50 protein-coding genes and 2 tRNA genes are annotated in these 51,602 nt (G+C 58.9%); 29 read left to right on the top strand and 23 right to left on the bottom strand.

The features are described from left to right. Window positions 1-153 (bottom strand): hypothetical protein (locus JNM85_09415; protein MBL8088269.1); only part of this gene is annotated, 153 nt, incomplete at its 3' end. An 865-nt stretch (window positions 154-1,018) separates the two neighbouring features. Here JNM85_09415 and JNM85_09410 point away from each other — a divergent pair. Further along, window positions 1,019-1,333: a helix-turn-helix domain-containing protein gene (locus tag JNM85_09410; protein ID MBL8088268.1), complete on the top strand. Its 315-nt coding sequence runs from the start codon at window positions 1,019-1,021 to the stop codon at window positions 1,331-1,333. 122 nt (window positions 1,334-1,455) lie between these two features. Here the strand turns inward: JNM85_09410 and JNM85_09405 are convergent, their stop codons facing one another. Then, on the bottom strand, window positions 1,456-1,797 hold the full coding sequence (locus JNM85_09405; GenBank protein ID MBL8088267.1) for a helix-turn-helix transcriptional regulator: 342 nt from the start codon (window positions 1,795-1,797) through the stop codon (window positions 1,456-1,458). Between the two features lie 283 nt (window positions 1,798-2,080). On the opposite strand from JNM85_09405, the gene JNM85_09400 reads away from it, so the two are divergent. Then, window positions 2,081-2,404 carry a hypothetical protein gene (locus tag JNM85_09400; GenBank protein ID MBL8088266.1) on the top strand — a complete coding sequence of 108 codons (324 nt, stop codon included), beginning with the start codon at window positions 2,081-2,083 and terminating at the stop codon, window positions 2,402-2,404. 157 nt (window positions 2,405-2,561) lie between these two features. Next, window positions 2,562-6,989, top strand: coding sequence for a fibronectin type III domain-containing protein (locus tag JNM85_09395; GenBank protein ID MBL8088265.1), 4,428 nt, complete (start codon window positions 2,562-2,564; stop codon window positions 6,987-6,989). A 993-nt stretch (window positions 6,990-7,982) separates the two neighbouring features. Here JNM85_09395 and JNM85_09390 read toward each other — a convergent pair. Both JNM85_09390 and JNM85_09385 read right to left on the bottom strand, forming a co-directional pair. Next, window positions 7,983-8,897: a hypothetical protein gene (locus tag JNM85_09390; GenBank protein ID MBL8088264.1), complete on the bottom strand. Its 915-nt coding sequence runs from the start codon at window positions 8,895-8,897 to the stop codon at window positions 7,983-7,985. Between the two features lie 202 nt (window positions 8,898-9,099). Then, window positions 9,100-9,510: a recombinase family protein gene (locus tag JNM85_09385; GenBank protein ID MBL8088263.1), complete on the bottom strand. Its 411-nt coding sequence runs from the start codon at window positions 9,508-9,510 to the stop codon at window positions 9,100-9,102. Window positions 9,511-9,845: 335 nt separating this feature from the next. On the opposite strand from JNM85_09385, the gene JNM85_09380 reads away from it, so the two are divergent. Further along, window positions 9,846-10,268: a hypothetical protein gene (locus tag JNM85_09380; GenBank protein ID MBL8088262.1), complete on the top strand. Its 423-nt coding sequence runs from the start codon at window positions 9,846-9,848 to the stop codon at window positions 10,266-10,268. Between the two features lie 322 nt (window positions 10,269-10,590). Here the strand turns inward: JNM85_09380 and JNM85_09375 are convergent, their stop codons facing one another. Continuing rightward, a complete protein-coding gene (locus JNM85_09375; protein MBL8088261.1) occupies window positions 10,591-11,055 on the bottom strand; it encodes a hypothetical protein in 465 nt (154 codons plus the stop codon). 98 nt (window positions 11,056-11,153) lie between these two features. On the opposite strand from JNM85_09375, the gene JNM85_09370 reads away from it, so the two are divergent. From JNM85_09370 to JNM85_09355, 4 genes are all read left to right on the top strand, one after another. Beyond that, window positions 11,154-11,618, top strand: a complete 465-nt coding sequence (locus JNM85_09370; protein MBL8088260.1) for a DUF664 domain-containing protein — start codon at window positions 11,154-11,156, stop codon at window positions 11,616-11,618. Window positions 11,619-11,965: 347 nt separating this feature from the next. Next, entirely contained in the window at window positions 11,966-12,571 is a 606-nt protein-coding gene (locus tag JNM85_09365) for a 4Fe-4S binding protein (protein ID MBL8088259.1), read from the top strand. 5 nt (window positions 12,572-12,576) lie between these two features. Further along, a complete protein-coding gene (locus tag JNM85_09360; protein ID MBL8088258.1) occupies window positions 12,577-13,077 on the top strand; it encodes a Rieske (2Fe-2S) protein in 501 nt (166 codons plus the stop codon). Beyond that, window positions 13,074-13,307 carry a hypothetical protein gene (locus tag JNM85_09355; GenBank protein MBL8088257.1) on the top strand — a complete coding sequence of 78 codons (234 nt, stop codon included), beginning with the start codon at window positions 13,074-13,076 and terminating at the stop codon, window positions 13,305-13,307. The genes JNM85_09360 and JNM85_09355 overlap by 4 nt, the downstream gene beginning before the upstream one ends. Here the strand turns inward: JNM85_09355 and JNM85_09350 are convergent. Then, window positions 13,291-13,635 (bottom strand): cupin domain-containing protein, encoded by a 345-nt coding sequence (locus JNM85_09350; GenBank protein ID MBL8088256.1) that lies wholly within the window; start codon window positions 13,633-13,635, stop codon window positions 13,291-13,293. The genes JNM85_09355 and JNM85_09350 overlap by 17 nt on opposite strands. On the opposite strand from JNM85_09350, the gene JNM85_09345 reads away from it, so the two are divergent. Continuing rightward, window positions 13,619-14,014: a hypothetical protein gene (locus JNM85_09345; GenBank protein ID MBL8088255.1), complete on the top strand. Its 396-nt coding sequence runs from the start codon at window positions 13,619-13,621 to the stop codon at window positions 14,012-14,014. The two genes, JNM85_09350 and JNM85_09345, sit on opposite strands and share 17 nt — an antisense overlap. A gap of 116 nt (window positions 14,015-14,130) precedes the next feature. Here the strand turns inward: JNM85_09345 and JNM85_09340 are convergent, their stop codons facing one another. The 7 genes from JNM85_09340 to moaA are packed head-to-tail and all read right to left on the bottom strand — an operon-like array spanning window position 14,131 to window position 21,788. Further along, entirely contained in the window at window positions 14,131-16,314 is a 2,184-nt protein-coding gene (locus tag JNM85_09340; protein MBL8088254.1) for a molybdopterin oxidoreductase family protein, read from the bottom strand. A 44-nt stretch (window positions 16,315-16,358) separates the two neighbouring features. After that, complete coding sequence (locus JNM85_09335; protein ID MBL8088253.1) at window positions 16,359-17,105, bottom strand: sulfite exporter TauE/SafE family protein; 747 nt, start codon at window positions 17,103-17,105, stop codon at window positions 16,359-16,361. Further along, window positions 17,098-18,504: a ThiF family adenylyltransferase gene (locus tag JNM85_09330; protein MBL8088252.1), complete on the bottom strand. Its 1,407-nt coding sequence runs from the start codon at window positions 18,502-18,504 to the stop codon at window positions 17,098-17,100. The genes JNM85_09335 and JNM85_09330 overlap by 8 nt, the downstream gene beginning before the upstream one ends. Beyond that, window positions 18,501-18,743: a MoaD/ThiS family protein gene (locus JNM85_09325; GenBank protein MBL8088251.1), complete on the bottom strand. Its 243-nt coding sequence runs from the start codon at window positions 18,741-18,743 to the stop codon at window positions 18,501-18,503. Before JNM85_09325 ends, JNM85_09330 begins: the two co-directional genes overlap by 4 nt. After that, complete coding sequence (locus JNM85_09320; GenBank protein ID MBL8088250.1) at window positions 18,740-19,900, bottom strand: molybdopterin molybdotransferase MoeA; 1,161 nt, start codon at window positions 19,898-19,900, stop codon at window positions 18,740-18,742. Before JNM85_09320 ends, JNM85_09325 begins: the two co-directional genes overlap by 4 nt. Then, window positions 19,897-20,799, bottom strand: coding sequence for a bifunctional molybdenum cofactor biosynthesis protein MoaC/MoaB (locus tag JNM85_09315; GenBank protein ID MBL8088249.1), 903 nt, complete (start codon window positions 20,797-20,799; stop codon window positions 19,897-19,899). Before JNM85_09315 ends, JNM85_09320 begins: the two co-directional genes overlap by 4 nt. After that, window positions 20,796-21,788, bottom strand: coding sequence for a GTP 3',8-cyclase MoaA (gene moaA / locus JNM85_09310; GenBank protein MBL8088248.1), 993 nt, complete (start codon window positions 21,786-21,788; stop codon window positions 20,796-20,798). The genes JNM85_09315 and moaA overlap by 4 nt, the downstream gene beginning before the upstream one ends. 82 nt (window positions 21,789-21,870) lie before the next feature. Here moaA and JNM85_09305 point away from each other — a divergent pair, with 82 nt between their 5' ends. Beyond that, on the top strand, window positions 21,871-23,364 hold the full coding sequence (locus JNM85_09305) for a NarK/NasA family nitrate transporter (GenBank protein MBL8088247.1): 1,494 nt from the start codon (window positions 21,871-21,873) through the stop codon (window positions 23,362-23,364). Between the two features lie 5 nt (window positions 23,365-23,369). Here the strand turns inward: JNM85_09305 and JNM85_09300 are convergent, their stop codons facing one another. Beyond that, on the bottom strand, window positions 23,370-23,765 hold the full coding sequence (locus tag JNM85_09300; protein ID MBL8088246.1) for a hypothetical protein: 396 nt from the start codon (window positions 23,763-23,765) through the stop codon (window positions 23,370-23,372). A gap of 119 nt (window positions 23,766-23,884) precedes the next feature. Between JNM85_09300 and JNM85_09295 the strand changes: the two genes are divergently transcribed. Beyond that, window positions 23,885-25,216, top strand: a complete 1,332-nt coding sequence (locus JNM85_09295) for a NarK/NasA family nitrate transporter (protein MBL8088245.1) — start codon at window positions 23,885-23,887, stop codon at window positions 25,214-25,216. A gap of 36 nt (window positions 25,217-25,252) precedes the next feature. Further along, on the top strand, window positions 25,253-26,662 hold the full coding sequence (locus JNM85_09290) for a hypothetical protein (GenBank protein MBL8088244.1): 1,410 nt from the start codon (window positions 25,253-25,255) through the stop codon (window positions 26,660-26,662). Between the two features lie 19 nt (window positions 26,663-26,681). On the opposite strand, the gene JNM85_09285 is transcribed toward JNM85_09290, so the two are convergent. Next, complete coding sequence (locus JNM85_09285) at window positions 26,682-27,209, bottom strand: NTP transferase domain-containing protein (protein MBL8088243.1); 528 nt, start codon at window positions 27,207-27,209, stop codon at window positions 26,682-26,684. Between the two features lie 112 nt (window positions 27,210-27,321). Here JNM85_09285 and JNM85_09280 point away from each other — a divergent pair, with 112 nt between their 5' ends. From JNM85_09280 to JNM85_09270, 3 genes are read left to right on the top strand one after another with little or no spacing between them, the layout of a single operon-like run. Then, window positions 27,322-27,642: a carboxymuconolactone decarboxylase family protein gene (locus tag JNM85_09280; protein MBL8088242.1), complete on the top strand. Its 321-nt coding sequence runs from the start codon at window positions 27,322-27,324 to the stop codon at window positions 27,640-27,642. After that, window positions 27,639-28,679, top strand: coding sequence for a hypothetical protein (locus JNM85_09275; protein ID MBL8088241.1), 1,041 nt, complete (start codon window positions 27,639-27,641; stop codon window positions 28,677-28,679). Before JNM85_09280 ends, JNM85_09275 begins: the two co-directional genes overlap by 4 nt. A gap of 27 nt (window positions 28,680-28,706) precedes the next feature. Then, window positions 28,707-30,119, top strand: coding sequence for a nitronate monooxygenase (locus JNM85_09270; GenBank protein ID MBL8088240.1), 1,413 nt, complete (start codon window positions 28,707-28,709; stop codon window positions 30,117-30,119). A gap of 330 nt (window positions 30,120-30,449) precedes the next feature. Here JNM85_09270 and JNM85_09265 read toward each other — a convergent pair whose 3' ends face one another. Beyond that, a complete protein-coding gene (locus JNM85_09265) occupies window positions 30,450-30,656 on the bottom strand; it encodes a hypothetical protein (GenBank protein MBL8088239.1) in 207 nt (68 codons plus the stop codon). On the opposite strand from JNM85_09265, the gene JNM85_09260 reads away from it, so the two are divergent. Then, entirely contained in the window at window positions 30,643-30,849 is a 207-nt protein-coding gene (locus tag JNM85_09260; GenBank protein ID MBL8088238.1) for a site-specific integrase, read from the top strand. The two genes, JNM85_09265 and JNM85_09260, sit on opposite strands and share 14 nt — an antisense overlap. Window positions 30,850-30,940: 91 nt before the next feature. Here JNM85_09260 and JNM85_09255 read toward each other — a convergent pair. Further along, window positions 30,941-31,028, bottom strand: a tRNA-Ser gene (locus tag JNM85_09255). A 22-nt stretch (window positions 31,029-31,050) separates the two neighbouring features. Here JNM85_09255 and JNM85_09250 point away from each other — a divergent pair. Then, window positions 31,051-31,827: an SDR family oxidoreductase gene (locus tag JNM85_09250; protein MBL8088237.1), complete on the top strand. Its 777-nt coding sequence runs from the start codon at window positions 31,051-31,053 to the stop codon at window positions 31,825-31,827. Here JNM85_09250 and JNM85_09245 read toward each other — a convergent pair. The 4 genes from JNM85_09245 to JNM85_09230 form a co-directional block, all read right to left on the bottom strand. Then, window positions 31,824-33,593 (bottom strand): protein kinase, encoded by a 1,770-nt coding sequence (locus JNM85_09245; GenBank protein ID MBL8088236.1) that lies wholly within the window; start codon window positions 33,591-33,593, stop codon window positions 31,824-31,826. The genes JNM85_09250 and JNM85_09245 overlap by 4 nt on opposite strands. 67 nt (window positions 33,594-33,660) lie before the next feature. After that, the gene (locus JNM85_09240; protein MBL8088235.1) at window positions 33,661-34,113 is read right to left on the bottom strand and encodes an SRPBCC domain-containing protein; all 453 of its coding nucleotides are present in this window, start codon (window positions 34,111-34,113) and stop codon (window positions 33,661-33,663) included. A gap of 21 nt (window positions 34,114-34,134) precedes the next feature. Next, the gene (locus tag JNM85_09235) at window positions 34,135-35,049 is read right to left on the bottom strand and encodes an aldo/keto reductase (protein ID MBL8088234.1); all 915 of its coding nucleotides are present in this window, start codon (window positions 35,047-35,049) and stop codon (window positions 34,135-34,137) included. An 89-nt stretch (window positions 35,050-35,138) separates the two neighbouring features. Then, the gene (locus JNM85_09230; protein MBL8088233.1) at window positions 35,139-36,581 is read right to left on the bottom strand and encodes a hypothetical protein; all 1,443 of its coding nucleotides are present in this window, start codon (window positions 36,579-36,581) and stop codon (window positions 35,139-35,141) included. Window positions 36,582-36,808: 227 nt separating this feature from the next. Here JNM85_09230 and JNM85_09225 point away from each other — a divergent pair, with 227 nt between their 5' ends. Further along, complete coding sequence (locus JNM85_09225; protein MBL8088232.1) at window positions 36,809-38,374, top strand: carbohydrate ABC transporter permease; 1,566 nt, start codon at window positions 36,809-36,811, stop codon at window positions 38,372-38,374. Between the two features lie 23 nt (window positions 38,375-38,397). Continuing rightward, window positions 38,398-39,372: a Gfo/Idh/MocA family oxidoreductase gene (locus tag JNM85_09220; protein ID MBL8088231.1), complete on the top strand. Its 975-nt coding sequence runs from the start codon at window positions 38,398-38,400 to the stop codon at window positions 39,370-39,372. Window positions 39,373-39,611: 239 nt separating this feature from the next. Here JNM85_09220 and JNM85_09215 read toward each other — a convergent pair whose 3' ends face one another. After that, on the bottom strand, window positions 39,612-40,499 hold the full coding sequence (locus tag JNM85_09215) for a stage II sporulation protein M (protein ID MBL8088230.1): 888 nt from the start codon (window positions 40,497-40,499) through the stop codon (window positions 39,612-39,614). 367 nt (window positions 40,500-40,866) lie between these two features. Between JNM85_09215 and JNM85_09210 the strand changes: the two genes are divergently transcribed. The 8 genes from JNM85_09210 to JNM85_09175 all read left to right on the top strand — a co-directional run bounded on the left by JNM85_09210 (window position 40,867) and on the right by JNM85_09175 (window position 47,714). Further along, window positions 40,867-41,718 (top strand): sigma-70 family RNA polymerase sigma factor, encoded by an 852-nt coding sequence (locus JNM85_09210; GenBank protein ID MBL8088229.1) that lies wholly within the window; start codon window positions 40,867-40,869, stop codon window positions 41,716-41,718. Between the two features lie 30 nt (window positions 41,719-41,748). Beyond that, window positions 41,749-42,483, top strand: coding sequence for a creatininase family protein (locus JNM85_09205; GenBank protein ID MBL8088228.1), 735 nt, complete (start codon window positions 41,749-41,751; stop codon window positions 42,481-42,483). A 5-nt stretch (window positions 42,484-42,488) separates the two neighbouring features. Continuing rightward, entirely contained in the window at window positions 42,489-44,243 is a 1,755-nt protein-coding gene (locus tag JNM85_09200; GenBank protein MBL8088227.1) for an ABC transporter ATP-binding protein, read from the top strand. Window positions 44,244-44,245: 2 nt separating this feature from the next. Further along, the gene (locus JNM85_09195) at window positions 44,246-45,010 is read left to right on the top strand and encodes an ABC transporter ATP-binding protein (GenBank protein ID MBL8088226.1); all 765 of its coding nucleotides are present in this window, start codon (window positions 44,246-44,248) and stop codon (window positions 45,008-45,010) included. A gap of 14 nt (window positions 45,011-45,024) precedes the next feature. Beyond that, window positions 45,025-45,110, top strand: a tRNA-Leu gene (locus JNM85_09190). 64 nt (window positions 45,111-45,174) lie between these two features. Continuing rightward, entirely contained in the window at window positions 45,175-45,795 is a 621-nt protein-coding gene (locus JNM85_09185) for a hypothetical protein (protein ID MBL8088225.1), read from the top strand. Between the two features lie 48 nt (window positions 45,796-45,843). Next, window positions 45,844-47,073, top strand: a complete 1,230-nt coding sequence (locus tag JNM85_09180) for a competence/damage-inducible protein A (GenBank protein ID MBL8088224.1) — start codon at window positions 45,844-45,846, stop codon at window positions 47,071-47,073. 29 nt (window positions 47,074-47,102) lie between these two features. Continuing rightward, the gene (locus JNM85_09175; protein MBL8088223.1) at window positions 47,103-47,714 is read left to right on the top strand and encodes an N-acetylmuramoyl-L-alanine amidase; all 612 of its coding nucleotides are present in this window, start codon (window positions 47,103-47,105) and stop codon (window positions 47,712-47,714) included. Here the strand turns inward: JNM85_09175 and JNM85_09170 are convergent. Beyond that, window positions 47,711-49,804: an ATP-dependent DNA helicase gene (locus JNM85_09170; protein MBL8088222.1), complete on the bottom strand. Its 2,094-nt coding sequence runs from the start codon at window positions 49,802-49,804 to the stop codon at window positions 47,711-47,713. The two genes, JNM85_09175 and JNM85_09170, sit on opposite strands and share 4 nt — an antisense overlap. Before the next feature lie 9 nt (window positions 49,805-49,813). Here JNM85_09170 and JNM85_09165 point away from each other — a divergent pair, with 9 nt between their 5' ends. Then, window positions 49,814-50,578, top strand: a complete 765-nt coding sequence (locus JNM85_09165) for an SDR family oxidoreductase (protein MBL8088221.1) — start codon at window positions 49,814-49,816, stop codon at window positions 50,576-50,578. A 5-nt stretch (window positions 50,579-50,583) separates the two neighbouring features. Then, entirely contained in the window at window positions 50,584-51,450 is an 867-nt protein-coding gene (locus JNM85_09160; GenBank protein MBL8088220.1) for a hypothetical protein, read from the top strand. Window positions 51,451-51,602 lie beyond the last annotated feature (152 nt).

Here is a 51,602-nt window from a genome sequence, read left to right as displayed (position 1 = left end):
GCTGGAATCGGTAACGCTCTGCACGCGGCCGTAGCTATCGTACGCCATCGAAATTGCGGCTCCGCTCGAATAGGTCACGCCATGGAGTTGCCCATCCGGCTCGGCGTAACTATAGGTCGTCGTGATTCCGCGCCCATCCGTCCGACCCGTCAGCCGACCACGATTTTGGACGCATCTCGGAGCGGATGCATGACCTTCGGTTTACCCCAAGGATCACAGCGGACCCCAAAAATGAAAGCCGCCGTTGTCACACGGCGGCAAATAGTTCAGCGGGAGAACCCCGCCGATTCGAATACTCTTGTTGGAGTAGACCGAACGCTTCTCGATTCAGTAATCTAACTCTACCACAAGCTGTGAGAAAATGCGATGAAAGATGAGGCATATGTCCTTGGACTTGACTTAGGAACCAACAGCATAGGATGGGCCGTCGTCGGCAGCCTCAACGGACAGCCAGCCGCGGTCCTGTCCGCGGGATCACACGTCTTCACGGCCGCCGGCGAAGATAATTTCACCAAGAAGGAGCGGATTCTCCGCAGCGCCGAACGGCGGAGACATCGAAGCGCACGGAAGACTAATCGAAGAAAGAAGTGGCGAAGACATGCGCTCTACCAGATCTTGGCCGAAGCAAACTTACTTCCGACGGATCCGCAGGATCGTGCACAAATGTTGTGCTGCCACCGTGCTCAGGGGGTCGAGTTGCACCCTTACGCGCTCCGCGCGCGAGCCGTCGACGCGGCGTTACCGCCTGAGCTGTTCGCACGCGCGCTGTGCCACATCAACCAGCGTAGAGGCTATCTGAGTACTCGTGACTTGATGAGCCAGGGAATACCTCGTGAGTATCTTCTGGCGCACCTGCAGACCGTGCGAGGTCCTCAACAGACCCGTACCTCGCGATGTGCTCAATCCTGTCAATGTAAATTCGTACTGGATCGTGAATTTCTTCCTGCATTGGTACTAGTTTACATACCGTTTTGACGTTTATCAAATGGTCTTGCAGAAAAGTTCGTACACTCTGTCCATGACCCCTGAAGAAGCAGAGCGGCTCGTGCTGCGCCACGCTGAACGTGGCGGAATTAACTTCACGTGGGTTGCCTCACGGCTCGGAGTGTCAAAGCAAAGCCTTTCCCACTGGTTGACTGGCAAGCATCGACCACAGGACCCGCAAGCCTGGGTACGTATCGCCCGCGCTATGGGTCTTGATTCCCCTCAGCACACGCAGCTAGGGGAAATCGCTAGGGAACTCGCGCTCAGCGTCCTCGAAGAATCCGAACCATCAAGAACGAAGGCGCTCGCCGCACAGGTCATCAGAGAAATTTCAAAAAAGTACGAATAACTCCTTTACAAATGTCCAACCTTCGCCTATAATGTCTCTAAGGCTGACGACACAGCCACGGAGACAACATGAAACGAAACGCAATTGTGTGTAGGGTGATTGCTCACTTTTTCAAGTATTACTCAAAACCCTATCAGCCCGATTGCACGCTCTAGTTCAGCTTTCGCTAGCGCCCTGGTCTGGTCATCAATGGATGTGTCCGCCAAAATGTTGACGAGAATCCGAAGCTGGGCACGTGTCGCGCGGACCACGAGCGGCGGTTCGTTGTACGGGTTTGCATCTTCAGCGACCACCATTCCCAGCGATTCGAGTTTCGAGCGAATGCGAGCAGGAACCTGCGACCTCCCAGATTCATAGTTTGCGATCTGGTCGCGCGTCGCCCCAACTGAATCGGCCAACTGCGCCTGGTTCATGCGCAGGCGATCCCTCAATCGCTTGATCGCCATTGGTGTCCGATCGGGCATAAACACAAAATACCTGGGAAGTTCATTCTATAGTACACAGTGCTGCGTAAGTTGTGTATACTACGATGCAATGGACGAGCGAGCAATACATCTCACCAGTAACGGGCAATTATCACGGGACGAATGTGTGTACGGCGCCGTGAATGCCCTCGTCTCGCAAGGGCTGTCGGTAACGCGGGCGGTCGAGCGAGTCGGAGTGAGGCGCAGTTTACTGAATTGAGAAGCGTCCGGTTACCCCAGCCAAAGGTACGAGCTCGTCATTGGCTCAAGCCAGAACATGAGCATGGACCAGCTCCTGTGGTACGAGCGGCTTGCTTGCATGGCTAACGACCGGGTGAACCAGGCAGTTCGGACGCTGGCTCAAGTCAGAAAGCTCCAGCGGCCAACGCTCCAAGTCAATATCGCCGAGAAGCAGGTGAACGTGGTTTCGGATGGCGAGATGAAGAGCGGCTCAGCCGTGCAGAAGAACGTGATTGCTCGCCCAAAGGCGTTGGAAGAGGTCGCTCAGGCGGTCGTCGAGGTGCCAGACTTTGCTTCGCCCGTAGCCGTCGTGACTCCAGTTTCCAGGAAATTCCGGGATCGTCCATTCTCGCGCCGAAAACCTTAACAAAAAGTTCTGAAAACTCTCGTGGCTGGAACCCTCAAGGTGCTGTATGATAAATGGCACGCCGGTAAGAAGGCGAGGAAAGCAATTGGCAATTTTAGGAACTTTGCGCAGCAGTTTGGACCGAGGGTTGGGACGATGGCTCATTGGGTCACTTTTGATGCTGGTCGCAACCGTGAGTCAGGCGGCGATCCAAATTCAAGTTGAACTCCAAGACTTTCCGAGCCCCTCTGGTCAGGCTGTCACGGTGACCTTCGTAAACGGAATGGTCGGCGAAGTCTCAGCCAATGCGGCACTCAACGCAACAGGATTCTCGAATGTTACGCCTCGGGCTTCTGTGGTTCCAGGCACGTATACCGTCCGCGTCAAGGGAAAGCATTGGCTCTCCGAAGCCATCGAAGGGGTACCTGTCGGAACGTTCGGAACCTCGGGTCCATTTGAGTTCAGCTTGCGAAACGGTGATATCGACGGAGACGACACGGTCTCGGTGTTCGACTACTTCATTCTGAGCGAGTACTTCGACATTGACAGCACCGCTCCGAATTGGACGACCGTGGGTGCAGACGGGTTCGCGCCGGTAGATGCGGACATTGACGGCGATGAGGCCGTCACCGCGTTTGACTACTTTATCCTATCGTATAACTTTGACAGTGGTGCTGGTGCACCTAGACGACTAAGTACGACAGGAAGAAAGTTCTGGTTAGCGTTTCCTCAGAGCAAATCATTGCCCAACAAGCAACTGAAGCTGTATGTTCGAGTGGCTCCCAATGCTGATGACGTTCCCCCCTATCCGCAAGGAACTATCAAAGCTGGAACAAATGCGCCACAGTCCTTTTCATTGACACCAGGCTGGGCCGTTGTGGACGTTCCGCAAACCGCATCGCAACTCACTGAAGTGACACAGGACAACGGGGTTTGCCCGAACTCGGTCTATGTCTCCACAACGGTCGCTGTGACTATCCAAGCTGTAACTCAGTCGGTTCATAACTCGGAGGCATATACGGCTATCCCGGTTCAATCGCTAGGCTTCGACCACATTGTCATGGCGTGGGGAGATTCATACAGCCAGACTTCATTTGTAACCGTCGTCGCCCCGTATGGTGGCGGAGCCGTTGAACCAACCACATTGACTATCACCCCAAGCTGTGATGCAGGGGCTAGTGGTGAGAGGCTCCAGGGAGTTCCATTCACGGTTCAGCTTCAATCTGGTCAAACCTACCAACTTCGCTCGACCTCTCCAACTGGAGACTTAACCGGGACGCTCATTTCGTCGAATCATCCGGTTGCCGTCTACAGTGGCAACCGCTCGGCCCAGGTACCAAATAATGCGGGCTTGTCCAATCATCTGCTGGAAGAGTTACCCCCAACCGACCTCTGGGGCTCAGAGTTTATTACGGATCACTTTCAACTTAAGAATCCTGACAAGCCCTACTTTGTCCGCGTCCTTGCGGCGAGAAACAATACGCGAGTAATTGTCTCTGGAAGGGTACGGTTCTTCAACGGCGACGGTGATCCCCAGCTTAGCGATCCAATTGGGACTCGAACAGTTGTTCTTCGCCGAGGTGAGTTTCAGCAGTTCCGGTTGGTCGGCCCTGGTTATATCAAGTCAGATTCACCCAGCGACCCCACAGCTTCAAAGCCCGTATTGGTTGCTGAATATTCAACCGGGTTCGCATTCGACGCCAATGGTGCAGCGGAGCCAGCCCCGTTCTTAGGTCTTGTACCGAGCGTGTCCCACTTCAATACCAAACTCTCGCTCTTTGCCCCGCACGACTTGCCTTCGGACGCTGGATACTCTTGGCGACAGTTCATCAATCTTGTTGTGCCCACAAGCCAAGTATCCGCGTTGCGTCACAACGGTCAGACCGTCACGAATTCGTTCGAAGCGGTACCAGGCACGGCTTATTCAGTCGGAAGAGCGGAGTTCTTCAATAGCGGCGATCTTGACTATCCAAATGGAGGTCGTCACACATTTGAGAATACCACCGTGCTTGGGGCTCTCCCTATCGGAGGGTTCGGGTATGGCTATCAATATTGCGATGGCATGGGCTACTTCGCGTCCATGACACTTGCGTTCAACGGTGGTTCTCACGCCGCTCCGGGAGCACCGAGCAACGTCGTTGCGACAACAGTTCAGCCGTACCCGCTCGAAAATGACTTTTCCGTTCATGTGGCGTGGACTGATGGATCGAGCAACGAGGAAGGATTCTACATCGAACGAAAGCGATCAGATTCCGCTGTCTGGGAGTTCGCCGGTTCCGTTGCACCAAACACTACTCAATTCAACGATTCAGGTGCGTCACGAGACGCTAACTACCAATACCGTGTTTGCGCGTTCGGCGATCTTTCTTCGGCGTGGGCCTACTCGATCGGGAGTGTCGAGACACCTCCGAATGCACCGAGTGGCTTGTCTGCGGTCGCACCCGCATATAACCAGGTCGTTCTGTCGTGGCAGGACGCCTCCCTCGTTGAGACGAGCTTCATTATCGAACGGTCGCTCCAGTCGAGCGATCCGAGTAACCCAACATCTTGGACAGCAGGGTGGCCAGTCTCGGCTCACTCGGGCGTAGGGGAGGCAACTTGGACCGATACCTCGACTGCGAAGCAAACCGCCTATCGTTACCGCATCAAGGCCATGCGAAACGGCCTGCATACTAAGTCCCTTGACTTTGCCTTGGTGACCACCCCCGATGAGCCCCCACTTTCTCCAACCGGCCTTCAGGCAGTCGCGGTTTCAGACACGCAAATCAACCTATCGTGGACCAACGGCCTACGGGCCACAAGCACCGAGTGGCAACGAAGCCTCAAGCCAACTGCGCAAGCCCAGGAATCCGACTGGTTGTTCGTGGGGGAGGTACCGGTACCCCAGACAACGCTTTCGGATTCTGGTCTGGACGGACTGACCCACTATTACTACCGAGCGCGGTCCAGGAACGATGGGGGGACGTCAGGCTGGATGTTTGTAGATTGCACAACGTTGATGCCTCCCCCGCCCGCTGCGCCAAGCGGGCTCACTGCGATGGCGTCCTCAACGACTTCCGTCGATCTGTCATGGACTGACAATGCACATAACGAGACGTCTTATGTCGTGCAAAGAAAGATCGCATCGGGTAGCTGGACTACCATAACGAGCTCTTTGCCACGCAACACGGAGCAATTTACCGATAGCACAGTTTCCGCATACACAACGTACACTTACCGCGTTCTCGCCCATAATGCTGCGGCAGACACGGCGAGTAACGAAGCCACGGCCACGACTGGTATTACCTTCACCGGCGGAGGAGATTTCGATATCACGGTGGCGGCTACCGGTGCGGGTCAAGTCACGGTGTACTGGCAGGAGATTGCCAATGCCGTGGGCTATCGTTTGTATCGGAGTACCGTTTCTAGTGGCCCGTATTTTCAGGTCAACCAGGGACTAATCAATAATCCAGACCCCGGCCCTGGGGTTGTGAATGGCCAGAGATTCACTGACACCGGATTAACCGAAGATCAAGATTACTACTATCGGGCAGTTGGGGTATCGTCTTCTGGCTCGGTTGTTGGCACCAGTTCCGAAGACAGCGATGTGCCATTGGCTACGGCAATCAATTGGGCGAGCGATAACCCTGCTACAATAATTGACCAGGCTCTGTGGAATGCCGGTGAGGGCCAACTTGCCATTAGTGAGACACGAGTAGTCAGCATTCAGGGGCCCAATGGCGTGCAATACCACCAGGATCGCTTTGGAGTCGAGACCTCCTCCGGAGCGACTACCGCGTTCATTGGGGAAGATAGCCACTGCGTCACGAACGGCACCGAAACATACGCAGTTACTTTTGATCCTGCTCCAAACGCTCAATCCACGCAAATTTATGGCTATCCTAACGAGCACACAGGTCCTTTTCGAAAGGTTTCTGCTTTTCAGTCCTGGCGAAACCTCTCAGCAGTCGTCGGCATGCCTTCTACGACTAGCATTGATTCCACACGCCCATCACGTGACGCAGCCTACGTGTACACCGGTGGCGAAGCAGGTGCCTATGGTGCGTTTGACGTTGGGTTCGTAAAGAAGAACTCTTCGGAAGTGTGGTGGAAGGCATTTTCTGCATCCAAGGGTCGTGGTGTTAATGATAAGGGTTACTTATGGCAAGATGGGGATTTCAAGATAAAGGGAAGTGTCCGACTATTCTTTACTTTTCCGGAGCTCACATCCAAACAAGCCTACCTCGCTGTAGTTCCGAACGAGCCAGGATCAGTAGCACAGTTAAGCGGCACCACGATAGATAAAGGTGTTATCGGTAGCTTTGCTAAATTTGGTAAGAAACGAGAAGCGATCTCTCTCAAGCGTATTAACTCTATCGCTCAACAGTTTAGGACAGCCAAACACCCCAATGCTCCTTTAGCGAATGGACCCAATAATAGCACCTATAAGTCGGGCGCAGTTCAGGCAGGCGGTACATGGTCCGAGGTGAAAGTAAGTGGAGCAGACTTTGATTCCGATGCCACCCGACAACAAGGAAGATGTCTAAATGACCCAGCCTATGTCTCTTGGCTCTCCGATAACGACTTCTTTAACGAGCGCTCGATCTATATAACAACTGGGCAATGATCGCGTCACTTATCGCTACCATACTGATTACGAAGCCAGCAGAACAAGATGTGCCGCAACTCTGGTCTCAACGGGGAGATCGCCTCACCATTCATGCTTGCTGCGTCGCTACGTCATCGCAGAATGTTAGCCTGGGACCAATCGCCAGACTTCGGGTGAGTGGTGTAGTCGAATCAGTAGGGCAGCCCACGAGCAGGCAACAATACCGCTGGTTATCGAGGCATGGTGACGAGTATCGCGCATTTGAGTCTGCTGGTTCTACCACGACCTTACTTGGTGCCACTCGGTTGTCCTCGCATCCGCTCGCGGTGCTGTGGACTGCTTCTCGACGCTACCTCTGGTGGGTAGATGAGAACTCCAATCTGAAGCGCACTTTCTGGAAAACGGGTGCGACGCGATCATGGAAGCTCGGGCCCGGTACATGGGAGGATGTGGATGTGGCAGTTCAAGCAGTTGCAAACAAATTTGACCTGACCATACGCTCAACTAATGGTCGAGATGTATCTCGGATGGATTTCGTCCAAGTGGACTTGTCGAATGAGTATTCTCCAAGAATCGACTGGCGTGACTGGGCAAGTGACTTCAGTCTCCTCGATATCGTGGCCCGAGGTAGGAGTACATACGTGCTGACAGCCACAGGTGACATCGTCACTTTTGCTGGTCGAAAGCAACAATCAAAGACACCGGCCAAATATACAGAGCAAGGGCTTAGCTTCGCATGCATAGGGGTTCCATACTGTCTGGCAATCGCCGACGAGAAGTTGCTTATTGGTACGCGTGAATCCCAGTTCGTACGTTGGAAGCCAGCTATAATCAGCTATAACGCCAAGTGGAATAAAGTGCTCCGAGACGGCAATGTTAGCATCGCGATTGGGGAGAGCGACGTTAAAAGCACAGTCGTCGCCTTAGCGTATCCAACCGGCCTGCGATTTACTACTCTTGATGAAAGCACTCTGAACCTCAACTTGGTGTCTAGAGCTTTACATTAACTGTTCATCGTTGCCTTTTCTGAAATCTTCCAAGGCCGAACATACCCACGATCAGAACCCATGATGATGGCTCTGGGACCGGTGTGGCGAGGTAGTAGTACCCGTAATCGGAGGCACCCGAACGCTTTTCGTCGCTGTAGATTAGGATTGAGCCAGATTCCGAGATGCTGCTGGCCCAAATATAGTGTGCGCCTGAACGCGGATTGATGAACCTCTCTCGAAGATTAAGCATCCCTGTCGTTTCCGACCAAATAAACGGCGTGTGATCGCCGGGACGCGCGATATCCACATTTCCGACAACAAGGCCCTGGCTATTCATATCCAAGGGGTAGCTGTTGTCGGCTCCTGGCATGTGGATGCTTTGCAATCCCTTCCCTGGCCGCCAGACCGCCGCCTGACTACCAAACTGGGAGCTATCGTACCAAGTCCCTGCGATCCAGCCACTGTCGGCAAGAATCGGATTGGTCATTTCTTCCGAAGTGGCAAAGTAAGTGAATCCCTTACCCTCTGTCCACATGCACTGCCTCTGCGTAGTAGTTCCGGCCGGAGTGTACTTGCCGATGGCTTGCCCCTTGTTGTTAAGGGAGCTGAAACACCCATTAATCGAGCCGACAACTTGCGGGTCCTGATTGAGCCTCTGAAACGCTGGCTTGCCATTGTAACCTCCAGCTACGAGGCCTGTGGCGTTGACCCCAAGAAGCGAAATCCGTTTCGTCGGGTCGGAGTGGATGAATTGAAAGTCTTCACCGGGTAGTGCGATCTTGTTCTGAGAACCGGCCACATAACCACCTTGAGAAAGCCGATTCGACGGGGTGTTCGTGCCGCCAGCTGTCGATCCACTGAGCGGTCGAAACCCGCCTTTCTCTGTGTAGACGTAGTAGTTCGTTGGCGTGTTATTGACTATCGTCGTCGCCAGCATCTCGCCTCGATCATTGAGGCTTCCAAAGATGGTCCTCACGTTCGGAGAGAAACGTGGAAGCTCCCGGAGCACGTACTTATCCGCGACCTGTGCGGTAACAAGACCGGGAGAACAGACGACAGCAATCCAGCAAAGTCCTCTCACCCCTCAAGTGTACACCTGAGCCACGAACCATAAGCCTAGATTTTTGCTGGTTAACCGCTCATAGAGCAGCTTCGTGGCAAACCGAGTCAGAGGAAATACTCTTTGTAATGACACTCACCCCACGATAGAAATCCTCCCTAGCCATAATGCGATACACCTGAACATGCGTGAACTGTGATCCTGACTTGGTCACGTGCCCAGCCTGAGTCAACCGATCTGCGATTTGCGCAAGCGTCAGGCCCTCTGCTCGGAACTCAAAGACCAACCTAATGGCCGCGACTTCTTCGCCCACGATCTGTAGCCGACCACTTCCCGGCTCCCCCCGATTCCCGACGGGTCTATATCCGTACACGCCGTGCCCTCCCGCAAACGTGCCGTTCTTGCGAACCGACTCACGCCGACCCATCTTAGTCCTCGTGGCAATCACGGCCCGCTCGTAGTCGGCGAACGCGGCAAGAATGCGCCGCATAAGGTCACCAGTGAACCCTTCTGCCAATGATTCCGAGACCGAGACACACTTCTGGTCTGCGTTCGGAAACAACTACACTATCAGCGATGCTATTACCTACGCAACTAGCCATACTACGACGGGGGCTAATGCAACGTGGTACTCTTGGACATTTGATGGTACGCGCCCGAAGCTGGTCCAATATGGAGATACTCGTGCAGCGCCTTAGTGTCGGCATTATCGTGGTGCCACTTCTAGTGGTTAGCGCAGGCTGCTCTGTATCAAATACGCAGACGGACTCGCCAAGACCACACATAACCGAGAGGTTGACCACAACTTCGAGCTCTAAGGACCGAATGAGCCGTGCGGACAGTGGCTACGAAGATATGCCTACGCCGATGGGCCGCGTTGCCAACGACGACGTGCGGCAAGCTGCCAAATTAATCCTGCTAGAGGGCCTAGTCAGTATCCAGCTTCAAGGATTCGTTCTCTCAAAGAAAGGGCATGGGCTGTCTAGCCGCAAGATAACCGCAGTAGAGGAAATGGCTTTCATTATGAAAGCATTCCTGAATAGTTCTCGCAAAGTCGGTGCCACTAAAACTGGCGGCGACGGTGATAGTTCGGATACTATCTGGATCGAAACCGCAAAGAGTACGGAGCCTTATAAATGGTACGTAGACTCCGGTGACGTTCACGATTATTGGGGTCCGGATATGGTGCGAGTGTACGCAAGGTACGCAAAAGAGGAGTATCGGCATTGGTTTACCGGCAAGAACTAAATTTAGCGCGTCTTACCAAGAAAGCAAAAAGGCCGGAAAGCCCGAACTGAAAGATAGCTGGCTCCGGGACCGGCGTGGCGAGGTAATAGTACTCGCGTTCCGCTGAACTTGACCGTAGCTCGTCGCTATAGATGAGAATGGAGCCGGATTCAGAAATGCTGGAAGCGAAGAAGAGGTTCGTGCTCGTCGGGCGATTGAGCAACCGCGGTCGTAGGTCTATCATCCCTGTCTTTTCCGACCAGATGAAAGGCGTGTGATCGCCCACTTGAGGTTACTGAATTGAGCCCCCCCCCCCCCGCGTTTCGTGGTTCAGCGAACATTCTTACTTCAGCTTCGCCGAGTCCACCATCCGCTGGAAGAATTCTGCGTACTGTTTCTCTTCCTTTACCGACGGGATCTTCACCGAGAGTGCGAGGGCGTTGCCCTTCGAGTCTTTGAGCAGCGTGTACCGCCGAGATGCGAATTTTTCCTTGTTCAGGACCTCGAAGCTCATGCACTCGTAACCCTTCTTGGTTTTGCCCAGCCGGAATGGGGTCGGTTCGCCCGGCTCTTCTCGCTTGATGAAGTAGAGGCTGGTGCGGTACAGCTCCTCCCAACTTGCCGAGGTGGGACCCGCCGTCATAGCGCCGAGTTTGCCGTTGCCCTTCTCCGGCGTCACATCCCGCGCGCCCCATAGAGTCTCCTTACCGACGGTCCAACCCTTAGGCACCTCGAATGAATACTGATCGGTTTGGACGGGGACAAACTGGGTCGACGCCAAGGTGAGTGTTGCGATAAGGTGAACCATGTCCGGTCCTACGATGCACCAGCCATGGTAGTCAGCCTGGGACGCCGGGCCAGCGGAGGGCGCAGAGCGTCGAATCTCCCAAGAGGTAACGTGTTCGGATGACGCACGAAGAGGCGCTCAAGCCGATTGATTCGGCGATCTGGGAGATGAGCGAGGCGTTCCAGGGGCTGGAGGACCGGGACGTGTGGGTTCGGGCTCACCCGCGGCTGCTGAGTATCGGCGAACTTGCGGCGCACGTGGCGTATGGCGAGGCGACCTGGCTATACCCGGAGCTTGTCAGTCCGCTGGTCGTGCGTCAGGCGAGCTACTATCCGCACACGGTTGATGGTGGCGTTACCCTGGAGATGGGTACCGAGGATCTGTACGCCGAGGTCAAACGGGTGCACGAAGCGTGCAGGGCCCACGTGCTCGCGATGCGGCCGGATCTGGAGGCGGTTTTGCCATGGCGCGACGACTGGACCTGGGGCTACACGCTAGAGTACATGGCGTTCCATGCGGCTTACCACACGGGACAGATGTACTCGGTTCGACATCTGATGGGACATGAAACGGCGGACAACTGAGAGCTGGCTCGGCAGGTGCGTACTGTTCCATTGAGTGCTTGTTCGTGAAGTGTGTTAGGAAGACTCACCCCCTCAGGGCGAGTATCGAATTTGCAGTCGAGCGAGTTTGACCGATCCTGCAGGCTGAAGCCGTTCGAGCAAGATTGGAAGCTGGAGTGAGCTGTGATATCGCTCTCCAGCAACCGCGCATTGGGCACCCACGATTGAGGTGGGAGCCTCGAGTTCGGAAGAGTGGTCGTGCACTGGATTCTCGCAGATCATGCTTGCTCAGGCAGATGTCGAGTAAGCCTCAGCGCATATGATGGATGTCATGGTGCCGACGAGGGGCCCGTGCAACCATTGTTTCTGTGAGCGAACGGCAGTTCTACATCGATCCAAGCCGTTGCATTGGTTGCAACGCGTGCGTTCAGGCGTGCGCGGAGTGTGACACCCACCCCGGCGTGTCGATGATTCACCTGGAGCAGGTTCAGCGCTCGGACACCGTCCAAACCACGCCGATCATTTGCATGCACTGCGACGAGCCTGCATGCGCGATGGTTTGTCCCGCAGACGCGATCAAGAAAACTTCCGACGGAGTCGTCCAAAGCTCGCTTAAGCCGCGATGTATCGGTTGCACGAATTGCGTTTTCGCCTGCCCGTTTGGGGTGCCCAAGTACGATGTTGAGGTCGACCAGATGATGAAGTGCGACATGTGTTACGACCGCACGTCGGTGGGGCTCAAGCCGATGTGTGCCACGGTGTGTCCGTCAGGAGCGCTGTTCTACGGGACCGCCGAAGAACTTGCCGCGGATCGTACGGGGACGCCTATCAATGAGTTCCTGTTTGGCACCAGGACGATCACGACGAAAGTACACCTGATGATGCCGAAGGGAGCAGTCCGCCTGCGGGTGAGGCCCGACGCAATAGTCCGCCGGTCGGACTTGTTGACTTCGGTGAGGACCATGGAGCGATGAGCAAGATGAACGAAAAGTTGATGGAAGACTTTCCGATCGAGTGGGAGGACGACCACTTCGTTACCCGCCGCGAGTTCTTCAAGTTCCTGACTTTGGCTAGCAGCGGGATCGCCGTCGGAACCGCTGCACTGGCCGCCTACGCGCAGATCCCGCGCGAAGAGATCCGGTTCGATCCGGCAAAGATCTGCTCGCTCGACGACCTCCAGCCGGGTTCATCGCTTGCGTTCAGCTATCCGCGACCAAGCGATTTGTGCATCTTAGTGCGATTGAAAAGCGGGGAATTCGTCGCCTACAAGCGTCGGTGCACGCACCTTTCTTGCCCCGTGGAGTACGAGGTCAAGAATGGCCGAGAGTTGCTGTATTGCCCATGCCACAACGGAGCCTTCTCGCTCGAGGATGGTCGGGTCTTGCAGGGGCCGCCACCGCACCCGCTTCCTCAGATCAAAGTCGAGACCCGTGGAAGTGAGGTGTGGGCGGTGGGAGCGATCGCAGGAGAACCCGCGTGAACACACCGCAATCCCTTCGTCGTCGGCAGAAGTCCGTGGTTTTCGTCGGTTTTCTGCTCTTTGCGTTGATCCTGTTCTTGATTCAACTTTGGCTGTTCGTTATGGTCCTTGAGAACATTCTCATGGGTAGGACGGAGATGGTTGTTCAGGCGGCAGTATTCAGTTTTGTTCTCCTTGCGGTGAACGTGTGGATGCTACTTGGCGTTCGCCGTCTTATGAAGATGCAGTAGCCGCTCTGGGCTTCGCTGCCTTCACCAAGATCAGAATCATGATCGTGTCAGTAGTCGCTCGGACACTGTGCGGGAGCTGTGCTGGCATGTGAATCCAAGTCCCCGGGACCGCTTCCACAGTCTGCTCACCAACGGTGATGGTCGCTTCGCCTTTGACTAGCTGGATGATCGCTGGCATGGACGCCGTGTGCTCGCTGAGTTCCTGGCCCGCGCCGAAGGCGAAGAGCACCGTCTTCGTCGCGTCATCCGACTGAATCGTCCTGGAGATCGTGCTATCCGCAACGGTCTCGAATTGGTGCAGAAGGTTGGGGATGATGGTTGGTGTCATTACTACTTTCCTCGGGGTGATGTTGCCTAGTGGGAGCAAAGGCGTCCGCGCCCGGCACACTGCGCAGGCTTATCCGCCGCTCAACCAACCGGGCTCGCTTAGGTGCGTGCTGCCACCGGCGGTGCTCCATTCTGAGGGTTTCCTCCGTAAGGAGCTTGTCTTGCTCGGCAGTCAGAGCCGATTCGATGGCGGGAAAGAGCACGCGCTCTTCCCATCGGATATGGCTTTCGAGCGATTGCCCGAGTTCGCAGGCACTCTCGGGGAGCTTATCGACCAACATGGCGATGATGTTGTGCTCGGTTTGCATCTGGGCAAACATCTCTCCAGCGAGAGGACCGAGCAAGCGCTCCTCTTCGGCGAAATGGTCCGCAAGCTCTAGGTCCCATGCGTCGCGCGCCATCTGTGGCGCGCCAACGCGCCCTTCTTTGAGTGCACGCGCAAGGTGTAGGCCGTCGTTGTGGTCTCGAGAGAAGGGCTCTAGAGCAAACGCGCGCTTCATTGAGGTGGGTCGGCTCGGGCGATCTTCACGCACGCTCGTTTGTATTCAGGGATGCCGCTGACCGGATCGTAGGATCGAATTGTCAGATTGTTTGCCGCCTTTTGCCCGGGCCAGTGGTAGGGGATGAATACGGTATCGGGTCGTATCGTAGTCACCACCTTGGCCTGCAGAACGACTTCGCCACGGCGACTTGTCACGCGCATCCAGTCTTTGTCGGCGATTCCATAGTGGGCGGCCAAAGTTGGGTGGATCTCGACGAACGGATCGGAGCACAGGTCAACCAGTCCACCGATTCGACGTGTTTGGGTGCCGCTAAGGTAGTGCGATACCACTCGCCCGGTGGTGAGCACAACGGGATATTCGTCGTCGGGCTCCTCAAGCGGCGGGCGGTACTTCACCGCATTGAAGTGCGCCTTCTGGTCTGGGGTCTTGAACTTTAGGTCCTCCCACAATCGGGGGGTGCCAGGATGTCCGATTTCGGGACACGGCCAGAACACGCCGAGTTCGTTCTCGATGCGCTCGTAGGTGATGCCGTAGTAGTCCGCGGTGCCGCCTTTGCTGGCGACGCGCAACTCGTTGAAGATGTCCTCAGCAGTCTTGAAGTGGTCAAAGAACTTCTCGCGGCCGAGTCGCCGGGCCAGTTCCAAAATGATGTCGGTGTCAGCCCGTGCTTCTCCGGGAGGGTTGACCGCCTTCCTGATGCGAATGACCCGTCCTTCGGCGCTCGTGCTCGTCCCCTCTTCCTCTTCGTGCAGCGAACCTGCCATCACAATATCTGCGTGGTGCGCGGTCTCGTTCAAGAAGAAGTCGATCGCGGTGTAGTGGTCGAGCTTGTTCAGGGCTTCGCGAGTGAAGTTTGAATCCGGCAATGAGACCAAGGGGTTAAAGCAGATGGAAATCAACGCCTTGATTTCACCGGCATGGATCATCTCCATGATTTCCGGAGCGGTGTGCCCCTTGTCGGGCAGTTCCTCGTCGGTACATCCCCAAACGGAGCAGATGTATGCCCGGTGGTCGGGATTGGATATGTCGCGGTTGCCGGGCAACTGATCACATTTGTGGCCGTGCTCTCTGCCACCCTGCCCGTTGCCCTGGCCTGTGATTGTGCCATAGCCGCACCCTTTGCGCCCAATGCGACCGGTCGCTAGCACCAGGTTGATACAGCTGACGACGTTGTCCACTCCCTTGGAACTGTGCTCGATGCCTCTGGCGTGCATGAGGAAGCTCGTCTTGGCCTCACCCCACATGCGGCCCGCCCGAACAATGTCCTCGACCTTGATGCCGCTGATGCGGCTTGCATCCTCCAGCGACAGGGCGAGAGCGGCTGCCTTGGTCTCCTCCCAGCCGGAAGTGTGCTCCGCGATGAATGCCTCGTTCGTAAGCCCCTCTTCGATGACTACGCGCAGGATTCCGAGGAGTAGCGCAGAGTCTGTGCCCGGCAAAACAGGCAGATGCAGGTCGCAAGTGCGTGCGATCGGTGTCACCCGAGGATCGATGACGATGAGCTTTGCACCTCGGTCCCGGGCCCGCCAGATGTAATCGGTGGTGATGGGCGAGCACTCCGCGACGTTTGTCCCCGCGAGGAGGATGACTTCGGCGTGGACGATATCCTCCCAGTAGTTGGAAGCGCGATCGAGTCCGAACGCCTTCTTGTTGCCCGCACCCGCGCTCACCATGCAAAGGCGGCCATTGTAATCGAGGTTGGCAGTCTGGAGTGCGAGCCGAGCGAACTTCCCAATGAGGTAGCTCTTCTCGTTTGTCAGGGAAACACCCGAGAGAAAGGCGACGGCGTCGTTGCCATACTTGGCTTGGACGTCCCTGATAGCCTGAATGGTCGTGCTGAACGCCTCCTCCCACGAGATGGGTACGAACCCCTGACCGGCGACATTCTTGAGCGGGGCAAGCAGTCGATCGGGGTGGCCGCCTTGGAGATATCGCTTGACCCCCTTTGGACACAGCTTTCCGCGGTTAAATGGAAACTCCTCCCAGGGCTCGAAGCCGATGACCTGGTCCTTCTTGACTTTTAGTTGGATCCCACATTGCATCCCGCAGAAGCAGCAGTGGGTCTTGACCAACTTGTCGGGATCATCCCGGCCAACCCAGCCTCCCGGAGGGGTGTAGGCTGGATGCGGACCGAATTCTTCGATCAGCTTCTCGATGGAAACCGGAGGCTTGGCCATACCCTAAGTGTATGTCACAGGGACTGAAACCGCTATGACGCGCATCATAGCCCCAAGCTCTTCTGCAGGAGCTTGGCGACCGCGAGGAGCAGCACGACGCCTAGAGCGCGGCGAAGCCAGAGGCTCGATACTCGGTTGGCCCCGAGCAGGCTGCCACAAATCGCTCCGGCGACGCCCCCAAGGGTGAGAGGCCACAACCCCAGGCTTTCCTGCAAAACGTCACTGGGGCGAGCGAGTAAGCCTGCGATGGAATTGGCAAAGATGAACCCCGCGGACAGTGCTGCGACGGTATGGGGTTGCGCCCATTTCCGCAGAATCATGAGCGGCGAGAGAAAGATCCCACCCCCCACTCCGACGAACCCACTTAAGAGCCCAATTCCCGACCCCGTCGCCGTGAGCACCCAGCGTCTCGGGGCGGTTGTTTCGCCGCTCGCCGAAGGGGTCTTGGTCTTGAGCATGAGCGCGGCGGCAGCGTAGACGAGTACGAGTGCCAGCACCAGGTCTTGCGTCGCGCTTTCGAAACGCAGCTTTCCGCCCAGGAAGGCAAGAGGTACCGAGCCCAGTAGCAGCGGCCAGGCGAGCGACCCATCGAAGTGTTTCGCACGGCGGAACACCAGAAGCGTGATACCCGCAACGAGGACGTTGAGCGCTAGCGCCGTTGTCGCCCCTACCGCACTCGGGATCGTGGTGAAGGCTATGAGCGCCAAGTAACCGGAGGCCCCGCCGTGACCGACCATGCTGTAGGCAAGCGCAACGACAAAGACACCGATGAGCAGCCAAGTTTCAATCATGAGTGAGACTCGCGATGCCGCCGTTAAGCGAGTACACGTTCTCCTGATTCCTGGCGCGCAGGTCTGCCACCAGCCGATAGCTGCGGCGGCCCGTCGCACACACGAAGAGGGTAGGACGGTCCCATCCGAGTTGGTAGCAATCTTGCATCGGGATTCTCCGATGTGGAACTGCCAGCACCGGGGACTCATCGAGCTCCCGTATGTCGATGATCTCGTAGGAATCGAGGCGAGAGAGTTCTGGGTCTAGACTCCAGTCGAGTTCCGGCTCTGATGTGCAGACGTTTGCGGTGCGGCGGAGCGAAGTGAGCTCCAAGGTCTGTAAGTCCAAGAGAATCAAGCGGTTGTCCAGAACTGACAGGCCAAGAATGCCCTTGATCACCTCGTTTGCCTGCAGAACCCCCATCACAGATGGAACAACTCCGAGTACCCCTGTTTGCGCGCAGGTCCCGACGCAGTTGTCCGGGGGCGGCGTCGGGAATAGGTCGCGCAAGCTGGGACCACCCGGCACGATCGTCATGATCTGGCCCTCAAACTGGTGCACGCTTGCGGTGACCAAGGGCCTGCCAAGCTTCTTGCAGACACGATCCAGCAGGAACTTGGTGGCGAGCGAGTCAGTTCCGTCAACAACCCAGTCATAGGCGGAGACCAGCTGCTCGGCATTCGAGGCGGTCAGGTTTTCGGGAAACGGTTGGATCGTGACCGCAGGGCGGAGGCGCGTGGCGAACCATGCCGCCCGCTCAACCTTTGATCGACCCACATCCTCGGCCGCGTAGAGCGGTTGGCGGTGGAGATTCGAGACATCGACGAGGTCAGCATCGACTAGGCCGATCGTTCCTATTCCCGCTCCCACGAGCGCGGGCAGGCTTCCTGAGGCCAGGCCGCCTACCCCTACGAGGAGCACCTTAGCCTTGCTCAGGTCCATTTGGCCGCGCTCTCCAACTTGGGGGAGTCGCATTTGACGTGCAAACATGGCGGTGTCTTGGGCCGCATCGGCAGATTTGTGGGGCATGACCCACTCAGAGACACCAGTGGCATACGTTTCCCGTTTCCAGATCGGTACTCGCCATTTGAGCTGATCCATCATCCACTCACAGGCTTCGAATGCGGCTCGGCGGTGTGCGGAAGCTGTCTGGACCACAACGGCGGTGTCGCCCACGACGAGCTTGCCGACGCGGTGAATCACTCTTGCGGACCGAAGCTCGAACCGCTCGACTGCCTCGTTCACGAGCTGCTCGCCTTGCGCGATCGCCATGTCCGGAAACGCTTCGTATTCGAGGGCGACCACTGTCTGACCCGCAGCGTGGTTCCGCACCTTCCCTTCGAACGTGACGAATCCACCCGCTGCATCGTCGGCGTGCGCCAGCGGCTGAATCGGCGCATCAGCCAGTAAGAAGCTCATCCCCCGGCCACCGGGGGGACCAGGACGATCTCGTCCCGATCGACCAAGTGATAGTCGGGGCCGACAAACTCGTTCGCGACGGCCACTCGAATGAGGGCATCTGGCAGACCAAGTCGATGTTCGGCGATGAGAAATCGAACGAGTTGGCCTGCAGTTGTCAAGTCCGTGTCCAACCACTCTTCGCTCAAACCGCGCCGCTCACGTAGCACCGCGAAGTATCGAAGTTTGACTCGCTTCATGCGTCTAGGCTCCAGGGGACCTGAAGGAACTCCACGATCTGGCCCGGTTGCAGTTCCTCGGCAGAGGATTCGATCCTCAGAAGCCCTTCAGCGTCGATCATCGCTAGGTTTGCATGCGAACCGACGACTTCCAGTGCTTTGGCCTGACCGTCGGCTTGTCGCACCGCGGGAACGTACTCCTCGCGGCCTGGCTTGTGCCCCATTCCGTGTGCAAGCGTGATCGGCTCGCGCTTAAGATCGTGTCCCAGCCAGGCAGCGATGAAAACGAGCAACCCGACCCACGTCGAAAATGGGTTTCCGGGCAGCCCAAACCACACTTTGCCGTCCTCCCGGACTCCGAACGCCATCGGCTTACCCGGCTTCACGGCGACGCCGTGGAACATAACCTCGAACCGTGCGGCTTCCATGGCTGGCCGGACGTAGTCGTGCGCGCCGACGGACACCCCGCCGGTTGAGATCAGCAGGTCGCTCGTTTCGCAGATGCGAGGAACCAGCTCCTGCAAATCGGAGAGTCGATCCAGTGCGTGCTGAGTTTGCGCGGCGATGCCCCAATCGGCAAGCGTTGCCTGGATCGCGGTCGCGTTTGAGTTGTGAATCTGACCGAACGATAGTGTTTCCCCCGGGGACACAACTTCATTTCCCGTTGTCAGGACGGTCGTCACGGGGACCTTCTCGACTTCGACAGCAGAGAACCCGCAGGAAGCGAGGCCAGCCAAGTGCGGTGGCTGAAGCCTCTGCCCTGCGCGGACCACGATTTTTCCTGTTGCCGCTTCTTCCGCCCGGAACCGCACATGTGCAGAACGACGTACGACGCCCATGAGGAAACCGTCTTGTACCGTCGCCTCTTCTTGTGGGATCACCCCGAAGGTGCGCGCGCAAACCGGTGCGCCGGTGAAGATGCGGACCGCCTCGCACGGACCGAGCGTGAGTTTCGTGGATTGGCCCGCCGCGATTTCGCCAACGATTTCCCACGGCCCTTCGGGTCCCCCGACCGCGTAGCCATCCATCGCGGAGTTATCGAAGAGCGGGAAGTCGAGCGGCGATGTGTAGTCACGGGCGGCGACGCGACCCCGAGCGGCGTTGAGCGGCACAGTCTCAGTGGGGCGTGCTGGTCGGTAGCTCCGTATCACCTCTAGGGCATGGTCTACCGAGATCACGGATGACCCTCCCCCGCAAGCATCTTGTGGACGTGAAGCAGACTTGGCATGAGGCAAGCCATCGCGTCTTCGCAGGCCGAAGGACTTCCGGGTATCGCAAGCACGATCGTGCTTCGGATGAGTCCCGCCACCGGGCGGGCAAGCATCGCGGTTGGAACCCTTGCCTGACTGTAGGACTCGAAGGCAGCGACGACGCCGGGAAGTGCGGTGTGCAAGAGCGGTTCGAGGGTTTCGGTGGTGAAGTCGCGCGGTCCGACGCCGGTACCGCCAGTGACGATGAGAAGGGCAACTCTCTCTTCCACGGCCTGTTGGACAGCCTGAACGAGGGCTCGTGGCTCGTCAGGGAGGATGCTTGTGGCCACTGAACTCGCTCCGTGGGAGGACAGCGCCTGCTTGAGAATGGGGCCACTTCGGTCTTCGTACACTCCCTGATGAGCGCGGTCAGACATGACGAGGATCTGGGCATTCCAGCTCGTGAGCTTGGGCAAGTCGCTCTTGCCTCCCGTCTTGGACAAGAGCTTTACGCCGACGATTTCCATCTCTTCATCGATCATTTTCAGCATGTCGTAGAGCGTCAGCGCTCCCGCTGCTGCGGCGGTCAAAGCCTCCATCTCGACTCCCGTCTTTGCAACGGACGTGACGAAAACCTCGATGGCGATTCGGTCTTCCAGAAACTCGAAGTCCACACGCACGTGCTCAATCGGGATGTTATGGCAATACGGGATCCACTCCGTCGTCTTCTTGGTGGCCTGAATGGCCGCAACCTTCGCGATCGGAACGGGATCTCCTTTTGGGGTATCGCCTTGCTGGACTCTGCGGATCGTGTCGGGACTCGCGGTCAGTTCGGCACGCGCGAGCGCAGTCCGTTTGGTTGTGTTCTTGTGTGAAACGTCTCTCATCCGCCGATCTGCACCATCGTTAAGTTGTCTCTCTGCGCCCAACTGCGCATAGGGGGGTGAGCGCGCCATTTGCCTTCCAGACACGCTCGCACCGCCGCTGCCAAATCGACCTCTGTCGCCCCGGCACGAACGAGGTCTCGCAGAGATACGGCCGGGGGCAAGAACAGGCATGACTTCAGCTGTCCATCGGCAGTTAGGCGAAGACGGCTGCATCCAGCACAGAAGCTTTCCGACACACTCGAAACAAAGGCAACTCGCCCATTGTGGCCATCGACCGCGTACTCCCTCGCTACGTCGTTGGAGGCGGTCGGCAGTGCGCGGAGTGCGTACCGGGACGCTAACCTCTCTCGAATCTCAGCCGATGAAATCACCTTGGTCGGTGACCAGCCATTGTCCAAGAACGGCATGAACTCGATAAAGCGCACCGTCAGACGGTGCTCGTCGGAAAAGCTCACGAAGTCGAACAACTCGTCCTCGTTGACGCCGGGCAACACCACCACATTGATTTTCGTTCCGATCCCGAGCTGCTGGGCAGCCTCGATGCCGGCGAGTACTTTGGGCAATTCGTCGCGTCGAGTGATCTCAATGAACCGATCCGGACGCAATGTATCGAGGCTCACGTTCAAGCTTGTGATTCCTGCGTCCCGGAGAGCCTTGGCGTCTCGCACCAGCGTACTGCCATTCGTTGTCAACGCGATCGACTGCAGCCCGGGTATCCGACGCAGGTTCTGGATCAGGTCGATGTACCCTTTGCGCAGCGTCGGCTCGCCCCCGGTCAGCCGCACCTTGCGAACGCCATGGGACACAAAGAACCGCACCAGCAGTTCGATCTCTTCAAAGGTTAGGATCTCGTCCCGGGGCTGCCACGGTACTTCACTCTCGGGCATGCAGTAGACGCACCGGAAGTTGCAGCGATCTGTCAACGATACCCGCAGGTAGTCGTGAAATCGGCCGAACCGGTCCGTCAGCATGTCCGTTCGAGAGGGCACCCGTTGATTATGCGCCGAGCTCGCTGGGGCGCTCATGACGTTCGTCATAACCGATCGAACACTCGCGGGCCATAACTGGGGCATGTGGAATCGAGCCCTCGCGAACCGAATGCTGCTGCTCAACACGCTGGCATTCACAGTGTGTTTTGCGGTCTGGACGATGTACGGCGTGCTCGGCGCGTTCTTAGTCGATAAGCAGATCATCCCTCTTAGCAAAGAGCAGTTGGGTTGGCTGCTGGGTACGCCGGTCCTCACAGGGTCCATCATGCGTCTCCCCGTCGGTCTTCTGACCGACCGTTATGGAGGTAAGTCGGTCTACATTGTGGTTATGCTTCTCGCGACAGCGGGCGTCGCCTCGGTTAGTCTTGCTTCGACGTTTACGCATCTGGTGCTGTCCGGATTGCTCTTCGGGATGAGCGGGGCGGCGTTTGCGGTGGGGATCGCCTACACCTCCGTGTTCTTTCCAAAGGAGCGGCAAGGGACCGCGCTCGGAATCTTCGGCGTTGGCAACGCGGGCTCCGCCTTGACAACCTTGCTTGCCCCGAAAGCACTGGACCGACTCACGGCCGGTGGGACTCAACTGGAAGCCTGGCGCACTCTGCCCTTGATCTATGCAGGTTGTTTGCTCACCATTACGCTGCTGTTCGCCATGTTCACCACCAACCGCGTGGCGGAGGGCGCGAATCAGAGGACTATTCGCACGATGCTTGCGCCGCTCAAGTCCGTCCGCGTCTGGCGATTTGGAGCGTACTATTTTCTCGTATTTGGTGCGTTCGTGGCGTTGGCGCAATGGCTTGTCCCGTACTACCTGAACGTATACGGCATGAGCTTGGCCACGGCGGGTCTCATGGCCAGCATCTTTAGCCTCCCGAGCGGCTTGATCCGAGCGCTTGGGGGCTGGCTGAGTGACAAATTCGGAGCGCGAGCCACGATGTACTGGGTCTTGGCCAGTTGCTGCCTCCTATTCACTCTTGTCATCGCACCTCGCATGGACATCTTGTCCCCTGGCGAGGGGGTCCTCGCTGAGCGAGCGGGTACGGTCACTCTCGTCTCTCCCAGCGAGATCCAAGTTGGGGAGAAAACTTACCCACTGAAACCTGGCAAGGGCCCGACACTAACGCAGACGCTCTCCAACAAGGCATCGAGCCTGTCGGAAGACACCTTGATCCTGCCCAATAGCCACTCATGGCAGGAGCCGGTAGTCGAGGTGAACCAGAGCGTGAAGAAACGTGAGCTCTTGGCCCGGGGGATGACCCATGTGTACTTTCAGGCCAATGTCTGGGTGTTCACAGGTCTGGTGTTCCTGGCGGGAATCATGATGGGCATCGGGAAAGCAGCGGTCTATCGCCATATCCCAGACTACTTTCCCAATGACGTTGGGGTCGTCGGCGGGATCGTGGGAGTGATCGGCGGGCTGGGAGGGTTCGTCTGCCCGATCCTGTTCGGATACTTGCTGAAGCTCACCGGGCTCTGGACTTCCTGCTGGCTGCTCCTCGCTCTCGTGAGCATCATCTGCTTAGTATGGATGCACGTCACCATCCTCCGAATGTCCCGGCAATCTCCAGCGACCGAATGACCGCTCTATTTCGATGATCTGACGGCGAACGCAAGCACGTGTCCATCTAGGTCGAGACTGTAGGCGGCCGTGTCCCCCCAGTCTCGTGGGAGCATCGGGCTTAGCTCAGTGCCCCCTGCCTGCAACGCGCGCTGGTGCATGGTGGCGGCCTGCGAATGAACAAGGTAAAGCTCAGAGCGGGGGAAACCAGCCGGTTGGTGCGGGTCAGGGAGAGCATCGCCCAGCAGTCGGACAATGCCGGTCACGGGCATCAGCCCGAGCACCGCCCCCGAACCCAGCTCGAATTCCGTCATGCCGGGAACGTGCAATCTAGGGGCGTACCCGAGCACTGCCGCATAGAACGCCGTGCTCCGCTCTTGGTCGGCGACATAGAAAATGAAGTGTGCAGCGGCTGAGTTCACCGGTGGCAATGTACCTATCTGCTCGGCCTGAATGGTCGCTTTGTGCGCCGACTATGACAAGGATCATAGCGCGGTCGGGTGGATGAGGCGATGATCTGGTTTGACTAGAGGATCAACCTATGACTACTGAATTAGATTTGCCCAAGACCCAGGATTGGCAGCCCAATGACCCGGCCTTCTGGGAATCGACAGGGAAGCCGATCGCGTGGCGCACACTCTGGATCACGACGTTTTGCTTGCTCCTAAGCTTCTCCACGTGGTTCATGGTCAGCGCCATCGTTGTCAAGCTCTCCGGGATTGGCTTCAAGTTCAGCCCGCAGCAGCTCTTCTGGTTGACTGCGATGCCGGGGCTTGCCGCGGGCACGCTCCGGATTGTCCACACTTTCCTCATTCCAATCTTTGGCACCCGCAAGACCATTAGCATCTCGACGCTGCTGTTGGTCATCCCGTGCATCGGCTGGGGCATCGCGGTGCAGGACCCGAATACCCCCCGCGCCACTTTCATGGTTCTCGCATTCTTGGCCGGATTGGGTGGAGGCAACTTCAGTTCGTTCATGCCCAGTACATCCCTCTTCTTCCCGAAGAGCAAGCTTGGGACCGCGCTCGGGATTCAGGCCGGTATCGGCAACTTCGGTGTGAGTGTCGCCCAGTTTTTGATTCCGGCGATTCTCGGTATCGCCCTTGTCGGGTCTTCTCAAACCCTGACGAATCCTAAGACCGGCGTCACCAGCACGATCCACTTGCAGAACGGCGCGTTCGTTTGGGCCCCGCTTGTCCTGATCGGTGCGATCGTGGCATGGTTTGGACTGCGCGATGTCCCCGTTCAGGCGAGCTTCCGCGAGCAACTTGACATCTTCAAGGAGAAGCACACGTGGGTCATGACATCGCTTTACATCATGACCTTTGGCTCCTTTAGCGGCCTCGCAGCCGCATTTCCTCTGCTGATCAAGCAGCTCTACGGTGGGTTTGAGGGTGGCCCCGACCCGCTCGCCTTCGCGTTCCTCGGCCCCCTGGTGGGAGCGGGTGTTCGCGCCGCGGCGGGTCCAGTGGCGGATAAGGTCGGCGGTGCCAAAGTGACGATGGTCAGCGCCATCGGGTTGCTCGCCTGCAGCCTGGCGATTGTGCCCTTCGCGAACCCAACCTCTATGGCTAGCTGGTCTGGTTTCCTCTGGCTGATGCTGGGAATCTTCTTCTTCAGCGGTATCGGTAACGCCAGTACGTTCAAGCAAATCCCCATGATCTTTCCACCGCGACAGGCAAGCGGCGTGATCGGATGGACCTCGGCGATTGCGGCTTACGGCCCGTTCGTGTTCAGTGTGCTCCTCGGAGCGATCCTGGGCACGGGCAAGAACGCGGCCCCGTTCTTCATGGGTCTTGCCGGGTTCTATGTGTTCAACATCGTGCTCAACTGGTGGTTCTATTCGCGCAAAGGCGCAGAGAAACCTTGCTGAAACTCTGACCCGCGACGGGCCGTTATGACATGGATCATGGCGGCCCGTCGCTTCCGAGGCGACACTCAGATCATGATGGACCAACGCGCGTCGTTGACATTGTTGCCGATGCGCTCGGCACTAACAACCCCTAAGACTGGGACCGACCAGGCGGAGACGCAGGTGTACCGTCCGTTCTTTGTCTGCGGAATCGTCACCGTGCTTACGGTGGGTTGCCTCTTGGGTGCGGTGGCTCTCCTCGGCATTGCTGGGCAAGCGAGCTACACCGCCTCGGTGTGGACTCCGTTCGTCCTCGCCCATGCAAATTCTCAACTCTTTGGATGGGTTGGCTTCTTTGTCATGGGGTTTGCGATGCAGCAACACGGAACGACGCTGGCCAAACGCGATCTGTTTCATCGAGTCGCTTGGTGGGCGCTTGGGACGATGGGCGCGGGAATCGCTCTACGCTTCGCGGCCGAGCCCCTTGCACAGGCCGACCCTGACCGCTGGCGCTGGCTGGGAGTCCTGTCGGCCACCTTGCAACTGGTGGCGGTGCTGCTCTTCTGCTACAACAGCGGCTCCAATCGCTTCCGAACAGGCAAGTCGCTCACCTGGCCGACGACCTTCGTGTTTGGATCGCTGGGATGCTTGCTCCTGGTGTCTGTCGCCGAGCCGCTGGCCTTTGCGCTGAGTCACCAAACCGACAAAGGAGCCTCGATCTCCTTTGTGGCCGAGTGGTTCACACCGTTGCGCGAGGTTCAATTCCTGGGGTTCGTCGCCATGATGATCTTCGGAGTGGCTGCCAGCAAGTTCCCGGGTTGCCTTGGATTCCGGGCTGCCGATCCGCAGTGGGGGCTGACGGCGTTTGGACTTTGGGCGGTGGGGCTGGTCTTGCGCGTCCTCGGATGGAGTTGCTACTTCCGGTCCGGTCTGATGCCTGGTGCCGATTTGTGGTTCCGGATGGGCGGTGCGCTTCTTGCTTTCGGAGCCATCGCAATGTGCGTGTCATTGGGCGTCTTCAGCCCCGTTCGTCATGCGAATCATAGCCAGAAGTTCATCCGGGCCGCGTTTTCGTGGCTGCTTGGGGCAGGCGGGTTACTCCTCTTCGAGCCGTTCCACCTTGCTTCGATGGGTGCGCCGTTCTCACATGCTTACACCGGGGCAATCCGACATGCGGTCACGGTTGGTTTCATCTCGCAGATGATCATTGGGGTCGGCTACCACCTGGTAACGCGAATGCTCATGCGGGACGAACGAAGTGCGCCTGCGCTGTGGAGCGTTTTCATTCTGTTGAACCTGGGGAACGCGGCGCGCGTGATGCTCGAGATCCTGACTGACTTGAATCGTGCGGCTTTCTTGCCGATGGGTTGGACTGGCTTTATCGAACTCACTGGGTTGGCGATCTGGTCGGCGGTGATGCTGCGACTCCTTCTCGGTGGGAAGAAGGCGCTCGCCCAAACGTGTTAGATCCGGAAGGTCAGGCGTTCTAGAATCGGGGGTCCAGGTCCTCACTCGAGACGAGCGATTCGAATTCCTCCGGGGTGTTCACTCCGGTACACCAGGTGGGCCGAATGCCAAGGTTCATGAGCGCTTCCTCGGGAATAGCCAAGGCATTGATTGCGGCGATCCAGTCCATGAGCCGTTCGGACTCGAGTTCCCCCAACGCGCCCCAGGCGGACTGGCGGTAGAGCCCGCACAGCGGTTGAAGCCGTCCCTGGATGGAAGGCACCGCCGCTGCGGCTGCCCCCAGGCAGCCTCGAAGAGCATCACAAACTCTTGCGTCGAACAGCGGGATGTCGCACGAGACGATGAAGACGAGCTCGGTTGAAGGGCGGTATCCGCGAATGGCCGCAAGTGGGCCGGTATTCGGCTGCTCGTCGGGAAGGAAGGCGTATCCTTGCTGGGGGGTCTTTCCGAGGATCGTGGGTTCCCATCCCGCCGTTCGTAGCTGGCGAGCGAGCCGAAGTGCCAGTGGTTCACCTTGAACCAAGAGCGAACTCTTGTCCACACCCATGCGCCGACTGGATCCGCCGGTCAGGAGAATTGCGGACCTAGTTTCGCTTGGTGGGCAAGCACTATGATCGATGTCATGTCTGGGCGCACCAAGCGGCTCCATACTTTTGACTATGGCACGCCTTCCAAAGCGATACGTGCGTTTCTTTGAGGACTTCCCAGACGTGGGCCGGGCTTATGAGGTCTATGGCGAGGCGATCGCCGCAGCGGGCCCGCTGGATGAAAAGACTCGCTGTCTGATCAAACTTGCGATGTCTTTCGGAGCTCGGTTGGAAGGGGGGGCAAAGAGTCATGCGCACAAGGCCCTACAAGCGGGCGCGACGGTGGACGAGTTGCGCCACGCGGCGGTCTTGGCCGCGCCTACTTTAGGCTTTCCGCACATGATGGCCTGCCTTAGCTGGATCGACGCGGTCCTGGAGGAGGAGAAATCGTGACTCAGAGTCCTCCCAAAAATCCAGCGACTCTCGCCGTGACCGGCGGGCTCGTATGCTCGATGGGCCTGCTCGCGGCAGTCTACTTTGGCTCTGGGAAGCTGACCCGGTTCGACTCGCCCCTTGCAGCGTATACGGCGGCGACGATCTTCGCGGCGTTTGCCTTCGCCTACCGTTACCTCATGTGGATTCAGCGACCCGCCACTTGGCGGTACTTTGTCGCTTCATGGAAGCTGTTTGTCCGGCCGAAGAAGCTCCTCCGCAATGTAATGAAGCTGGGTGTGCTTCTGCTCAATAACATCGTTCTGCAAAAGTTCATCGGAAAGCGCAGCCACACCCGCTGGCTCGCTCACATGGGCATGGCCTGGGGTTGCCTCATTGCATTTGCCATCACGTTTCCCCTGAGCTGGGGATGGATCCAGTTCGGGGTCGCGCCCGATGGCTATAACTACCAGGTTGAGTTCATGAGTCTGCCTCAGTTCATATTTGACCCCGGCAGCGTGGTCGGCTGGTTCTTGTTCAATGGACTCAACATCAGCGCGGTGCTGGTTCTGACTGGCATTGGAATCGCCATGCACCGGCGCGTGTTTCAGCATGGGGCGCACGCGGTCCAGTCTATCGAGAACGACCTCATTCCGCTAGTGCTTCTGTTTGCGGTCTCCATCACCGGCCTCATGATCACTGCGAGCTACAAGCTCATGGGCGGCGCACATTTCAGCTTTGTCTCACTGCTCCATGCCTTCTGCGTGATCATTCTGCTTCTGTGGATGCCATTCGGCAAGCTATTCCACGTGATTCAACGTCCCGCACAGCTCGGCGTCGCTTACTACAAGGAAGCGGGCGAAGAAGGCCCGAAGGCAGTCTGTGCTCGCTCGGCGATCGAGTATCAGTCCAAGCTTCATCACGACGACTTGGTTGAGGTCATGAAGGAGGTCGGCGTCGATTTTGGCGAGCATCAAAACCTAGCGCCGGAAATGAAGCGGAAGCTGGTCGCAATCAACCAACTCGCGGCCATGGACGACCGCTCGTTTATCGGCTAGCGAATTAGTGTTTCTCACTGCACCAATATGGAATACCCACGAATCATTCAAGGCGGCATGGGCGTCGCAGTTTCCTCATGGAGACTGGCAAACGCGGTTTCAGCGCACGGGCAACTTGGGGTTGTCAGCGGCACCGCGCTCGATGTCGTCCTGTGTCGAAGGTTGCAGAACGGTGACCCCGGAGGACACCTGCACGCAGCCATGTCGCAATTCCCCATCCCCGAGGTCGCTGAGCGCATTTGGGACCGGTACTTCATCCCCGGGGGTATCGGGACCAACGTGCCCTACAAATCCAAGCCGATCCACTCGCTTCGACCTCCCAAGCTCTTGGAGGAGCTCATGCTTGTCGCGAGCTTTGTGGAAGTCTGGCTGGCGCGGCGGGGGCACTCCGGCCCGGTGGGGATGAACCTGCTTGAGAAAATCCAACTCCCGACGCTACCCACCCTTTATGGAGCGATGCTGGCGGGTGTTAAAGTGATCCTGATGGGAGCGGGTATCCCGCGAGCCATCCCCGGCCTATTGCGAAATCTCGCTCGGGGAGAGCGGGCAGAGCAGAGGCTCGACGTGCTCGGCGGCGAAGCAAAGATTTGTTTCGACCCCAAGAAGTTTGGGTTCGGCGAGCCGTTGCCCCAGCCAAAATTCTTCGGCATCGTGGCCTCCGCATCGTTAGCCCAACTCCTGGCCAAGAAGTGTGATCCCGGCGCGGACGGATTTGTCGTCGAGGGCCCGTCTGCTGGGGGACACAACGCTCCGCCCAGAGGAAGCCTGGTGCTGTCCGAGCGTGGCGAACCGGTGTACTCCGATCGAGACCTAGTGGATCTGGAGAAGTTGCGCGAACTCGGGTTGCCCTTCTGGATGGCGGGGTCTTACGGATCGAACCGCGGGCTGCAGGAAGCCATTGCGCTGGGCGCGCAGGGGGTCCAGGTCGGCACCGCGTTTGCATTTTGTGATGAGTCGGGCTTTGACCCAGATCTCAAGTCTGAAGTACTTCGTCGATGCGTTTCGAACCAGATGGGCGTTTTCACTGACCCGAAGGCCTCGCCGACCGGCTTTCCGTTCAAGGTGGCCTCGGTCCAAGGTTCCCTGTCGGACGCCTCGGTGGCAGCTGCGAGAAATCGGGTGTGCGACCTCGGCTACTTGCGCCAGTGCTACCAAGGCACCGACGGGAAGATCGGGTTTCGGTGTCCTGCTGAACCCGTCGAGGACTACGTGCGGAAGGGGGGCGACCCAGCCGACTGCGAGGGAAGGGTCTGCGTTTGCAACGGGTTGTTGGCGGCGATTGGACTTGGCCAGCAGCGAAGGGACTTTCGAGAGCCGGCGCTCGTCACGGCGGGTGACGATCTGGCGCACCTCAAGCGGTTTCTCGGTCCGAGTAAGACGACTTACACTGCGGCGGACGTGATTGATTCGCTGTTGGGTGATTCTGTGACGGTTTGTTAGGGTGTCGTCGCGTTGGGAGACCTTTCGGTCCCGTACGTTGGTCGGGACGATTTTCTGAGCTCCGTTTAGTACTTGCGCGCGAGCACAAGCAACACTTAGAGCACCCGCCGAAATCTGCAGAATCGCTCACGGTCGCAACACGTACAAGCGACTGAGAATGTGGTTGAAGGTCTATGACGACCCGTCCACGACACCTGCGGTCACTGGCACCGAGGTGGATTCGCCGACCTTGGACCTCCTGAAACTGGGCACGTACACTGCTGGGTCGACGGCTACGAGGGTCGGGAGCAGCCGACCCTCCAGCGTATTACTGCGCTCTGCTTGCTTTCGTCAGCGAGCGATCGGGCGCAGAGAGCCGAGCGCCAGGGCCACCGTCGACGGTTCGGGCACCGGTGTCAGAATGTAGTCGATGGCCACCCCTTGGAACGAACTGCGGCCTACAATGTAGGTGTTGTCGTTTATGTCCTGTGCTCCCGTCAGGAACCAGCCGGAGTTGGGTGCGACCAGTTGCAGAATCGGCCAGTTGCTTGCACCCACTCGATTCGTCAAGCTGACGCCGCAGGGTTTTCGACGTTCAGCAGCGACAGCTTATGCCCTCGGAGGCGTGCACATCCAAGTCGCTGCAGCGGTCCTGGGTAACAGCTCGATAGTGTTGCTTGAGGTCTACGCGCAGTTCCGTCCGGAGTCGCGAGCTGCGGCCGCATCCGCCGCGTTCAAAGACGCCCTGTAACCAGGTGCTTATTCAGGGTACTACCCAAGTGCGATTCTTGAGTCTGGAAGTGCGCTTCTGCGCTTGTTTGAATTCAAAATGGCCATTTCTATGGCGGAGGGAGGGGGATTCGAACCCCCGAGGGCTTGCGCCCCGCCGGTTTTCAAGACCGGTGCATTCAACCACTCTGCCATCCCTCCGTTCGCGATTATACTGTCGCCCATGGACTTACAGATAGCGGGGAAGCACGCGATGGTCGCGGCGGGGAGCAAGGGGATCGGATTTGCCGCCGCGCGGCGGCTGGTCGAGGCCGGTTGCCACGTGAGCTTTTGCGGCCGGACCGAGGAAGTCCTCGCCCGGGCTCAGGCTGAGCTCGGCCCGAATTCGCATGGAACAGTTTGCGATGTCAGCGACCCGGGCTCACTGGAGCACTGGTTCGGCACATCCCGGACCCGGTTCGGCCCGGTCAGCATCCTCGTGACCAACACTGGTGGCCCGAAGCCGGGTCTGGAGGGGAGCCTCACCGATGAAGACTGGCGGCACGGGGTGGACAACGTCCTTCTGAACGTCACCCGCATGGTGGGTCACGCCCGCGCAGATATGGTGGGGGCGAACTGGGGCCGGATCGTCCACGTGACCAGCTTTGTCGCCAAAGAACCCGACCCCATTCTTGCAATCTCTGCGACATTGCGGGCCGGGCTCGTCGCGCTCACGAAGCTGCAGGCGCAGGCACTTGGCCCTCACGGCGTTGCGGTGAACTCCGTTCTGCCGGGGCACACGCTCACCGATCGTCAGCGGCACTTGGCGGAGGTGAATAGCGAGCGGCTGGGGATCAGCTACGAGGAGGCGCTTGGGCGGCAGGCGATGCACAGCCCAATGGCCCGTTTCGGGGATCCCGACGAATTGGGGGCGGTGATCGCGTTTCTGTGTAGCGTCCCAGCGGGGTACGTGAGCGGCGTGAGCTTGGCGGTGGACGGCGCGGCCAGTCGCGGTATCTAGCTGAGCTCGTCCAATCTCTGCTGCGCGTCGCGGTATTCCTTGCTTCCAGGAACGGCGGCGGCTCTCGCCTTGTAGTAGTAGCTTCGGCGCTGCTGGTTGTCGCCACCCGACGATTCGGCCAGCTGCAGGTACGTTTGGGCGGACAGGGCCCCCACGCGTTTTGCCTGCTGAGAGTTGAGCGCGCGGTCTTTAGCGAGGCTGAAATTTTCGGCGGCTTGTTCGTACACCCTGCGGGCTTGTGAGGAATCGTTCAGCCGATTCGCAATTGTCATGTAGAGGTTGCCGAGCGCTTCGTACCGGTCGGCGTTGTCCGGGTCGGTATCAATCGCTTCCTTCAAATAGTCTTCGGCGGATGCATATTGTCCTCGGGCGACGAGATCTTGCGCCTTGGCGGTGAGGTCGTCAGCCAGCCGTCGGTTCTCCTCGGCTCTGGCCCCGTTGCTTTGGAGATCGGGGACGGCCGCTTGGCGCTCTCTGATTCGCTTGTCTACAGGCTGGCCCTCGGTGGCGTTGTCGAGATTTGTTTGAGTTCCGGCATCGGTCCTCCGGTGCTGCATCTCGGTGGCGACCTCGCTGAACCGCACAATGGCTACGTACAGCAGTGCCAAGAACGTCCCCACGACTGCGATGGTGGAGAACAAGCGAACGAAGAAGAGGCGCGTCGCCGGGGACATGAGCGGACCTCGCGGGGGCGGCGGATGGTAAATCGGGATGTGCGCGTACGGACTGGGGATCGGGACCTGGCCCGGTGCCTGGGGAGGATAGGGCTGCGGGTACGGTTGAGGATAAGGCTGGGGGTACGGCTGCTGCTGAGGGTAGGGCGTACCGTAGGGCGCGGATGCGACGTTTAGATACGGGTACGTCGGTGCCGGTGGGGCGGCTCCGTAGGGAGCGATCAAAGGCGGCGGACCTGAACTCGTCTTGGTCGTGGTCGGGCCAGCGGTTATTTGCTGGAGGGCATCGCGCAGCGCCTCTGCAAACTCTTTAGCGGTCGAGTAGCGCATGGCCGGGGACTTGTCGAGCACGCGCTGCAGGACTTGCCACACCGCAAAGCCCACTTGAGGAGGCTGGCTTGCGGGGGTATTCATGATCGCGTACGTGATGCTGACGACGCTGTCGCCGGTGAAAGGCTTGTGCCCGGCCAGCATCTCGTAAAGCACGACGCCCAGGCTGAAGAGGTCGCTCCGCGCATCGATCTCCTTACCCACCACCTGTTCAGGCGACATGTAGCTGGGGGTCCCGAAGACCTGCCCGTCCATGGTGAGGTTCGGCTCGAACGTCAGGCGTGCGATCCCAAAGTCGGTCAGTTTGACCGTGCCATTCTCCAGGATCTGGATGTTCTCCGGCTTGATGTCGCGGTGGACGACGCCGTGCGAGTGAGCAAAATCGAGCGCCATGAGCACATCCATGGCGATCTCAAGGGCGCGGGCCTCCGGCAAGAAGCCGCGCGTGTCAATCTCGTTGCGCAGCGTGTGGCCATCGAGATACTCCATGGCCATGAAGGTGTGTCCAGAGTCCTCGCCGAACTCGTAGATCGTCACGATGTTTGGGTGAGAAAGCGAACCGGCGGCCTTGACTTCACGCTCGAATCGCCGCTGGCGGTCTTCTTGCTGCTGGGGAGTGGACCCTTTTGGGAAGGTGAGTTCCTTGACCGCCACGCGCCGGTTGAGGACAGCATCGTACGCCTCGTAGACGATGTCGTTCGAGCGCGCGATCTCTCGGATGATTTGGTACTTTCCGAGTGTGGAGGGAGGGTTCGAACTCATGCAGATGCCTACTCTATTGTAGGTGACGGAATCCGCCGCGAATAGGTTTTGGCAACGTTAGGTGAACTCAGCCGGTTCGGCCCTCACAGTATTCGACAAGCGCTCCAAAGATGAGGTCCCAACCTTCTTTGAATTCGCTCTCAGATCGGGCTGCTCCGACACCGGCATCGGTCACCTTCAGCTTGCAGCCCTTTGGGTCAGCGAGGAACTCGAGCGTGAGCATGAGCTGTGCTGGGCCGCCAAACCTTGGGCTCACATCGCCGCGTAACTCGACACGAGTGGGCTCGGAGATCGAGATGACCGAGTACCACAGTGTCCCCTGCGCGTTGCCCGAATCCTCGTACAGTTTTCCGCCGAGGCACGGTTCCAGCACCATTTCGAGCGTCTCATCGCTCGAGAACGCATCGCGCGGCCACCAAGCGCTCAGCTCGAACATGAAGGCTTGCCACGCCCGCTCGATGGTGGCACCGAGCGTGTATTCAAACTCGAACTTTTGGACTATGGCGGCCGAATCGGACATGCACCTAAGTGTATCTCAGGATCACGGCATCGCCTGGCCCTGGGCAGCAACCAGGAGGCGATACCAGTCCTCGCGGCTCAGGTCCACATCAAGCGCAGTCGTTGCATCGCGGATATGGTCGGGGTTGGTTGAGCCGATGAGGGGGACGCTGTTGCTGGGGTGGCGCAAGAGCCAGGCGATGGCAATGACTTCCGGCGTGACCGAGTGCTCCTGCGCGAGCTCATCCATGAGCTTCGCGAGGGTTTCATTGCCCCGATTGTCCATGCGTCCTCCGCCGAGTGGTCCCCAAGCAAGAGGCGTTAACCCGAGTGCCAGACACTGGTCAAGGGTGCCATCGAAGAGCGGTTCGCGATGGACCAGGCTCACTTCGATCTGGTGCACGACGAACGGGATGTGATCAGCTAGGTCGCCCAGGAGAGCGAGCGTGCTCGGTTTGAAATTGCTCACACCGAAGGTGCGGATCTTTCCCGCTCGGTGCAGCTGGGTAATGGCTTCCATCACCTCGTCGGGATCCATCAGGAGGTCCGGGCGATGGAGCTGGTAGAGGTCGATGCGCTCAACCCCGAGTCGCTTCAGACTGAGATCGCAAGACTCCAGGATGTGCGGGGCAGAGAAGTCGTAGCGACCCACGTCGATCGCGCGGGGAGTCTGGGCAAACCGTATGCCGCACTTGGTGGCGATAACGGCTGCAGACCTAAGCTCGGCCGACTCCCGAAGAGCTTCGCCGAAAATCTCCTCGCAAACGCCTCGGGCGTAGATGTCTGCGTGATCGAAGAGGGTGTAGCCGCAGTCCAACGCGGCGAAGAGCGCTTTCTTGCCCTTCTCGCGGTGGTCGGCAGTGACCTGTTTTGGGTCCCACAGCGTAGAGATGCGCATGCATCCGTAAGCGAGACGAGAGACTTGGATGTCGGAGTTACCGAGCGCGACTTTTCGCATGTACTAGGGTTACCCCATAAACGAAAAGGTCCCCAGCCACCGGCGCTGGGGGTCTTTTCGCTTGTAGGATAAGAATGGTTGTGTCATTTTTAGCCACGAAGCAGTGACAGAACTGCTTGAGGAGCCTGGTTCGCCTGGGCGAGGACCGCGAGGCCGCTCTGTTGCAGAATCTGGAGCTTCGTGAACTGGGTCATTTCTTCCGCGACGTCCGTGTCTCGGATCGAGCTTTCGGTGGCCGTGATGTTTTCCTTTGCCACGCTGAGGGCTCGAACGTTCGACTCAAGCACGTTGCGCTGGAAGTTACCGATTCGACCTCGCTGCGCCGCGACCGTCTCGATGGCGGCATCAATCGAGTTCATCGCTGAGGCGGCGCCGGAAGCGGTCATGATGTCCAGGTTGTTGACGGCCAGAGCAGACGTGTTCATGCTGTTCAGCGAGAGGCTGACGGTCTGACCCACGTTGCCACCAACTTGGAACTGAGCGTTGCCAGCGGTCATCGAGATGACGTTCGTCACGGCAGCACCGTCGGTCGCGGCGGTGCCAGCTTCCGTGAGCTTGATGACGTTGCCGAAGCTGTCCTTGAACGTTCGGCCGTCTGTACCCTGAGCCGTGATGGCGATCGCCGTACCACCGTTGTAGGTGAAGGAAGCGACCGCATCGACACCTGCCGTACCCGAGCCGAGTGTTCGAGTGCCTGCCGCAGCGTAGCCGAGACCTGCCGTGTCGTTCACGATCTGGATCGAGTTGCTGTCGGTGCCTGCCTTGGTCGATGTGAAGACGAAGTTGTTACCACCGTTGACAGTGACGACGACTCCGGTATCGCCCGATCGAGCATTCATTGCATCGAGAACCTGCTGACGAGTCATGTCGGCCGAGACTGCGAAGCCGATGCCGTTGATCGAGAGCTTGCCGTTGAGACCCAAGGCACCCGACGCAGCCATGACCGAGCCGCCGGTGACCGTCGCCTTGACCGCGGCGGTGGTGACCTGAACGTCGAAGTTTGCACTAGTGTTTACGGCAACGTTCGAGGCGGTCGTACCAAACGTCGGACCAATGGATGCGATTTCGATCTTCGTTTTGTTGACGACGGTGGCGTTGACGCCAGCGCTACCATCGAGGAGTCGCTTCTGACCGAATTGAGTCTGGCTCGAGATACGGTCGATGGATGACAGGATCGAGGTGAGCTGGTTCTGGTTCGCCTGCTTTTGGCTGGCGCTGAGCGTAGCGTCGTTGCCGTTGGCAAGGACGAGCGATCGAGCGTCTCGCAAGAGCTGGCTGACTTCGTTCAGCGCGCCTTCTGCGGTCTTGGCGTAGTTGATTGCGTCCTGGTTGTTCTTCAGCGCCTGGCTGAGGCCGGTGATCTGAGCGCGGAAGCCTTCCGAAATCTGCAGTCCTGCAGGATCGTCGGCACCCGTATTGATTCGCATACCGGTCGAGAGCTTGGTTACCGAGCTGCTGAAGCTTGCGTTGGTCGTGCCCAGATTGCGCAGGGCGTTCATTGCCATCAAGTTAGTGTTTACGCGAAAAGACATGTTGGTATTCCTCCGTGATTGCTTGGAACCCTGGGACCTTGCGCTTTGCCTTCCGTGGCGGGCGCCCCATGCGGTTCCGAGGGTCTTCTTCCAGGTATTTGCACGTGGAATGCTGGTAAAAATACCTGTATTCAGTGAAATTGCCGGGTTTAGTCGTTTCGGGTGAAGGTGCTTAGTTTGCGCTCGGCGATATGTGGAAGCGGGCCGAGCCGGGGTATGAAGTGACTATGTCGCTGGTCGGCCGGGTGGGACGGAGGAGCTTTCGGGCGCGGTTTGCGCTGTCCGTGCTTTACGTGTGCCTGTCCCTGGGTGCGGCGACGACCCTGTTTCCGTTCTTGTTGATGATCTCCACAGGTCTCAAAGGGCCGACGGACCAGAACGACAACAAGCTTGTCCCCGCTTACTTCGGCACGATGGGGCTGGACCAGACCAATTGGACCAAGCCAGATACTTCGCTGCTGGGGAAGTACCTGGACGACAAGTATCAGGGCGATCCCAGTGCGATTCAATCGACCCGCATCGGAGCGAAGGCCAGCTCGGAGACGGTGCGTGCGTATGAAGAGTTCCTCGCCAAACTCCCTGAAGATTTGTGGATGGCAGGGTTTCGCCAAGCGGGTGGACAAGTCACGAGCAAGGTGACGATGCGCTACCAGTCTTGGGTGCGAGACCGCTACAAGGACATCCAAACGTTGAACGAGGCATACACCGAGGAGAATCTGGCGTTCAACACGGTGCCGCCTCCCGGTGAACTTTTGGACCGCCGGGCGTGGGTCGTTTCGGACGGCGTGAAGTACCGAGACTACGTGGAATTCAAGCGGTCGCTGCCCGTGGAGTATCGGATCCCGGTGCGGCCGACGCGCATTTGGCAGCAGTTCATGAGCGGCAAGTTCGAGGGACAGTTTGCGCGTGTGCCTGCCGCCGAGCGGGGAATCGCAACGAAGTTCGAAGAGCTTCAGCTCCCCAAGAGTGGCGCGCTGCTCGCTGAGTTTGTCGCGACCCGCATGCCTCCGAAGCTGCTGAAGGATAACGCCGAGACACGCTGGGCTGCGCTGGGGTTGGGGGAAATGCCGATTGACGCGTACGAGCGCGGGTTTGTGGCTGCCAATGCATCGGCGCTGAAGAACGAGTTTGCTGGTCGGAACTTCCGCTACGTCATCGACTACGTCCTGCTCAATGGGCGGGCGGTTCTGAACACAGTTCTGTTCTGCGCCTTTGTGATCTTGGCGCAGCTGACGGTGAATCCCCTCGCGGCCTACGCGATCTCACGCTATCCGGTCCGCGCGACCTCGAAGATTCTCATCTTCTTACTCGCCACAATGGCGTTCCCTGCCGAAGTCGCGATGATTCCGTCGTTCCTGATGCTCAAGCAGTTCGGGATGCTCAACACGTTTTGGGCGCTCGTCTTGCCGACGGCAGCGTCGGGGTACATGATCTACCTCTTGAAGGGGTTCTTTGACTCGCTCCCGCAGGAGCTCTTCGAGAGTGGCCAGATCGACGGCGCGAAGGAACTGACAATGTTGTGGAAGATCGCGCTACCACTGTCGCGACCGGTACTCGGCTACCTCGCGTTGCTCGCCTTCATGCACGCATATGGTGCCTTTATCTTCGCATTCTTGATCGCTCAGGATCGCAAGATGTGGACACTGATGGTCTCGATGTATCAACTCCAGCTCGTCGCGCCCAAAGCCGTCGTGATGGCAGGTTTGACGTTGACTGCGTTGCCCACACTGATTGTTTTCCTTCTGGCCCAACGGGTGATCATGCGCGGCATTGTCCTCCCCGGCGAGCGCTGAGCCGTTCGGCTCAGAATAGAGGGATGGAAGAGAAGCTGCGTTGGGCGATTCTCGGCACCGGGGCGATCGCGAAGAAGTTTGCCGAAGGGCTTGCGATGGGGCAATCGGGCGAGTTAGTCGCGGTCGGCTCCCGCAGCATGGACACGGCCACGGCATTCAGCAGCGAATTCGGTGGCGATGCCGTCGAGGGTTACGCCGCGGTCTTGGACCGCTCCGACGTGGACATCGTCTACATCTCGCTGCCGCACCATCTGCACGCCGAGTGGACCCAAAAGGCAGCGCAAGCAGGCAAGCACATCCTGTGCGAGAAGCCTTTCACCTTGACTCTGGCTGAAGCTCGCGCGAGCCTGGAGGCCGTCAAAGCGGCGGACGTTTTCTTCATGGAAGCGTTTATGTACCGCTGCCACCCGCAGATGATTACACTGCGGGAGTTGTTGAACGAGGGGGTCATCGGCAAGCCGATCATGGCGCATGCCGAGTTTGGCGGCGTTACCGGTCGTCCCGGGCATCACTTCAGGATCGACGGCTCGCTGGGAGGCGGGGCGCTCATGGATGTCGGGTGCTATACGGTGAGCATGCTCCGGTGGATAGCGGGCGAAGAGCCCAACAAGATCGCCTACGCCGCGAACATGGGTGACGGTGACTACGATCGGGACGGCGTCGGTCAGTTGATTTTCCCCAGCGGCTTTCGCGCCACGTTTGGTTGCTCGATCCACTGTCGGCTGGAGAATGTGCTCCGGGTGTACGGAGAGAAGGCGATCTTAACCGTCACGTCTCCATGGTTCTGCAATGGCGGGATCTACGTACAGCTCGATGGGCAGGCACCAGAGCCGATCAAGTTCAAGACCGTGCCGCATTTGTGGGGACACCAAGCCGATCTCGTCCGCGCATACCTCCCGAAGCGTCAGGCTCCGACGATGACTTGGCAGGACACCCTCGGAAATGCGCGCACGCTGGACGGTCTGGCCCGGAGCGCTGGACTCAAGTTTGTCCCGTAAGCCCGCACGGGTGCGGGGGACTCTCGTAAGTTCACGCGCGTAATTGTGGTGGATTCATATCGGGGCCCTCTCTTCCCGGTAAGAACTCGTTGACTCGCCCCCCACCGAAGGGGAAGAAAGCTCTCGTTGGTGCAACTCCCCAAGTTGCCCAATGAACCAAAACCCCAATAGCATGAGTCCACCACCCCCATGGTGGCTCACACCCTCCAGCCCCAGGGTCGGCTTCCCCCAGCCGGCCCTTACTTATTCGTGCCGGACTCGAGTTCTGGGTCGCGCGCGTAGAACGTCCAGAACAGGAGCCACGCGGCGAGCACGAAAACGCCGACCATGCCCTTTAACCACTGTGGGAACTGGGGGCTGAAGCTGAAGAAGCCTTCGAATGGCGCGGCGATGAGCATCATGATGAAGGCCTGGAGCGCCACGACCAAGGCGTGCTTGCCGGTTTCGCGCACCGCCATGGTCCGTGATCGGCGTCCGGGTACAAGCCATGCCCACCCAAGCGCCAAGCCCGCGCCCGCACCGACGAAGAGGCCGTTGAGTTCGCTTGCTCCATGGGGCATGAGCGAGGTGATGAGGAACGGGAGCTTGTCCACTTCCTGCATCTTGTGGCTGAGCGCCCCAAGCTGGATTCCCATCCGGTACACCATGGCGGTCGAGAGAATGCCTCCGCTCCCGAGCCCGCTGCTGACGTTGAGCAGCAACACCATGGGGTTGTGCGAGGCATAGAACATCCACATCTCGGTCTGCTCCATCCCTTCGGGTGCCTCGAACTCAGCCTTTGCCCAGTGATCGAAGAGCGATTCTTCCTGGGCCGACACCAAGTGATGGCGCAGATCCGGGCGCACGGTCAGGGTCACGCTCGAAACAACGATCCCGAGGAAGAAAGGGATCAGCGTCGCCAAGATGAACCACTTGAGCTTGCGGGTTGATCGTGCCGCTGCCGTGAGCATGGCTCGCACTGTGTCCGAGAGGCGTTGAGTTGGCGCGCGGTAGATCACCGCGTACGCCCGCCCAACGATCGCGTTCAAATCGTTTATGAGCGTGAGGTTATGGGACTCAGTCTGCGCACGGGCAAGGTCCACACTGGTGGAGCGGTACAGGCTGATGAGTTCTCGAAGCTCGGACACCGACAGGTTATTGACCGAATTCTCACTCTTGTCGCACAGAAAATGGAGCCGTTTCCAGGACGGCTCTCTCTGCTCGACGAACTCCGATTCTAAGAACAGCATGATGGCCCGGCAATTGAACTAGATTTGCTCAATCGGCGCGTGTACACCCATCTTGACGCTGACTTCCTACGTCAAACTAGAGTACTCGGTATACATTGTTGCGCAATTTTGATGCGACCATCGAGTAAATGACAACCGTCTGGAACCCGCCCTCAAGTTCTAGAGTCCGATATAAGTAGGCGCAGTGTCTTTGGCACGGATCTTGTAAGAGTCCTGTCATGGCTGTGTGCCTCTGGTCTTCAGAGCGGCGGTTGCGAGGTTGTCCTTGAGCACGGAGTGGATGGACCACGAAGAGGTAGTACCAAGTTACTTAAGTCGGCTGACGCAGGTTCCCCTGCTAACGGCAGATGAAGAGCTGACTCTCACGAGAGCCGCCCAGCAGGGCGACTTGGGAGCGAAGCAGCGTCTGGTCGAAGCCAACATGCGCTTGGTGATCAACATTGCCAAGTCGTATCGAAGTCGTTCGATTGCCCTCGAAGATTTGATCCAGGAAGGTGCGATCGGGCTCATTCATGCAGTAGAACGCTTTGACCCCGAAAAAGGTTTCCGCTTCTCGACCTACGCCACGCACTGGATTCGCCAGTCGATCGGCCGGGCACTGGACAATAAATCGAAGGCGATCCGCCTCCCCGCCCACGTATCTCAGTCACTGCGACGCATTGAACGAGAGCGTACGCGATTGGTCCGCGAACTGGGGCACGAGCCAACGATGGAGCAGATTGCACTTGCGATCGGCATCTCCCCGAACAAGCTCACCACCTTGATCCAATCGTCCCAAGACATGCTGTCGCTGGACATGCGCGTCGGCGATGGCGAGAACACCACTTTGGGCAATCTGCTCCGTGATAAAAGTGAGGGCGACCCGGAAGACAAGGTTCTCAGCGACGAGATGATCGGCGAACTCCGCGGAATCATGGGCGAACTCAGCGAGCGCGAGCGGCGCGTGATGAGTTGCCGACTGCGAATCAACGGCTCCGAAGAGCCGCTCTTGCGCGACGAGCTTGCCCGCGAGCTTCAGATTTCCCGCGAGCGTATCCGCCAGATCGAGATTCAGGCGATCAAGAAGCTTCGCGCCGTGGCCCAACGGCGCCGTCTAAAGGACCTCCTCAACTCCTAACGTGCACAATAAGGCATGCACTTAAGCCGCATGACCTGGAAAGAGGTCCAAGCCCTTGGTCGAGAAGAGGTCGTCCTGATCCCCACGGGTTCGGTTGAACAGCACGGAAGCCATTTGCCGGTTTTCACCGATTCTATGCTTGCGACCGCGGTCGCCGAGGCCGTTGAGGCTGCGCTCCCCGAACACGTTCTACTGACACCGACCCATTGGCTCGGGGCGTCGGCCCACCATTTGGGTTTCGCGGGCACCCTCACAGCCGGATTCGCGGATTACATGACCGCGTTGCACCAGGTGGTGGACAGCTTGAAGCGGCACGGGTTTTGGAAGTTTTTCATCGTCAACGCCCACGGCGGCAACTCCGAGCCCAACGGCATCGTCTGCCGACAGGTCAAACACGAAGACCCCAAGATCCTGATCGGCCATGCAAACTACTACACGTACGCTGCTGAAACGATCCGAACTCAACTCGAGGGTCCTTTTAAGGAGATTCGTCACGCCTGCGAGGCGGAGACGAGCTTGATGCTGCACTTGTTCCCATCGCACGTCCGTAGCGATCTTCTTCGCGATGATGGCTTGACCCCCGATCCGCCCGTTCGCGGCATGTCCCACCCGTTTAACGAGATCACACAGGAGGGCTCGCTTGGATTTGCGACTTTGGCGTCAGCCGCGAAGGGGAAGGCAATTTTTGAGGCCGCGCGCGATGGCCTAGTGACCGACATGAGAGCCCTGTCCGAAGGGTACGTCCTCCGTTCGGTGGTGCCGTAGTCTCGATGTTCACCTGGCTCGTCAACCGTCTTGATCCACGCATTGCCCGGGAGATCCTTTCCGAGAAGCAATCGGTCATTCGAGGGTTGTTGTGCTCGGCGGCGGTCGCTGGTTTGGGGGGTGCGCTGGCCCTTTTCATCAAGCTGGTGGTGGATGCGGTCTCGAACAAACAACCGTCTCAACTTGTGGCGTTGAGTGGGCTGGTGATTGCCCTCTTCACGATCAAATACGCATTCGCTCGTGCACAGGCTTACTATCTAAACTACGCCTCGAATCGGATTACCACCAACCTGCGCGTCCGGCTGTTTGAGAAACTTCAGCGCCTGCCACTGAGCTACTTCCACGAGAAGCGAACCGGCAGTCTGCAGAGCATCCTCTCGAACGACATCAACGTGTACTCGAATGCGGTCACCACGCTGCGAGATTCGATCGATGGGCCGATCAAGATCGTGTCCGGGCTTGCAACGGCCGCCGTGATGCAGCCGAAGCTTGCAGCGGTCGGGCTCACCGTGCTGCCAGTGCTCGCGTTCGTCATTCAGCGCAATGCACGGAAGATGCGTACCGCGCAAGCAAACGTTCAAGACGACCTGAGCAATCTGTCTGCCATGAGCTTCGAGACGCTCACAGGGACCCGCATCATCAAGGCGTTTGGCGCGGAAGCGACCGTCCAGGAGCGGTTTGGCGGGCTCGTCGAGAAGTCGTTCGAGAGCCAGATGGTGGCGGCCCGGCGCGTGGCTACCTTGAAGCCGATGGTCGAGCTGATCGGCTCCGTCGGAATTGCGCTCGTCGTTTTGGTCTGCGCGTGGTTGCTAAACCGAGGGGAACTGCAGGTCGGAGACTTGGCCGCGTTTCTCTTCGCGCTTGACTACATGAACCAGGGGTTCCGCAACCTGGGATCGCTGAAACAAACGACTTCGCAGATCTCTGCCGCCGCCGACCGGATCTACGCCGAAGTTCTAAATGTGCCCGAGCCGGAACCCGATACGCTCGGCACGCGCACCTTCCCTGAGTTCCAGGGTCGTATCGAGTTTCGTGGGGTCAGTTTTGCCTATCCGGACGCAACTGAGGCGCTGAAGAACGTTTCCTTCACGATTGAACCCGGAAGGTCGCTTGCGCTCGTCGGGCCGAGCGGCGCGGGCAAATCGACGATCGCAGACCTGCTTCTAAGGTTCTACGAACCAACTGCGGGCGAGATACTGGTGGACGGCGTAAACGTGCGCGAGATCTCCACCCCGTGGCTACGCTCGCAAGTCGGAGTCGTTCCGCAGCAGACATTCCTCTTCAGCGGCACCATCGCGGACAACATCCGCCTTGGCAGACCCGACGCTACCGAGAGCGAGATACTCGATGCGTGTAAGGGGGCCCATGCCGACTTCGTGGTCGGTCTCCCCGAGGGGTTCTCGACTAAGCTCGGTGAGCGTGGATCGGGGCTGAGCGGAGGTGAGGCGCAGCGCATTTCCATTGCCCGGGCGTTCGTTCGAAAACCAAAGGTCCTGCTCCTGGATGAAGCGACCAGCAACTTGGACGCTCTCAGCGAACAGGCGGTGCAAAGTGCGCTTGATGAGCTTATGCTGGGCCGTAGCACGCTCTTCATCGCCCACCGACTGACATCGGCCGCGCGGGCGAACCACATCGTGATGCTCCGACGGGGTGAGATCGCCGAGCAGGGAAGCTTCGAAGAGCTGATGCGGCTTGACGGTTCCTTCGCGGCGATGTACCGCGTCTTCAATCAGGGGTTCCAGGAACCCGAACTCGGGTAGTCATGGACCTTCTCCTCGAAGCCGTTTCGGCTGGATATGGTCCCGTCCCGGTCATGGCGGAAGTCTCATTGACCATCCCCGCCGGGCAGGTCACGGTGCTGCTGGGGCCGAATGGGTGTGGCAAGACGACGCTGCTGAAATCGGTGACCGGGACCGCCAGACTCCTGAGCGGGAGCATCCGGCTTGGGGTAGAAGACTTGTCTGCGCTGGGAGTTCGTGCGCGGGCGCAGCGAGTGAGTTACGTCCCGCAATCGGAGTCGCCGACCGCCGAGTACACCGTTGGCGAGACGGTTCTGATGGGGCGGATGCCTTGGGCAGTGGGTTTTCGCGAGACGGCTGAGGACCTTCGCGCTGCTGAAGAGGCGATGGCTCGTACCGAGTGCCTCGCATGGAACGAGAGGCTCGTCGGATCGCTCAGCGCTGGTGAGATGCAGCGCGTGTGGATCGCTCGGTCTCTGGCACAGGCGACCCCTGTGCTGCTCATGGACGAACCGACCTCGAACGCGGACCTCGGGCACACCATGGACATCGGTGAGATGGTGCGTACGTTGGCGCAAGAAGGGAAGACGGTACTCATTGCGACGCACGATCTGAATTGGGCGGCGCGGTACGCAGACCGGGTGGTGGCGCTGCGATCGGGCGCGGTCGTCGGCGAGTGTGCTCCAGACGGAATTCGGCCGCTCGCGGAGCAGGTTTTCGCAGTGCGGATCGACTCGGCGGTTGCGCCTTCGGGCGCGGTCGTCTTCGCCCCGCGCGAACGGCTATAATTCGCCTGGCACCCGCCCGGGTGGCGAAATGGTAGACGCAGGGGACTTAAAATCCCTTGCCCGCAAGGGCGTGTGGGTTCGAGTCCCACCCTGGGCACCAAACTCCTTTTCCCCCGAGATTACGGGCGCATTTTGCGCGCTCCATGCGTCACAATTTTCGGGAGATGGCGACGCCACAACTGCTACTCATCGCGGGAATCAGCTGCTCAGGGAAGACGACCTTGGCATCGGAGCTGGGCCGGCGATTGGACGCAGTGCGGCTCTCGGTCGATGACTACTATCGGCCCTACGAGAACCTGACTTTCGAGGAGCGTCGTGCCATCAACTTCGACGCCCCCGATTCGATTGATGTCGACGGTTTGGTGGGTGACATTCGGTCACTTCTCGCGGGTCAGACGATTCACAAGCCGCAGTACAGCTTCTCTGAATTCACCCGCGTGGGCTACGAGCCGGTGTATCCTGGGCCGTTCATTGTGCTCGAAGGGCTCTTCGCCCTGTATTGGAACCAGCTCAACGAACTCGCCAACATGAAGGTGTTTGTCCAGGCAGACTCCGCGGTGTGCTTGGCACGTCGGCTGGAACGCGATGCGGTGGAGCGTGGACGGTCGGAGTACGACTCGATGGTGCGGTACCGAACGCACGTTGAACCCAATCAGCAGCGATATGTGCTGCCCACTCAGGCAGTTGCCGACCGGATCGTCAGTGGCGAGACGTGCTTGCAGTCCAACGCGCAAATGCTCGTGGAGCAGATCGCCCAAGCGGCTTCGTTCACGTTGCAACCTTGATGGCCTGACTGACTTCCGGGCGGGCACGCGCTCAGCTACACTTGGACCGTGACTGCGGAGATCGTGAGTGTCGGAACTGAATTGCTGCTGGGCCAGATCGTGGACTCGAACGCGGCGATCCTGGGCGAACTCTTCGCAGAACTGGGCATCCGACACGTCCGGCGGCAAACGGTGGGCGACAACGTTGAGCGGCTGGTGGAGGCTCTGCGACTCGCTCTCAGTCGGGCCGAAATCGTGATCACGATCGGCGGGTTGGGGCCAACCCAGGACGATATCACGCGCGACGGCATCGCGGCCGTACTCGATAGTCCGCTCATCGTGGATCCCGCGGAAGAAGCAAACTTGCGGGATCTCTTCGAGACCATGAAGCGAGCGTGGGTGCCATCCCAGATTCGGCAAGCGATGCGACCCGAGTGCGCGGCGTTCATCCCGAATCCGTTTGGCACTGCGCCTGGTCTGGATTGCCGCAAGGATGGCAAAGTGATCCTCGCGATGCCCGGACCTCGCAATGAGTTCCTGCCGATGGCGCGAGGGGTCGTTCACGAAACGCTCATGGGGCTGGGCTTTCAGGGCGTTATCCACTCCCGCACACTCCGCGTAGCGGGCATCGGCGAGGCCGCAGCGGAGCAACTGCTCGGTGATCTGATCCGAACCGAGAACCCGACGATCGCCCCATACGCCAAGACCGCTGAGGTCCACTTCCGGGTGACGGCGCGGGCGGCCACCAAGGCGGAGGCTGAGGCCCTGATCGTTCCTTACCTGGAGCAGGTGAGAAAGGTACTCGGCCCCTGCGTCTACGGCGAGGATGACGAGTCGTTAGAGTCGGTGGTGCTTCGCCTCATGAGGCAGCGGGGGATGAAGCTGGCGGTGGCCGAGAGCTGCACGGGCGGCGGACTGGGAGCGCGGGTTACGTCGGTTTCAGGCGCATCAGACGTGTTCTTGGGCGGAGTGATCTCCTATGACAACGCCGTGAAGACTCAGTTGCTGCGCGTTCCGGAAGCCTTGCTGCAGGAGCATGGTGCGGTCAGCGAGCAGTGCGCGGCCGCCATGGCCGACGGGGTCTGCAAGCTACTCGGAGCTGACGTTGGCGTAAGCATTACTGGCGTCGCGGGACCCCTCGGGGGAACCCCGGAAAAGCCCGTCGGCATGGTCTTTGTCGGAATCAGTGGTTCGCGGGGAACTTCGGTGCACGAGCTGAAGCTGAGAGGGTCGCGCGAGGACATCCGCGTGCGCGCCAGTCAAGCGGCACTGTATGATCTGTACAGGCACCTCAGTTGACCAGTGTGCCCCGAAGCACGGGAGAAACCATGGAAATACGTCTGATTCGCCCTGAACTTAAGTCTAGCCCCCGACCTGCAGGGGTCGTCCTCGATACGATCGTGCTGCACTCGACCGCCGGTCGCGAACGTCCCGACAACAGCGTGGCGAACGCAGTGAGCACACTTCGATCCAAGGGTTACGCCTATCATTATCTGATCGCCCGCGACGGAACGATTTACAAAGGGTGCGCATCGATGCGCATGTGCAGTCACGCAGGGAGTAGCTATGGGCCCCAAGAGCAAGCGGCGGGCGTGAGCATGAAGCAATATCCGTACAATTCAAGCAACGTAGCGAAGAAGCGAGTACACCACTTCGAAGCCGGCTGTAGTGTCAATAGATATTCCATCGGAATTAGCTTTGTGAATATGAACGATGGATCAGAAAGTTACACTGATGCACAGATCGAAGCATGCCAGTCCTTGATTTCTGTTCTGGCGGGCGCTCTCCCGACGATAAAATATGTGACTACGCACTACGAGGTCTCCCCCAAGCGAAAGTCCGATCCGTTTGGTCCTGGATTCGACCTGGGCGCGATTGGTGCGGAGGTGGATTTGGAGGTGTGGAAGTTCCCAGATCGTGCACGGGTGGAGCGACCCTAACCCAGCCCGAGCCATCCGATCGCGTCGCTGACGTCGCTGTACTCACGCATGCCAGGCGGGAGATTCTCCAGGATTTCCGCGCCGTACTGTTTGCCGCGGATGCGCGGGTCGAGCAGGCAGATCAGCCCCCGATCCTGGTCGTTTCGGATGAGTCGTCCGACGCCCTGCCTCACAAGCATTTTGGCGTGTGGCAGAGTCCATTGCGAGAAGCTGCTTTTCCCAGCCTGCTGTAGCCAAGCGTGCTTGGCCACCTGCGCGGGATCGACGGGGACCTGGAACGGGACCCGGACGAGTGCGACGCACGAGAGCGTCTCGCCGGGCGCATCGAACCCGGTCCAGAAGCTGCGTAGCGCGAAGAGCGATGACGCAATATTCTTTTTGAACTGCTCACCCACGTACGATGCAGAGCGAGTCGACTGCATCAAAATAGGATACTCCTCTGAGAGCCGCATCCTTCGGTGGACCTCTTCCATTTCACGTCGCGAGTGGAACAGGGCCAGGGTGCGTCCGCGCATCAGTGTGATGATCTCCGTCAGTTCGCGGGCGATGGCGTCGAAGTACTGTGATTCTTGCCCCAGCTTGCGCGCTTCCGATGGGTCCGGTATCGCACCCGGGGCAGGAGCGTAAAGTGCTGCTTGCGTCGAAAAGTCAAATGGGCTTGGCAGAATCTCCAGGAAATCGGGGGTGAAACCAAGGGAATCGTTGAAAAACTCCAAACTTCCATCGATCGCCAACGTGGCAGACATGCACGCCGCCGGTTTCACGTCCCAGAGCAGTTCCTGTAGTAGTGGAGCAAAGTCGATGACGTCGTACCGGATTCGCGGCTCTGCTTGCACCGAATCAACATAGGTGATGCCTGTGACATCTTGCGTAAACAAAGTACGACAACCAAGTGCAAAATCACGCAAGAAGACGTCGTAGTTGAGGATTGAATCGGTGGCACTGCTCGCTAGATTCGGGTCGATCCGTCCCTCCATCTCCCATCCGCGAACCAACTCTTGGCAAGCAGCGGTGAATCGCTCCATCGTGTCGGCGACTTCGAGCGCGACCGCCTCGGCGATCTCTAGCCGCGAGAGCTGGAGGCGACTCTTGATCTGTGGGTGATCGCGCAGCGACTCCGGTGAGACGGACAAGATGCCTGGAGCGCCGAGACAGCTTTGGTACGTGCGAAGTCGACCAGCTGCCTCGGTCAGATCCTTCCTGAAGCCCTCGCAGAGGGCGTGCAGCACCCCCTGAGCTTTGGCCGCATTGGCTGCGTTCTCCATGGCGCGCTCGATCTTCGCGCTCAAGCTCATCATTAGATTCAGCTTCGCTTCGCTCAGTTCAAACTCTAGCGCGTTCGGAACCGATTGGAGCAGGTCATGGGCTTCGTCGAAGATCACGTATCCGTAGTTGCCCAGCAGCGAGAGTGCACTCTCGCTGGCGCGGCGCATCAGGGCGTCTTGCAGCACTACGCTGTGGTTTGTGATCACCACCTCTGCTTTCTCGGCCTGACGTCGCGCGCGGTAGTAGTAGCACGATGAGTACAAGTCGCACAGGCGCCCAGGGCAGACCGGGGGAGTCGAGACTGCGCTCCACAGGGCGGCATTCTCTCGCGGTTTCAGGTTCACGATCTTGCGAAACTCAGATTCGATGCCCAGTTCGGCGTGCAGCGCCATGGCGTCGGCAGCGTCGTGGTTGGTTTCTTGCAAGGCCGCCATACATGCGTAGCGGGTCCGACCGATGAGGAACGACGTCTTGGGGGCGGAATCGAAAAGGCTTAGGGCGAGCGGCAGATCGGTGCGCCAGTACTGTTCGGCTAGGATGTTGGTGTACGTTGCGATGATGACGCGCGTGTTGTTCGCCAGTGCGTGGGCGATGGCGGGGATCAGGCACGCCAGCGACTTGCCCAGTCCGGTCGGAGCCTCGAACGCCCCGCGTGAGCCTTCGGCTATGCAGTCGCTCAGGAGCAACGACACCTGACGCTGATCTTCTCGCAGCACGAATCCGGGGCGGGCCAGCAGTCGCTGATACGCTAGATCGATCAGCTCGTTGGCCGAGAGTTCCCCCATGGTTGAAAGGTGTACCTCCGCACCCGGTAAGAGTGCCATAATCCCGGCATGCTGTTGGAAGGGAAGAAGGGTCTCGTCCTGAACGTCGTGAACAAGAACTCGATCGGATGGGCTATCGCCGAAGCGGCTGCCGCACACGGCGCGAGCGTCGGCGTGGGGGCGCAGAACGAGCGCATGCTAGAGGGAGTCTCCAAGCTCATCGGCGACAACGCCGCATACGCCCCGTTCGTCGTCGATTTCTCCGACGAGGCGCAGTTGGAGCAGTTGGCGCGCGACGTTGCGGTGACCTACGGCAAGATTGACTTCCTCGTTCACAGTGCCGCGTTCGCAAAGCGCGAGGACCTGGCGGGGCGCTTCATCGATACCAGCCGCGATGGGTTCCAGATCGCCATGGATGTGAGTTGTTACTCGCTGGTGGCCCTTTGCCGACACCTGGAGCCGATCCTGAACGACGATGCCAGTGTGATCGCGCTCAGCTATCTGGGCAGTGTGCGCGCGGTGGGGAACTACAACGTGATGGGTGTCGCCAAGGCTGCACTTGAATCGGCGGTGCGCTACCTGAGCCAGGATCTGGGAACGCGGGGGATCCGGGTGAATACCCTCAGCCCGGGACCGATCAACACGGTCGCGGCGCGCGGCGTCAAGGACCTGGGTTCCATGATCGACCACGTGAAGGACAAGGCACCGCTGAAGCGCGACTTTGCCCAGCCCGAGGTCGGCCAGAACGCCGTCTACCTGCTGAGCGATCTGAGCCGCGGCGTGACCGGTCAGGTCGTGTACATTGATAACGGTTACAACATCGTAGCCATGTAGTGGCGATGATCCTTACCGTTCCAAATTGGTCCTTCGGGCGCAGCCCGAACCTCTTGCGCCAGTGCCGTGCACTGGTAGAGTCCCAACCCGTCTGCTTGCACTTTTGCGAATCGGATCTGGACCACAATCGCACCGTCATTGCGTTTTCGGCGGGCGATTGGGGGGCCATCGAATCGACCCTGGACAGCCTGAACGCGCTGATTCTGGACTCGATTGATCTGAACCGACACAGCGGCGTACACCCGCGCATTGGCGCGCTGGATGTGTGCCCGTTCATACCGGTGGGCGAAGCTCCGACGCTGGACCTGCTAGCGGACGTGGAGAAGTACGCGAGCAACTTCGCTGCTCGATTCGGGATTCCAGTCTTCTTGTACGAGAAATCGGAGCGAGGTCGGCACGAGAGCGACCTGCCAGCGCTCCGCAAGGGTGGGTTCGGTGGGTTACTGCTGCGCGGGGAACTCCAGCCAGACTTCGGCCCCAAGGCGGCACACCCGCAGTGGGGCGCATCGGTGATGGGGGTGCGCGATTTTCTGATCGCGCTCAATGCGAACTTCCACTCAGGCGATCTGGAGACCGCTAGGCTCATCGCGGGGGCCATCCGCCGGTTACGGCAGGACGGCGACCCCAGATTCCTGGGCGTCCGGGCGCTGGGCTTGCCGCTCGCGAGCCAAGACGTGGTGCAGGTGAGCATGAACATCACGCTGCCGGACTTGACGCCCATCGACCCGATCGCGCAGTACGTGCTGGACGCGGGGGCTGACGAGGGCCTGGGCCGCGCAAAGATGGAACTCATCGGGGTGATCCGCTCGACCGACGCGCCGCAAGCGACTCTAATTCCGTACCGTCCGGAGCAAGTCGTGGCTTGGGTGTGATGAGGGTGGTTGCCCCATGCAGGTGCGCCACCCAGGAGCGAGTGGATTAGACGAGTTCATAAAGGGATTCAACGCGCTGCAAATGGTTGCCCGATGGGCTCTTGGATGGAGTGGCGTTGCACCCAAGATGCTCGTCCTGCGAAGCTATTTGC

This window comes from Chthonomonas sp. (assembly GCA_016788115.1).
In the GTDB taxonomy this organism is placed as follows: Bacteria; Armatimonadota; Fimbriimonadia; order Fimbriimonadales; family Fimbriimonadaceae; genus UBA2391.
The sequence above is the reverse complement of the archived record's forward strand: the minus strand, read 5'-3'. Positions and strand labels throughout refer to the sequence as shown.

Bases quoted from the DNA above. Each gene is read 5' to 3' on its own strand.
- JNM85_09290 (MBL8088244.1), top strand. From the start codon at position 25,253: ATGGCGGCCCGTCGCTTCCGAGGCGACACTCAGATCATGATGGACCAA.
- JNM85_09220 (MBL8088231.1), top strand. From the start codon at position 38,398: ATGGAAGAGAAGCTGCGTTGGGCGATTCTCGGCACCGGGGCGATCGCG.
- JNM85_09160 (MBL8088220.1), top strand. From the start codon at position 50,584: ATGATCCTTACCGTTCCAAATTGGTCCTTCGGGCGCAGCCCGAACCTC.
- JNM85_09340 (MBL8088254.1), bottom strand. From the start codon at position 16,314: ATGGCCAAGCCTCCGGTTTCCATCGAGAAGCTGATCGAAGAATTCGGT.
- JNM85_09245 (MBL8088236.1), bottom strand. From the start codon at position 33,593: ATGAGTTCGAACCCTCCCTCCACACTCGGAAAGTACCAAATCATCCGA.
- JNM85_09195 (MBL8088226.1), top strand. From the start codon at position 44,246: ATGGACCTTCTCCTCGAAGCCGTTTCGGCTGGATATGGTCCCGTCCCG.
- JNM85_09410 (MBL8088268.1), top strand. From the start codon at position 1,019: ATGACCCCTGAAGAAGCAGAGCGGCTCGTGCTGCGCCACGCTGAACGT.
- JNM85_09400 (MBL8088266.1), top strand. From the start codon at position 2,081: ATGGACCAGCTCCTGTGGTACGAGCGGCTTGCTTGCATGGCTAACGAC.
- JNM85_09360 (MBL8088258.1), top strand. From the start codon at position 12,577: ATGAACGAAAAGTTGATGGAAGACTTTCCGATCGAGTGGGAGGACGAC.
- JNM85_09165 (MBL8088221.1), top strand. From the start codon at position 49,814: ATGCTGTTGGAAGGGAAGAAGGGTCTCGTCCTGAACGTCGTGAACAAG.
- JNM85_09250 (MBL8088237.1), top strand. From the start codon at position 31,051: ATGGACTTACAGATAGCGGGGAAGCACGCGATGGTCGCGGCGGGGAGC.
- JNM85_09170 (MBL8088222.1), bottom strand. From the start codon at position 49,804: ATGGCACTCTTACCGGGTGCGGAGGTACACCTTTCAACCATGGGGGAA.
- JNM85_09270 (MBL8088240.1), top strand. From the start codon at position 28,707: ATGGAATACCCACGAATCATTCAAGGCGGCATGGGCGTCGCAGTTTCC.
- JNM85_09230 (MBL8088233.1), bottom strand. From the start codon at position 36,581: ATGTCTTTTCGCGTAAACACTAACTTGATGGCAATGAACGCCCTGCGC.
- JNM85_09325 (MBL8088251.1), bottom strand. From the start codon at position 18,743: ATGAAGCGAGTCAAACTTCGATACTTCGCGGTGCTACGTGAGCGGCGC.
- JNM85_09405 (MBL8088267.1), bottom strand. From the start codon at position 1,797: ATGCCCGATCGGACACCAATGGCGATCAAGCGATTGAGGGATCGCCTG.
- JNM85_09295 (MBL8088245.1), top strand. From the start codon at position 23,885: ATGACTACTGAATTAGATTTGCCCAAGACCCAGGATTGGCAGCCCAAT.
- JNM85_09390 (MBL8088264.1), bottom strand. From the start codon at position 8,897: ATGCTGGCGACGACGATAGTCAATAACACGCCAACGAACTACTACGTC.
- JNM85_09395 (MBL8088265.1), top strand. From the start codon at position 2,562: ATGCTGGTCGCAACCGTGAGTCAGGCGGCGATCCAAATTCAAGTTGAA.
- JNM85_09200 (MBL8088227.1), top strand. From the start codon at position 42,489: ATGTTCACCTGGCTCGTCAACCGTCTTGATCCACGCATTGCCCGGGAG.
- JNM85_09345 (MBL8088255.1), top strand. From the start codon at position 13,619: ATGATGGTTGGTGTCATTACTACTTTCCTCGGGGTGATGTTGCCTAGT.
- JNM85_09380 (MBL8088262.1), top strand. From the start codon at position 9,846: ATGAGCCGTGCGGACAGTGGCTACGAAGATATGCCTACGCCGATGGGC.
- JNM85_09240 (MBL8088235.1), bottom strand. From the start codon at position 34,113: ATGTCCGATTCGGCCGCCATAGTCCAAAAGTTCGAGTTTGAATACACG.
- JNM85_09205 (MBL8088228.1), top strand. From the start codon at position 41,749: ATGACCTGGAAAGAGGTCCAAGCCCTTGGTCGAGAAGAGGTCGTCCTG.
- JNM85_09330 (MBL8088252.1), bottom strand. From the start codon at position 18,504: ATGAGCTTCTTACTGGCTGATGCGCCGATTCAGCCGCTGGCGCACGCC.
- JNM85_09315 (MBL8088249.1), bottom strand. From the start codon at position 20,799: ATGAGAGACGTTTCACACAAGAACACAACCAAACGGACTGCGCTCGCG.
- JNM85_09285 (MBL8088243.1), bottom strand. From the start codon at position 27,209: ATGGGTGTGGACAAGAGTTCGCTCTTGGTTCAAGGTGAACCACTGGCA.
- JNM85_09385 (MBL8088263.1), bottom strand. From the start codon at position 9,510: ATGCGGCGCATTCTTGCCGCGTTCGCCGACTACGAGCGGGCCGTGATT.
- JNM85_09335 (MBL8088253.1), bottom strand. From the start codon at position 17,105: ATGATTGAAACTTGGCTGCTCATCGGTGTCTTTGTCGTTGCGCTTGCC.
- JNM85_09175 (MBL8088223.1), top strand. From the start codon at position 47,103: ATGGAAATACGTCTGATTCGCCCTGAACTTAAGTCTAGCCCCCGACCT.
- JNM85_09305 (MBL8088247.1), top strand. From the start codon at position 21,871: ATGTGGAATCGAGCCCTCGCGAACCGAATGCTGCTGCTCAACACGCTG.
- JNM85_09235 (MBL8088234.1), bottom strand. From the start codon at position 35,049: ATGCGAAAAGTCGCGCTCGGTAACTCCGACATCCAAGTCTCTCGTCTC.
- JNM85_09370 (MBL8088260.1), top strand. From the start codon at position 11,154: ATGACGCACGAAGAGGCGCTCAAGCCGATTGATTCGGCGATCTGGGAG.
- JNM85_09225 (MBL8088232.1), top strand. From the start codon at position 36,809: ATGTCGCTGGTCGGCCGGGTGGGACGGAGGAGCTTTCGGGCGCGGTTT.
- JNM85_09350 (MBL8088256.1), bottom strand. From the start codon at position 13,635: ATGACACCAACCATCATCCCCAACCTTCTGCACCAATTCGAGACCGTT.
- JNM85_09185 (MBL8088225.1), top strand. From the start codon at position 45,175: ATGGCGACGCCACAACTGCTACTCATCGCGGGAATCAGCTGCTCAGGG.
- JNM85_09280 (MBL8088242.1), top strand. From the start codon at position 27,322: ATGGCACGCCTTCCAAAGCGATACGTGCGTTTCTTTGAGGACTTCCCA.
- JNM85_09375 (MBL8088261.1), bottom strand. From the start codon at position 11,055: ATGGTTCACCTTATCGCAACACTCACCTTGGCGTCGACCCAGTTTGTC.